This is a genomic window from Streptomyces sp. NPDC048416, from assembly GCF_043200435.1.
Classification (GTDB): Bacteria; Actinomycetota; Actinomycetes; order Streptomycetales; family Streptomycetaceae; genus Streptomyces.
In genome coordinates this window covers 172,530-230,200 of sequence record NZ_JBICXU010000005.1, presented here as the reverse complement: position 1 = coordinate 230,200, position 57,671 = coordinate 172,530, and the positions used below count along the sequence as shown (strand labels likewise).

45 protein-coding genes and 5 pseudogenes (2 of these 50 cut by a window edge) are annotated in these 57,671 nt (G+C 69.5%); 26 read left to right on the top strand and 24 right to left on the bottom strand.

Going from position 1 to position 57,671, the window contains the following annotated elements; all coding sequences use genetic code 11:
• From ACGFW5_RS09285 to ACGFW5_RS09275, 3 genes are all read left to right on the top strand, one after another.
• Positions 1–2,755: the 3' portion of a BTAD domain-containing putative transcriptional regulator gene (locus ACGFW5_RS09285; RefSeq protein WP_393833556.1), read on the top strand. It extends 515 nt beyond the left edge of the window; the window shows 2,755 of its 3,270 coding nt (coding positions 516–3,270); the start codon falls outside the window, past its left edge; it ends in the stop codon at positions 2,753–2,755.
• Between the two features lie 174 nt (positions 2,756–2,929).
• Positions 2,930–3,703, top strand: coding sequence for an aspartate/glutamate racemase family protein (locus ACGFW5_RS09280; protein WP_393833555.1), 774 nt, complete (start codon positions 2,930–2,932; stop codon positions 3,701–3,703).
• 85 nt (positions 3,704–3,788) lie between these two features.
• Positions 3,789–5,456, top strand: coding sequence for a PucR family transcriptional regulator (locus ACGFW5_RS09275; protein ID WP_393833554.1), 1,668 nt, complete (start codon positions 3,789–3,791; stop codon positions 5,454–5,456).
• Between the two features lie 15 nt (positions 5,457–5,471).
• Here the strand turns inward: ACGFW5_RS09275 and ACGFW5_RS09270 are convergent, their stop codons facing one another.
• Complete coding sequence (locus tag ACGFW5_RS09270) at positions 5,472–6,059, bottom strand: isochorismatase family protein (protein ID WP_393833553.1); 588 nt, start codon at positions 6,057–6,059, stop codon at positions 5,472–5,474.
• Positions 6,060–6,233: 174 nt separating this feature from the next.
• Here ACGFW5_RS09270 and ACGFW5_RS09265 point away from each other — a divergent pair, with 174 nt between their 5' ends.
• The 11 genes from ACGFW5_RS09265 to menC all read left to right on the top strand — a co-directional run bounded on the left by ACGFW5_RS09265 (position 6,234) and on the right by menC (position 19,149).
• Positions 6,234–7,559 (top strand): serine hydrolase domain-containing protein, encoded by a 1,326-nt coding sequence (locus ACGFW5_RS09265; RefSeq protein WP_393833552.1) that lies wholly within the window; start codon positions 6,234–6,236, stop codon positions 7,557–7,559.
• Positions 7,560–7,586: 27 nt separating this feature from the next.
• Complete coding sequence (locus ACGFW5_RS09260; RefSeq protein ID WP_393833551.1) at positions 7,587–8,534, top strand: serine hydrolase; 948 nt, start codon at positions 7,587–7,589, stop codon at positions 8,532–8,534.
• A complete protein-coding gene (locus ACGFW5_RS09255) occupies positions 8,525–9,433 on the top strand; it encodes a serine hydrolase (RefSeq protein ID WP_393833550.1) in 909 nt (302 codons plus the stop codon). Before ACGFW5_RS09260 ends, ACGFW5_RS09255 begins: the two co-directional genes overlap by 10 nt.
• 279 nt (positions 9,434–9,712) lie before the next feature.
• Positions 9,713–11,296 (top strand): ABC transporter substrate-binding protein, encoded by a 1,584-nt coding sequence (locus ACGFW5_RS09250; RefSeq protein ID WP_393833549.1) that lies wholly within the window; start codon positions 9,713–9,715, stop codon positions 11,294–11,296.
• Positions 11,293–12,282, top strand: coding sequence for an ABC transporter permease (locus tag ACGFW5_RS09245; protein WP_393833548.1), 990 nt, complete (start codon positions 11,293–11,295; stop codon positions 12,280–12,282). Before ACGFW5_RS09250 ends, ACGFW5_RS09245 begins: the two co-directional genes overlap by 4 nt.
• A complete protein-coding gene (locus tag ACGFW5_RS09240; RefSeq protein WP_393833547.1) occupies positions 12,282–14,099 on the top strand; it encodes a dipeptide/oligopeptide/nickel ABC transporter permease/ATP-binding protein in 1,818 nt (605 codons plus the stop codon). The genes ACGFW5_RS09245 and ACGFW5_RS09240 overlap by 1 nt, the downstream gene beginning before the upstream one ends.
• The gene (locus ACGFW5_RS09235; protein WP_393833546.1) at positions 14,096–14,788 is read left to right on the top strand and encodes an ABC transporter ATP-binding protein; all 693 of its coding nucleotides are present in this window, start codon (positions 14,096–14,098) and stop codon (positions 14,786–14,788) included. Before ACGFW5_RS09240 ends, ACGFW5_RS09235 begins: the two co-directional genes overlap by 4 nt.
• A gap of 79 nt (positions 14,789–14,867) precedes the next feature.
• Entirely contained in the window at positions 14,868–15,890 is a 1,023-nt protein-coding gene (locus ACGFW5_RS09230) for a dipeptidase (protein ID WP_393833545.1), read from the top strand.
• A gap of 246 nt (positions 15,891–16,136) precedes the next feature.
• Positions 16,137–17,219, top strand: a complete 1,083-nt coding sequence (locus ACGFW5_RS09225; protein WP_393833704.1) for a M20 family metallopeptidase — start codon at positions 16,137–16,139, stop codon at positions 17,217–17,219.
• Positions 17,216–17,989, top strand: coding sequence for a GNAT family N-acetyltransferase (locus tag ACGFW5_RS09220; protein WP_393833544.1), 774 nt, complete (start codon positions 17,216–17,218; stop codon positions 17,987–17,989). Before ACGFW5_RS09225 ends, ACGFW5_RS09220 begins: the two co-directional genes overlap by 4 nt.
• A gap of 50 nt (positions 17,990–18,039) precedes the next feature.
• Positions 18,040–19,149, top strand: a complete 1,110-nt coding sequence (menC, locus tag ACGFW5_RS09215) for an o-succinylbenzoate synthase (protein WP_393833543.1) — start codon at positions 18,040–18,042, stop codon at positions 19,147–19,149.
• Between the two features lie 662 nt (positions 19,150–19,811).
• Here the strand turns inward: menC and ACGFW5_RS09210 are convergent.
• From ACGFW5_RS09210 to ACGFW5_RS09175, 8 genes and pseudogenes are all read right to left on the bottom strand, one after another.
• Positions 19,812–20,207, bottom strand: coding sequence for an Imm7 family immunity protein (locus ACGFW5_RS09210; protein ID WP_393833542.1), 396 nt, complete (start codon positions 20,205–20,207; stop codon positions 19,812–19,814).
• A 102-nt stretch (positions 20,208–20,309) separates the two neighbouring features.
• Positions 20,310–20,552 carry a restriction endonuclease fold toxin gene (locus ACGFW5_RS09205; protein WP_393833703.1) on the bottom strand — a complete coding sequence of 81 codons (243 nt, stop codon included), beginning with the start codon at positions 20,550–20,552 and terminating at the stop codon, positions 20,310–20,312.
• Positions 20,553–20,576: 24 nt separating this feature from the next.
• Positions 20,577–21,002, bottom strand: a pseudogene (locus ACGFW5_RS09200) (RHS repeat-associated core domain-containing protein); the annotation flags it as partial.
• Positions 21,003–21,222: 220 nt separating this feature from the next.
• A complete protein-coding gene (locus ACGFW5_RS09195) occupies positions 21,223–22,332 on the bottom strand; it encodes a serine hydrolase domain-containing protein (RefSeq protein WP_393833702.1) in 1,110 nt (369 codons plus the stop codon).
• A gap of 248 nt (positions 22,333–22,580) precedes the next feature.
• A complete protein-coding gene (locus ACGFW5_RS09190; protein ID WP_393833541.1) occupies positions 22,581–22,907 on the bottom strand; it encodes a hypothetical protein in 327 nt (108 codons plus the stop codon).
• 243 nt (positions 22,908–23,150) lie between these two features.
• Positions 23,151–23,540, bottom strand: a complete 390-nt coding sequence (locus ACGFW5_RS09185; protein ID WP_393833540.1) for a hypothetical protein — start codon at positions 23,538–23,540, stop codon at positions 23,151–23,153.
• A gap of 181 nt (positions 23,541–23,721) precedes the next feature.
• Positions 23,722–23,937, bottom strand: a complete 216-nt coding sequence (locus tag ACGFW5_RS09180) for a hypothetical protein (protein WP_393833539.1) — start codon at positions 23,935–23,937, stop codon at positions 23,722–23,724.
• A gap of 358 nt (positions 23,938–24,295) precedes the next feature.
• Entirely contained in the window at positions 24,296–25,435 is a 1,140-nt protein-coding gene (locus tag ACGFW5_RS09175; RefSeq protein WP_393833538.1) for a helix-turn-helix domain-containing protein, read from the bottom strand.
• Positions 25,436–25,521: 86 nt separating this feature from the next.
• Here ACGFW5_RS09175 and ACGFW5_RS09170 point away from each other — a divergent pair, with 86 nt between their 5' ends.
• From ACGFW5_RS09170 to ACGFW5_RS09145, 6 genes and pseudogenes are all read left to right on the top strand, one after another.
• A complete protein-coding gene (locus ACGFW5_RS09170) occupies positions 25,522–26,580 on the top strand; it encodes a ferredoxin reductase (protein ID WP_393833537.1) in 1,059 nt (352 codons plus the stop codon).
• Between the two features lie 7 nt (positions 26,581–26,587).
• Entirely contained in the window at positions 26,588–27,742 is a 1,155-nt protein-coding gene (locus ACGFW5_RS09165; RefSeq protein WP_393833536.1) for a fatty acid desaturase family protein, read from the top strand.
• 2,201 nt (positions 27,743–29,943) lie between these two features.
• Positions 29,944–34,396, top strand: a pseudogene (locus ACGFW5_RS09160) (RICIN domain-containing protein).
• A gap of 96 nt (positions 34,397–34,492) precedes the next feature.
• Positions 34,493–34,876 (top strand): hypothetical protein, encoded by a 384-nt coding sequence (locus ACGFW5_RS09155; RefSeq protein WP_393833535.1) that lies wholly within the window; start codon positions 34,493–34,495, stop codon positions 34,874–34,876.
• Positions 34,877–35,104: 228 nt separating this feature from the next.
• Positions 35,105–35,275, top strand: a pseudogene (locus ACGFW5_RS09150) (IS5/IS1182 family transposase); the annotation flags it as partial.
• A gap of 6 nt (positions 35,276–35,281) precedes the next feature.
• A complete protein-coding gene (locus ACGFW5_RS09145; protein ID WP_393833701.1) occupies positions 35,282–35,689 on the top strand; it encodes a transposase family protein in 408 nt (135 codons plus the stop codon).
• On the opposite strand, the gene ACGFW5_RS09140 is transcribed toward ACGFW5_RS09145, so the two are convergent.
• Positions 35,679–36,487, bottom strand: a protein-coding gene (locus ACGFW5_RS09140) for an IS5 family transposase (protein WP_393833534.1) whose coding sequence is annotated in 2 segments (ribosomal slippage) — positions 35,679–36,139 and positions 36,139–36,487 — 810 coding nt in all. Because the reading frame shifts where the segments join, the coding sequence is not laid out codon by codon here. The two genes, ACGFW5_RS09145 and ACGFW5_RS09140, sit on opposite strands and share 11 nt — an antisense overlap.
• A 38-nt stretch (positions 36,488–36,525) precedes the next feature.
• Between ACGFW5_RS09140 and ACGFW5_RS09135 the strand changes: the two are divergent.
• Positions 36,526–36,630, top strand: a pseudogene (locus ACGFW5_RS09135) (IS5/IS1182 family transposase); the annotation flags it as partial.
• A 49-nt stretch (positions 36,631–36,679) separates the two neighbouring features.
• Here the strand turns inward: ACGFW5_RS09135 and ACGFW5_RS09130 are convergent.
• From ACGFW5_RS09130 to ACGFW5_RS09120, 3 genes are read right to left on the bottom strand one after another with little or no spacing between them, the layout of a single operon-like run.
• Positions 36,680–37,123 carry a hypothetical protein gene (locus ACGFW5_RS09130; protein ID WP_393833533.1) on the bottom strand — a complete coding sequence of 148 codons (444 nt, stop codon included), beginning with the start codon at positions 37,121–37,123 and terminating at the stop codon, positions 36,680–36,682.
• Positions 37,120–41,346, bottom strand: coding sequence for an RHS repeat-associated core domain-containing protein (locus ACGFW5_RS09125; protein ID WP_393833700.1), 4,227 nt, complete (start codon positions 41,344–41,346; stop codon positions 37,120–37,122). The genes ACGFW5_RS09130 and ACGFW5_RS09125 overlap by 4 nt, the downstream gene beginning before the upstream one ends.
• A gap of 35 nt (positions 41,347–41,381) precedes the next feature.
• The gene (locus ACGFW5_RS09120) at positions 41,382–41,765 is read right to left on the bottom strand and encodes a hypothetical protein (RefSeq protein ID WP_393833532.1); all 384 of its coding nucleotides are present in this window, start codon (positions 41,763–41,765) and stop codon (positions 41,382–41,384) included.
• Between the two features lie 91 nt (positions 41,766–41,856).
• Between ACGFW5_RS09120 and ACGFW5_RS09115 the strand changes: the two are divergent.
• Positions 41,857–42,333, top strand: a pseudogene (locus tag ACGFW5_RS09115) (IS630 family transposase); the annotation flags it as partial.
• Between the two features lie 54 nt (positions 42,334–42,387).
• A protein-coding gene (locus tag ACGFW5_RS09110) for an IS5 family transposase (RefSeq protein WP_393833531.1) occupies positions 42,388–43,204 on the top strand; the annotation gives its coding sequence in 2 pieces (ribosomal slippage) (positions 42,388–43,169 and positions 43,168–43,204; 819 coding nt in all).
• Between the two features lie 505 nt (positions 43,205–43,709).
• Here ACGFW5_RS09110 and ACGFW5_RS09105 read toward each other — a convergent pair.
• Together ACGFW5_RS09105 and ACGFW5_RS09100 are read right to left on the bottom strand one after the other, a co-directional pair.
• Positions 43,710–45,050: a class I SAM-dependent RNA methyltransferase gene (locus ACGFW5_RS09105; RefSeq protein ID WP_393833530.1), complete on the bottom strand. Its 1,341-nt coding sequence runs from the start codon at positions 45,048–45,050 to the stop codon at positions 43,710–43,712.
• Positions 45,051–45,394: 344 nt separating this feature from the next.
• Positions 45,395–47,440, bottom strand: coding sequence for an APC family permease (locus tag ACGFW5_RS09100; RefSeq protein ID WP_393833529.1), 2,046 nt, complete (start codon positions 47,438–47,440; stop codon positions 45,395–45,397).
• Positions 47,441–47,667: 227 nt separating this feature from the next.
• Here ACGFW5_RS09100 and ACGFW5_RS09095 point away from each other — a divergent pair, with 227 nt between their 5' ends.
• Positions 47,668–48,336, top strand: coding sequence for a TrkA family potassium uptake protein (locus tag ACGFW5_RS09095; protein WP_350233129.1), 669 nt, complete (start codon positions 47,668–47,670; stop codon positions 48,334–48,336).
• Positions 48,336–49,004 (top strand): potassium channel family protein, encoded by a 669-nt coding sequence (locus tag ACGFW5_RS09090; RefSeq protein WP_393833528.1) that lies wholly within the window; start codon positions 48,336–48,338, stop codon positions 49,002–49,004. The genes ACGFW5_RS09095 and ACGFW5_RS09090 overlap by 1 nt, the downstream gene beginning before the upstream one ends.
• A 263-nt stretch (positions 49,005–49,267) precedes the next feature.
• Here the strand turns inward: ACGFW5_RS09090 and ACGFW5_RS09085 are convergent, their stop codons facing one another.
• The 8 genes from ACGFW5_RS09085 to ACGFW5_RS09050 form a co-directional block, all read right to left on the bottom strand.
• A complete protein-coding gene (locus ACGFW5_RS09085; protein WP_393833527.1) occupies positions 49,268–50,002 on the bottom strand; it encodes a DUF3159 domain-containing protein in 735 nt (244 codons plus the stop codon).
• A 3-nt stretch (positions 50,003–50,005) separates the two neighbouring features.
• Positions 50,006–50,404, bottom strand: coding sequence for an OB-fold nucleic acid binding domain-containing protein (locus ACGFW5_RS09080; protein ID WP_393833526.1), 399 nt, complete (start codon positions 50,402–50,404; stop codon positions 50,006–50,008).
• Positions 50,405–50,512: 108 nt separating this feature from the next.
• Positions 50,513–51,205 (bottom strand): response regulator, encoded by a 693-nt coding sequence (locus ACGFW5_RS09075; protein WP_393833525.1) that lies wholly within the window; start codon positions 51,203–51,205, stop codon positions 50,513–50,515.
• Positions 51,206–51,248: 43 nt separating this feature from the next.
• Positions 51,249–53,792, bottom strand: coding sequence for an ATP-binding protein (locus ACGFW5_RS09070; protein WP_393833524.1), 2,544 nt, complete (start codon positions 53,790–53,792; stop codon positions 51,249–51,251).
• 171 nt (positions 53,793–53,963) lie between these two features.
• Positions 53,964–54,698 (bottom strand): ABC transporter ATP-binding protein, encoded by a 735-nt coding sequence (locus ACGFW5_RS09065; RefSeq protein WP_393833523.1) that lies wholly within the window; start codon positions 54,696–54,698, stop codon positions 53,964–53,966.
• Positions 54,699–54,983: 285 nt separating this feature from the next.
• The gene (locus ACGFW5_RS09060; RefSeq protein WP_393833522.1) at positions 54,984–55,769 is read right to left on the bottom strand and encodes a DUF3710 domain-containing protein; all 786 of its coding nucleotides are present in this window, start codon (positions 55,767–55,769) and stop codon (positions 54,984–54,986) included.
• Between the two features lies 1 nt (position 55,770).
• Entirely contained in the window at positions 55,771–56,304 is a 534-nt protein-coding gene (dut, locus tag ACGFW5_RS09055; protein WP_393833521.1) for a dUTP diphosphatase, read from the bottom strand.
• Positions 56,301–56,885 (bottom strand): PaaI family thioesterase, encoded by a 585-nt coding sequence (locus ACGFW5_RS09050; protein WP_393833520.1) that lies wholly within the window; start codon positions 56,883–56,885, stop codon positions 56,301–56,303. The genes dut and ACGFW5_RS09050 overlap by 4 nt, the downstream gene beginning before the upstream one ends.
• Before the next feature lie 57 nt (positions 56,886–56,942).
• On the opposite strand from ACGFW5_RS09050, the gene ACGFW5_RS09045 reads away from it, so the two are divergent.
• Positions 56,943–57,401 (top strand): DUF3093 domain-containing protein, encoded by a 459-nt coding sequence (locus ACGFW5_RS09045; RefSeq protein ID WP_393833519.1) that lies wholly within the window; start codon positions 56,943–56,945, stop codon positions 57,399–57,401.
• Positions 57,402–57,426: 25 nt separating this feature from the next.
• On the opposite strand, the gene ACGFW5_RS09040 is transcribed toward ACGFW5_RS09045, so the two are convergent.
• Positions 57,427–57,671 carry the 3' portion of a hypothetical protein gene (locus ACGFW5_RS09040; protein WP_393833518.1) on the bottom strand. Its footprint extends 766 nt past the window's final position, so the window shows 245 of its 1,011 coding nt (coding positions 767–1,011); its start codon lies beyond the right edge, outside the window — the gene reads right to left on this strand; it ends in the stop codon at positions 57,427–57,429.

Genomic DNA, 57,671 nt, shown 5'->3' with positions numbered 1-57,671 from the left:
GCAGCTTCTGGAGCTCCGCCTCGGCCTCGGGGAGGCCGCCGAACTCGTCGCCGACCTGCGCCGGTCGATCTCCGAGCACCCGCTGCGCGAGACGCTGCGCGGCCATCTGATGCTGGCTCTCTACCGCAGCGGCCGCCAGGCCGAGGCGCTGGAGGAGTACGGCAAGGTCCGCGAACTCCTCGCCGAGGAGCTGGGCATAGACCCCGGCCGCCCGCTGACCCGCCTCTACGAGGGCATCCTGCGCGAGGCCCCGGAACTCGCCGCCCCCGAACGCCCCGCGCCTCCCGCCCGGCACTCCGGGCCGCCCCGGGACCCCAGGCCCACGCCGACCCACGCCTTCGCCCCGGTGCCGGCCCTGGGCAGCGCGGCCCCGGAAGCCGCCGTACCCGCCGACGGGCCGGCCCGCGTCGCCGCGCCGACGACGAGCGCGGCGGCGGCTTCCCCGTCAACCGCTCCCGTCACGGCCCCTTCGACACCCACGGCACCGGGCAGCGGGTCCCCGGCGGCCGCCACCACCCCGGCCCCCTGCACCCTCCCGTACGACCTCTCCGACTTCACGGGCCGCCGGGAAGACCTCGCCGCGCTTCTGGCCTGCATCCACCGCAAGAACGATCCTTCGAACACGTCGACCACCATGGTCGCCATCGACGGCATGGGCGGCAGCGGCAAGACCTCCCTCGCCGTGCGCGCCGCCCGCCGGGTCGCGCACCTCTTCCCCGACGGCCAACTCCACATAGACCTCCAAGGCTTCACTCCCGGCGGGCGCTCGGTGACCCCGGCCGCCGCCCTCGAAACCCTGCTGCGCGCGGTCGGCACGCCCGCCGAACGCATTCCCGACGACGCCGACGGGCGCGCCGCGCTCTGGCGGTCCGCGCTCGCCGAGCGCCGCGTACTGCTGCTCCTGGACAACGCGCACGACGCCGCGCAGATCCTCCCGCTCCTGCCGCCCGCGCACGGCTGCCTGGTCCTGGTCACCAGCCGGTCCCGGCTGTTCGACCTGGACGGCGCCGAGTGGATCTCCATCGGCCCCATGTCCCACGAGGACGGCGAGCAGCTCCTCACCGAAATGCTCGGCCCGGCCCGGGTCGCGGCCGAGCCTGAGGCAACGGCCGAACTCGTCGAGCTGTGCGGCCGGCTCCCGCTCGCCCTGCGCATCGTCGCCGCCCGGCTGCGCAACCGGCCCCGCTGGACGGTCCGTTACCTCGCCGACCGCCTCCATGACGAGACCCGCCGCCTGGAGGAGCTCAGTGTCGGCGAGCGCAGTGTCGCCGCGTCCCTGCGACTGTCGTACCAGGCCATGGACGCGGAACACCGGGCCGCCTTCCGGATGTTGAGCCTGCATCCCGGCTCCGACCTGGACACCCACTCCGCCGCCGCGCTCCTCGGCCTGGACCCGCACGGCTCCGAGGCAATACTGGAACGCCTCCTGGATGTCCATCTCCTGCAGCAGCCGGACATGGGGCTGTACACCTTCCACGACCTGGTACGGAATTTCGCGCAGAGTCAGCGCGGTCCGGCCACCGAGCGGGACGACACCCAGGCTGTCGAACGCCTCCTCGACTACTACCTCTCCGCCTCCGAGGAGGCCTGCCAGCTGCTCTTCCCCGGCCGCAAGCGCAGTGTCACCAGCATCCCCGCGTTCACCGGTGAACTACCGCCGCTGCGGGACCAGGAGTGCGCCGCCCAGTGGTTCGAGCGGGAGCACAGCAGCCTGCTGTTCGCGGTCACCCTGGCCGACCGGCACGGCTTCGACCGGCACACCGTGGGGCTCACCCGGAACATCGTGTTCCAACTCAACGCGCGTGGACGGTTCGAGGACTTCCGGGAACTCAGCCAGGTCGCGGTGGCCGCCGCCCGCCGCATCGAGGATCTTGCGCTGCTCGGCGTCAGCCTCTCCAACCTCGGTATCGCCTGCTGGAAGCTCGGCCACTTCAACGAGGGCATCGAGGTTGTCACCGAGGGCCGCGACCTCGCCCGGCGGCTCGGTGACAAACAGACCGAGGCGCACAGCGAGTCCACCATCGGTTTGCTGCTGACCGTGCTGGGCCAGTACGCCGAGGCCCTGCCCCATCTGCAACGCGCGATCGCCCTCGACCGCGAACTGGGCATCCGCCGGGCCGAGGCCGAGACGCTGACCATTCTCAGCACCCTGCACGAGCAGCAGGGCCGCTACGAGGAGGCGGCGGCCGCCGCGCGCCAGGCGCTGACGATCCACCGTGACGTCGAGGACCGCAACAACGAGGTCATGGCCCTCACCGACCTGGCCTTCGCCCACGTCGGTCTCGGCGAGTACGAGGACGCCCGCGACTGTCTCAGGCGCGCCCGGGACCGCTGCGACGACTTCAGCCCGCCCGGCGACTTCGCCCTGGTCCTCGCGCTCTCCGCCGAGGTCGCCCAGTGCCTGGGGCACCTCGACGAGGCGGATGCCTGCGCGGGCCCCGCCCTCCGCCTGGCCCACGCCGGCGACAGCCCCACCCGCCAGGCCCAGGTCCAGAACCTCATCGGCCGCCTCCACCTGCGCCGCGGCGAGTACGACCAGGCCCTGGCCCTGCACACCCACGCCCACGAACTCGCCACGTCGATCCGCTACCGCGCGGAACAGGCCCGCGCCCTGACCGGCATGGCCACCGCGGCGGAGGCCCTGGGTGACCCCACCACCGCCTCCGCCCACCGCACGGCGGCCACCTCCCTGTACACGTTCATGGAGGCCCCGGTGTGCCGGGACCCGGAACCCATGGCGGTGGAGACGTCGTAGCCCGGCGCACGGGCGCGTGATCGGGAGCGGCGGCCCAATTCGAGAGGGTGGTTTTGGCCCGTACGACAACTCCTTGAGCGCGGGGGCGGACCAGGATCCTTCCTGTATCGCGTCCGAGATCGGGAAGGCCGGCTTTCCTTGCGCAGTCCTGAGTTCCTGCCACCGCTCCCGCGGGTGTCCACCCCGCACTTTGGTGTCCGACCGTTGCGAGAAGGCGGAGCGGTGGGGCGGGCTCGCCCGGCTCTGGGCATCCTCGGGGGGATGGGGCCGCTGGCGACGGCCGACTTCTACCACCGGCTCGTCGCGCGGACCCCGGCCGACTCCGACCAGGGACACCTTCCGGTGCTGATGTGGGCCGATCCGTCGGTCCCGGACCGGACCGCCGCGCTGCTGGGCCACGGCCCCTCCCCCGTGCCGGCGCTCGTCGCGGGCGCACGCTGGCTGAAGCAGGCGGGAGCGCGGTGTCTGGCCATCCCGTGCAACACCGCGCATGCCTATGTCGAGCAGGTGGCGAAGGCCACCGGCATCGAGGTCCTGGACATGATCCAGGCGGCGCTCCAGGCCGCGGCGAGCACGGGGCCCGGCACCACACGGGTGGGCATCCTCGCCACGCAGGGAACGCGCAAGGCCGGCTTGTACGAACGTGCCGGTGCCCGTCTCGGCATCGACGTGCTCCAGGTTTCCGCCCGCATGCAGACCACGTCGGTCGACCCGGCCATCCGCGCGGTCAAGGCCGGAGCGGAGCGCGCCGAGCCCGAGCAGCGGATCGCGGCGGCCGCCAAGGCCCTCAAGGGGCAGGGAGCGCAGGTCATCATCGCCGCCTGCACGGAGATCCCGCTGATCAGCGGGGCGGCGGCGCGCATCGTGCCGGTGGTCGACTCCACCGACGCCCTGGTGGACAGCGCGCTGTCCCGGCTGTGGCGAGCCGGTCGACCCGGTTCGTCCTGAGCCACGAATCGTCTGACGTACCCTCGTCCGCATGAACGAATTCGCGGGGCTTTCACGGTCCTAACCTGCGGAGATGATCAGGCACATGTCGACACACCCCGCCAGGAGCCTCAGCCGGGTGCTCGACGATCTCGGCTCCACCCTCCTGGACCTGCTGCACGGTGACGCCGGACGGGCCGTCGAGATCGGCGGCGTCGGTATTCACGACCCGCACGACGAGCAGCACTACCCGTCGCACGCGATCGTGCTGGGCAACGGCGTCAAAGGACCCGGGCAGATCGCTGAGCTCCTGTACGACCTCCACGCCCAGGAAGCCGCGGCCTTGGTGGTCAGGGGCCCGATCGAGGACACGGAACAGATCGAGCGGGCGGTCGCAGAGAGCGGCGTGGCCCTGCTGGCACTGACCCCTGGGGCCTCCTGGGCCCAGCTGGCAGCGATGCTGCGCACCCTGCTGTCCGAGGGGGACATCGGCCAGGGCGAGGAACACACACTGGGCGGGGTGCCGTCCGGCGACCTGTTCGCCCTCGCCAACGCCATCGCCACGCTGCTGAACGCGCCCGTCACCATCGAGGACCGCCGGTCCAAGATCCTGGCCTTCTCGGGCGGGCAGGACACGGCCGACGCCCCCCGGGTGGAGAGCATCCTGGCCCGGCAGGTGCCCGAGCGGTATCTGCGCCATCACGAGGAACACGGCGTGTTCAAGGAGCTGTACCGCAGCGAGCGCCCGGTGCACGTGCCGGCGCCCACGCTGGGCGACCAGGTGGCATTGCCCCGGGTCGCGGTGGCGGTGCGGGCCGGGGACGAGTTCCTGGGCTCGGTGTGGGCCACGTTGCGCGAGCCGCTGACCAGCGAGCGGGAGGAGGCTTTCCTTGAGGCGGCCAAGCTGGTCGCCCTGCACATGCTCCGGTTCAGGGCGGGCACCGACGCCGAGTACCGGCTGCGCGCCGACCTCGTCGCGACCGCGCTGGAGGGCGGCGCCGGGGCGATCGCCGCGCTGGGCCGCCTGGGCCTGGTCGATGAGCCCACGCTGGTCATGGCCATGGGACTGGCCCCCGACGATGGCGACGACCACGCCCATGTCACCGCCGAGCACCAACGCCTGGCCGCGGCTCTGGCCGTGCACCTGAGCGCGGTCCAGCCGCGCTCCGCCGTGGCCCTGCTCGGTGACGTGGCGTATGCGCTGTTCCCGGTGACGTCGGATGCGGCTCATGCCCGCGAGCGCGCCGTGCAGGTCGCCTCGAACTTCCTTCAGCGCACCGGCGGCCGGGCGGGCGCCGTCATCGGGATCGGGTCGGTGGCCTTGGAACCGGCGGGCCTCGCGCGCTCACGGGCCAATGCCGACCGCACGCTGCGTGTGCTGTTCAGCGGCCGGTCCTCGCAGCGTGTCGCCGCGATCGCCGACGTGTACGTCGACGCGCTCCTGCTGGAGATGCGGGATCTGGCGATCAGCAACCGTGACGAGCTCTCCGGCTCACTCGCTCGCCTCGCGGCCTACGACGCCCAGCACAACGCCCATCTCGTGGAGACGCTGCGGGCCTGGCTGGATGCCTTCGGAGACGTGATCGGCGCCTCGGCCGGCGTGTTCGTCCACCCCAACACCTTCCGCTACCGCATCCGTCGGGTGGCCGAGGTGGGGCAGATCGACCTGCAGGACCCCTCGGCCCGGTTCGCCGCGATGCTTCAGCTGCGCCTGATGGACGACGACGGCAGGACCCGCTCCGAGACGGCGGGCCCCACGCCGTCTCTCGCCTGATCGGCGCCGCCGGGTTCAGAGGCGGACGCCTGGCGGGGGCGTGAGGTCGGCGTGCGTGTCGTGGAAGGTGTCCGCGTACTCGATGGTGCGCACCCAGTCGTAGAACAGTTCCTTGGTGGACAGGATCTCGATCCCCGCTCCGCCCACGCGCCGCAGTCCCCGATCGTGCGCGGAGCCGGGCGCGTACGCGGCGTCCTCGACGACGACGACCCGCTTGCCCGCGTCGTGCAGTTGGATCGCGGAGTGGGCGACGCAGATGTCGGTCTCGATCCCGACCAGGACCGTCGTGGTGCGGCCGGTGGCTTCGATCGCCGCGGCGATGCCGGGGTTGTCCCACGCGGCGAAGGCGTTCTTCGCCAGCGTGACCGCCTTCGCCGGCAGGACCCCCCGGATCTCCGGGACGGTGTGGCCACTGGCGGCCGGATCCTCCTCGGTCACCACGACCGGGATGGCCAGGCGGTCGGCCACGGAGGTGATCCAGGCGATGCGCTGCACCATCTCGTCAAAACGTTGCCGGTCCACGTCCAGCCGGGTGGGCGGGTAGAAGTTGTTCTGCACATCAATGATCACCAGCGCGGAGTCGGCACGGTCGATCAGCGGCATCTCGTCTCCTCAAGATCTCCGGGGTGACGCCACCATAGAAACCGCGCCGGGCCCGAGATTCGTCTGCCTGCCCAAGCCGTGACCAGCCGGTTCGTACCGGGAGACCAACCCCCGCGCGGCCCGGCGTGCCTACGCTGCGGGCCGGGTTCCACCAACCACTTGCGGAGGGCGTGCGTGAAGGCCGACATGGAGCACTGGGCAAGCCGTCTGACGGCGCTGGCAGCCGAGAGCCAGGTGCCGGGCGCGAGCCTGGCCCTCTGGTGGGGCGGGGAGCTGTACACGTGCGCCACCGGTGTGCTCAACACCACGACCGGCGCCGCCGTGCGCACCGACTCGCTGTTCCAGATCGGCTCGATCACCAAGGTCTGGACCGCGACCCAGCTGATGCTCCTGATCGAGCAGGGCCGCGTCGCACTGGACACCCCGGTCGTGGAGGTACTGCCCGACTTCACGGTCGGCGACCGGCTGGCCACGGCCGCGATCACACTGCGGCATCTGCTCACCCACACCTCCGGCATCGACGGAGATCTCTTCGTGGACACCGGGCGTGGCGACGACTGCCTTGAGCGGTACGTCGAGGCGTGCGCCGCACTGGAGCAGACCTTCCCCGTCGGGGACTCCCACTCGTACTGCAACGCGGGCTTCGTCATCGCCGGCCGGGTGGTCGAACAGCTCACCGGCAAGGTCTGGGACCGGGCGCTGCGTGAGCAGATCTGTGCGCCGCTTGGCCTGACGCACACCTGGACGCTGCCGGAGGACGTGCTGCGATTCAGTGCCGCCATGGGCCACGGCGACGACGGGAGCATCGCGCCCGCGTGGGGGCTGCCGCGGTCGATCGGCCCCGCGGGGCTCATCTGCGCCACCGCTGCGGACGTGGTCGCTTTCGGCCGCGCCCACCTCACTCCCGGTGCCCTGCTCGCCGACCCCGCCGTGATGCGCAGGCCTCTGGTCGACCTGCCCAACCCGCACTGCGGCGGACGGCGGTGGGGCATCGGCTGGAGCCTGGACGAGTGGGACGGTCACCAGGTGGCGGCCCACACCGGAGACACCATCGGCCAGCACGCCGCACTCTGGGTCCTGCCCGGCCTTGAGACCGTCATCTGCGTGCTGGTCAACGGCGGTCGCAGCGCCGAGTTCCAGCACCGTCTGGTCGGCGAACTCCTCGACGGTCTGCACGACATGACGGTTCCTGACCCGCTCGCGCCCGCCGCCGACCCGGTGGACGTGGACGTGGCGGCGTTCACCGGCGTCTACGAACGGGCGGGCAGCAGGATCAAGGTGACCTCCCGCCGGGGAGGGCTGCGCCTGTGCGCCGAGCCGACCGGGATCCTGGCCGGTCTCGCGCAGCCGCGGACGCTGGATCTCACCGCGGTCGACGCCACCACGTTCGTCGGCCGCGCCGAAGGCGATGCGGTGTGGGATGCGGTGGTGTTCGAGAACCGGCCCGGCGGCCCGTCATATCTGCACTACAGCGGCCGCGCCACCCCCAAGACCGGCTGAAGCCGCCCCACCGAACGGAGCGCCCGCATGTCCTCACCCCCTGCCGCCGGCCCGGTGGCCACCGCCCTGGAGAGGGTCTTCGACGAGGCCGGTGTGGCCGGTCTCGTGCACGCCCGCGACATCGACTCAGGTCACGAGGTCGCGCTGCGAGCCGACGAAGCGGTCATCGTCGCCTCGCTGCGCAAGATCCCGATCGCGCTTGCCTACGCCCGCCGGGCAGCGACCGGACAGCTGGACCGGGCGGCGCGGCACACGATCGCCTCCGCCAACCGTGAAGGCGGCGGCATCGGCACCGACAGTTGCCTGCACGACGTCACGATGAGCACCCGTGACCTGGCGTTCTTCATGCTCTCGATGAGCGACAACGCGGCCACCGACAAGCTCATGGAGATCCTTGGCGTCGCGTACGTCCGCGATGTGGCCGCCGAGCTGGGCTGTCCGCGGATACCGGTCGGCCGCTACCGCGACCTGTGGGACCCGGTCTGGGAAGAGCTGGGCATCGATCCGGACGGCGACATCGACGCACAGCTCGACGCGGTCGGCGAGGAGCGGATCCGGGGCCTTGCCATGCTCGACCCCCACCGCTCCGCGTCCAGCACACCCCGCGAGATCACCTCTGTGCTCACCACGATCTGGCGCGACGAGGCGGGCCCGGCCGAAGCCTGCGCCGAGGTACGCGACCTGATGGGGCGTCAGCTCTCCACCCACCGCCTCATCGCCGGCTTCGACAGTGAGGTGAAGGTCGCCGCGAAGAACGGCTCCCTGTGGGGTGTCCTCAACGAGGCCGGTGTCGTCGAATACCCCGACGGCAGCCGGTTCGCCGTCGCCGTCTTCCTGCGCACCCCCGCCCTCGGCGGCCGCAACCCCGCAGCCGACACAGCGATCGCCCGCGCCGCCCGGATCGCCGTCGACCACCTGCGCGCCACCCGCGGCCGGCAAATCCCTTCGCACCGTACGGAGACGACATGCCCATAGCCGCCACCCCGGCCGGCACCGACCGCGTCCGCACCGAGCTCGACGGCGTCTTCGCCCGGGCGGGGGTGGAGGGGTTCGTTCACGCCCGCGATCTCGACACCGGCGCCGAGTTCGGCCACCGGGCCGATGACCGGGTCGTCCTCGCCTCCGTCTTCAAGATCCCGATCGTGCTGGAGTACGCACGCCAGTCGGCTGCCGGACAGCTGGATCCGGCCGCGCGGCACACCGTGACCTCCGCCTACCGGGCCGGTGGCAGCGGCACCGACGGATGCCTGTACGACGTCGAGATGAGCGCCCGCGACCTGGCCTTCATGATGATGACGATCAGCGACAACGCGGCGACCGACCTGCTCCTGGACATCGTCGGTCCCGACCGGGTGCGCACCCTGCTGGACGGGCTCGGCTTCACCGGGTTCGGCGTCTCCTCCTGCCACACCCTGGACGACGACATCCGCCGCGAACTCGGTCTAGCGCCCGGCTCCTCCATCGACGACCAGCTGGCCGGCATTCCGGAGGAGCGGCTGCTGGCCCTCGGTGTGAACGACCCGCACCGAAGCCCGTCGAGCACCCCGCGCGAGGTGACCGCGCTGCTGGCCGCCATCTGGCGTGACGAGGCGGGTCCGGCCCAGGCGTGTGCGGAGGTCCGCAGCATCATGAGCGCGCAGGTGTGGCAGCACCGGCTGGCCTGCGGGTTTCCCGAGACCGGTGTGCGGATCGCGGGCAAGACGGGAACCGACTTCGCGATCCGCAACGAGGCCGGTGTCGTGGAGTATCCGGACGGCAGGCGCTATGCCGTCGGGGTGTTCCTGCGCTCAGCCCGCGTGGCCGGCCGGCAGCCGCACGCGGACCGCGCGATCGGCCGGGCCGCCCGGACCGTCATCGACCATCTGCGCACCTGACCGCACGCCGCCACCCCGCCGGCACGAGCACGCCGCCACCCCACCGGCACGCGTCACCGCACCCGACCCCCTGCCTGCCCCGCACGCCTGCCTGCCCCGGACCACGAACGCGGCCCGGGGCTCTCGCGTGTGCCGGGTCCGCGGGCCCGGCACACGCGAGACCTGTCGCTTTTGGGACGGCGATCCGAAAACAGCCTGCGGGCTTTGTCGCCGGCTCTGAATCAATTCCGGTCAGCAGCCGCGAATGTGAGGCAACCTTTCCGCCCCGAGGGAGCCCCAATGAACAGAGCCCGAGTGATTGCCGTGTGTCTCGCGGCGTCGCTACTGGTGGCCGGATGCGGCCGTGGCAGTGGCCGGGCCGGCTCGGCCGGTGGTGACGCCTTCAGCTTCGCGATCAAGAGCGACCCCGGTCTGCTCGATCCGGCCCAGGTGCAGAACACCACCACCTACACCGCGCTGTCCCTGGCCTACGACACCTTGGTGAACATCGGCTCCGACGGTCGCGTCGTGTCGGGCCTGGCCGAAAAGTGGGACGTCAAAGCGTCCTCGGTCACCTTCACCCTGCGGCGGAACATCACCTGCGCCGACGGCAGCCCGGTGCGGGCGAGCACGATCGCCGCGAACGTCGCCCACATCACCGACCCGGCCACCAAGTCGCCCGCCTACGGTGTCGTGGTCCCCGAGGGCCTGACCGCGAAGGCCGACGACGTCACCGGCACGGTGACACTGTCCACCCCCGAGCCGTTCGCGTTCATCCTGCAGAGCACCCGCTATCTGTTCATGGTCTGCGGCAAAGGACTCAAAGACCGTTCCCTCCTCAAAAGCGGCACGTCCGGCTCCGGCCCCTTCCAGCTCACGTCGGCCCGACCGAACCAGAGCTACACCTTCACCCGGCGCCCCACCTACACGTGGGGCCCCGGCGGAGCCACCGCATCCGACCCCGCCATGCCGGGCTCGGTCGTCCTCCAAGTCGTCGGGAGCGAGTCGACCGCCGCGAACCTGCTGCTCTCCCACCAGCTGAACGCCGCGCAGTTCGCCGGACCCGACCGTGCGCGGGTGACCGACGTCCCCGGCATCACCACCAGCGTCCAGCCCAACGGCACCCAGGAGTTCTTCTTCCACCAGGGCACCGGGCACCCCGGACACAGCCGGGCCGTCCGCACCGCCCTCCTCCAGGCGGTCGACCTGCACGACCTCGGCGCGATCGCCACGGGCGGCACCGGACTGCGGCCCACCGGTCTGGTGATGCAGCCGCGCCCCTGCCCCGGTGACACCGTCGGCGGACATCTGCCCGCTTACGACCCGCACGCCGCCGAGGCGGCCCTGGAGGCCGCGGGATGGCACCGCTCCGGCGACGGGGTCCGCCGCAAGGACGGCAAGAAGCTCACCCTCCGCATGATCTACGGCACGTCGGGCGGCGAGACGATGGCGGCTGCGGCCGAGTACCTGGCGGACGCCTGGAAGAAGGCCGGCGTCGACGTCAAGCTGAGGGCCCTGTCGGACGCGGCCTACGGCGAGATCGAGACGGTAACCCAGGACTGGGACGTGGACTGGGCGCCGCTCGGCGTCACCCTGCCCACCCAGCTGCTCGGCGCCCTGTCGGGTCCCTTCACCCCCGACGGCGGCAACTTCGCCCACCTCACCAACACGACGTACGACAGGCTCACCGCCCAGGCGAGCACACTCCCCGACACGGCGGGCTGCGCGCAGTGGTCAGGATCGGAGAGCGCACTGTTCGACAGCGGCGACCTCATCCCCGTGGTCGACAAGACCCTCAGTACCGCGGCGCACAACGCGACGTTCCGCATCACCGCCGGGCTGTTCGACCCGACGTCGATCCGGATGACGGGAGCGGGCAGATGAGCACCACTGCCCCACCGCGCGCGCGGCGTCTGACCCCGCGGTTCCTCGCCCGCCACCTGCTGCGCCTTGCCATCTCCCTGGCCGTGCTCGTCCTGGCGTCCTTCGCCATGATCCACCTGATCCCCGGCGACCCGCTGCGACAGATGCTCGGCCCCACCGCCCCCAGGCAACTCGTCGACGCCCGCCGCGCCGAACTCGGCCTGAACGACGCGCTGCCCACCCAGTTCCTGCACTACGTCCAGCACGTGTGCGGCGGTGACCTGGGAACCTCGTTCTTCTCCTCCCAGCCCGTGAGCGGCATCATCGCCCAGGGCCTGCCCAACACGCTGGCGCTCGCGCTGCTCGCCACGCTCGTCGCCCTCGTGGTGGCGGTCCCCCTGGGCATGTGGGCCGCAGTGCGCACCCACAAGGGGCGTCGACGCGGTACGGAGACCGCGTTCACCACGCTCACCGGCGCCGCCGTCGCCATCCCCGAATACCTCTACGGCCTCGCGCTGCTGCTCGTCTTCGCGCTCGCCCTGGGACTGCTGCCGCCGGCCGGCCTGACCGGGCCCACCTCCTACCTCATGCCCGTCACCGCGCTCTCGATCGCCCCCACCGCGATGATCGCCCGACTGGCCCGGGTGGAGACCCAACGCGAACTGGACACCGACTACATGCGCCTGGCCCACGCCAAGCGGCTGCCCGCCGTGCGGCTGTACGCGGTGCATCTGCTGCCCAACACCCTCACCGCGACCCTGACCATGGGCGGGCTGCTCCTCGGCGGGCTGATCACCGGCAGCGTCCTGGTCGAGAACGTCTTCGCCTGGCCCGGCCTGGGGCAGCGGACGGTCGAGGCCATCACGCAGAAGGACTATCCCGTCGCCCAAGCCATGATCCTTGTCTACGGCGCGCTCGTCCTGGTCGTCAACTTCGCCGTCGACATCGTCCTCGGTCTCCTCGACCCGAAGTCCGCCCTGTCCGCCGGCAACCGTCAGGAGGGCTGATGCGCCGCCTGCTGAGAAATCCCGCCGGCCTGCTCGGCGCGGTCCTGGTCGCTGTCATGGTGCTGCTCGCCCTCATCGGCCCGCCGATATGGGAGGCCGCCGCGACCCGCATCGACCCCAGCCGGATCAACCAAGGGGCGTCGAGCGCCCACCTGTTGGGCACCGACGCGCTCGGCCGTGACCTGCTCGCGCGCACCCTGGTCGCCACCCGCCTCACCCTGGGCCTCGCCTTCCTCGCGACCCTGATCGGCACTGCCTGCGGAGTGCTCCTGGGCGCGCTTCCCGCCCTCCTGCCGTACCGGGCCGGGCGGGTGGTGATCGCCGGGGTCGACATCCTCGTCGCCTTCCCCGCCCTGCTTCTGGCGATGTTCACCGCCGTCGTCACCGGCCTGGGAGCCCGCGGCGCCGTGCTGGGCATCGGCGTGGCGCTCGCGCCGGCCTTCGCCCGGCTCACCCACACCCTGACCGCCTCCATCGCCGGCGCCGACTACATCGCGGCGGCCCGCATGCTGCGGGTGCCCCGCCGCCGTGTCCTGACCCGGCACCTGCTTCCGAACATCGCCGAACCGCTCATCCTCAACACCGCCCAGGCCATGGGCTCCGCCCTGCTCGGCCTCTCCGCCATGTCATTCCTCGGCATGGGCGTCCAGGCCCCGTCCTACGACTGGGGGCGCCTGCTCAACGAAGCCTTCGGCCACGTCTACATCACCCCCTCCGTCGTCGTCGCACCTGCCACCGCAGTCGCACTCGCGGGCCTCGGCTTCATGCTGGTGGGCGACACCTTCGCCAAGGCCGCCGCCGGCATCAACTCCCCCGCCGGCAAACCCGCCCCGCCCGTCATCGCCCCGGCCACGGACACTCCCGTACCGCACGCGGTCCTCGAAGTACGCGATCTGACCGTGGCGTTCCCCGGCGGCATCACCCCCGTCCGCCAGGTGTCGCTGACCGTACGGGAGCGGGAGATCGTCGGCCTGGTCGGCGAGTCGGGCAGCGGCAAGAGCATGACCGCCGCGGCGATCGGACAGATCGTGCCCCACCCCGGTCTGGTGGGCAGCGCCCGCAGCCGGCTGTGCGGTGTGGACCTCGGCGCCGTGAAGGACGCCGAACGCCGCAAACTGCTCGGCGCCTCACTGGCCATGGTCTTCCAGGACCCCACGTCCTCCCTGAATCCCGCCCTGCGCGTGGGCGGGCAGCTCGCCGAGGTCGCCACCCTGCACGACGGAGCCACCCGCATCGGGGCACGGGCCCGCGCAGTCGAGCGGCTGGCCCGGGTGCACATCAAGGAGCCCGACCAGGTCGTACGCCAGTACCCGCACGAGCTGTCCGGCGGCATGCGCCAACGCGCCGTCATCGCCATGGGATTGATGGGCACCCCCCGCCTGATCATCGCCGACGAGCCCACCACCGCCCTCGACGTGACCGTCCAGCGCGAAGTGATCAAGGTGCTGCGCGAAGTCGTCGACGACACCCGCGCCGGCGCCCTGTTCATCTCCCACGACATCGCCGTCGTCAGCGACCTGTGTGACCGGATCGCCGTGATGTACGCCGGGCGCATCGTCGAGGAACTTCCCACCACCTCCCTGCGCGACGCCCGCCACCCCTACACCCGGGCGCTGATCGGCTCGCTCCCCGACATGGACACCGACCGCTCCCAGCCCCTGTCCACCATCCCGGGCCGCCAGCCCGCACCCGGCGACGTCACCGACGGCTGCGCCTTCGCCGACCGCTGCTCCCTCGCCACCGACCGGTGTGCGACCCGCCCCGAACTGCGCACCTGCGACAACGGACACGCGGTGGCCTGCTGGGAGACACCGTGAACATCACCGACGTGACCGTACGGTTCGGTTCCTTCACCGCCGTGGACGACGTCAGCCTGAAGGTGGCGAAGGGCGAAGTCACCGGCCTGGTCGGCGAGTCCGGCTCAGGCAAGTCGTCTTTGGCCCGGGCTGCCGCCGGCCTCACCCCGTACCGGGGCACGATCTCCGGGGTGGCACGTGGGCAGGTCCAGATGGTCTTCCAGGATCCCTACTCCTCCCTCAACCCCCGCATGAGCATCGGCGCCGCCATCACCGAAGGCATCCGCGTCCCACGCGCCCAACGGCCCACAGAACTCGCGCGGCTGCTCGAACTCGTCGCCCTGCCCGCCTCGTACACGGACAAGTACCCGCGCGAGCTCTCCGGCGGCCAGCGACAGCGCGTCGCCATCGCCCGGGCGCTGGCCGCCCGGCCGCAGGTACTCATCGCCGACGAGATCACCTCCGCCCTCGACGTGTCCGTCCAGGGCGCGGTCCTCAACCTGATGCGTGATCTGCGGACCGAACTCGGCCTGACCATGCTGTTCATCTCGCACAACCTCGCCGTCGTGCGCTACGTGTGCGACACCGTCGCCGTCATGCGCCACGGCCACCTGGTCGAATCCGGCCCGGTCGACGAGGTGATCACCGCCCCGCGACACCCCTACACCCGCGCCCTCCTCGACGCGGTACCCCGGCTCGGCCGCGCCTGAGCCCGGCTGCCCCCAGCCCGACAACCGCCCCGGAGCGGGCTGCCAGGCTCCGTCCTCCACCACCCGAAAGGCACTCGTCGTGACCTTGGACCTGCACCACCGCGCCGTCGTCGCCGATGCCCACAACGACCTCCTCATGGCGGTCGTCGCCCGCCCGCCCAGGCGCTGGGGCAGCTTCTTCCGCACACGCTGGCTGCCCCAACTGCGCGAAGGCGGCATCGACATCCAGGTCCTGCCGGTGTTCATAGACGACCAGTACCGGCCCGAAGGAGCACTACGCCAGACACTCCGCATGATCGAATGCGCCCACACCCTGGCCGAGGACAACGCCGACGACGTCGCTCTGTGTCTGAACGGCGCCGACATCGACGCCGCCCTCGCCCAGGGCAAGATCGCCCTCGTTCTCGCGCTGGAGAGCTCGCCCGGCATCGACGCCTCCACAGAGCTGTTCGCCACCCTGTTCCGCCTCGGCGTGCGCATCGCGTCCATCGCCCACTGGGGACGCACCCCGCTCGCCGACGGCAGCCGCGAGGACGCCACCCGCAGCAGGCTGACCGCTCCCGGCATCGAGGCCGTGCGCGAGATGGAACGCCTGGGCATGCTCTTCGACATCTCGCACCTCGGCGCGAGCGGCGTCGCCCACGTCCTGGAACTCGCCACGCGCCCTGTGATCGCGACCCATTCGTGCGCCCGCGCGCTGCGCGACCACCACCGCAATCTGACCGACGACCAGATCCGCGGTGTGGCCGCCACCGGCGGCGTGGTCTGCGTGAACTTCGTACCGGACTTCCTCACGGACGACCAGGAGAAGGTGAGCCCCGACCGCATCGTCGACCACATCGAACACATCGTCTCGGTCGCCGGCATCGACCACGTCGGGCTCGGAGCGGACTTCGTCCGCGAGGTCATGACCGATGTCACCCCGCCCTGCTGCGAGAGCCCGGACGACGAAGACCCGATGTTCGACTTCCCCGGCCTTGAGGGCCCGGCCGGGATGCCCCTGGTCACCGAAGCCCTCCTGCGGCGGGGCCTCGCCGAGGACGACATCGTCAAGATCCTCGGTGGGAACATGCAGCGACTCATGAACACGCACATGGGCTGACGGCACGGGCCCGAGAAGGCGGCGGGCCGTCGGTCCGTTCGCCGCCGCCCGCCGCCGCCCGCCGCCGCCCGGCTCTGCGGGTTCGGCTCCGGATACGAACCGGCCGCCCAGGTTGTCACCGCACCACCAACTCGACCCCGGCCCGCGAACTTAGCGTGGGGGTCATCCCACCTTGGAGGACGCACCGTGCCGGATGACGCCGTAACCTCGTTCGCGCCCGCGGACCGTACGCCCGCTCTCGACGCCATGCTCGCCGACCTCGAAGAACTCGTGACCTGCGAGTCCTACTCCGCCGACCACAAAGCGGTGGCCCGCAGCGCCCATGTGGTCGCCGCCCAGGGCCTGCGTCTGCTCGGCGCCGAACCTCTGATACTGGAAGCCGAGGGCGTCACCCACGTCCAGTGGACCTTCGGAACGCCACGCATCCTGCTCCTGGGCCACCACGACACCGTCTGGCCGATGGGCTCCCTCACGACCCACCCCTGGTCGGTCAAGCAGGGCATCGCCCGTGGCCCCGGCGTCTTCGACATGAAGGCCGGCCTGGTCCAGATGTTCCACGCCCTGACCCTGCTGCCTTCGCTCGACGGCGTGTGCGTCCTGGTCACCGGGGACGAGGAGACCGGCTCGGACACCTCCCGGCCTCTCATCGAGGATCTCGCCCGCCAGTGCGCGGCCTCCTTCGTCCTCGAAGCCTCGGCGCCCGGCGGAGCCCTCAAGACCAGCCGCAAAGGCGTCTCCTCGTACGACATCACGGTCCATGGCCGCGCCGCCCACTCCGGGCTCGAACCGGAGAAGGGTGTCAACGCCGCGACGGAACTCGCCCACCAGCTCCTTGCTCTGCAGGCAATCGCCGACTCGGTCAACGGCTCGGCCGGCCCGGGAACGACCATCACCCCGACGGTGATGTCGGCCGGCACGGCAAGCAACACGGTGCCCGCACGGGCCGAGTTGAGTGTGGACGTCCGTGTCCCCACCGCAGCCGCGCAGGTAGCGGTCGACCAGCTCATCAGGACCTTGCAGCCGGAGATTGCGGGCGCCCGCCTCCAGATCGACGGCGGCCCCAACCGCCCGCCCCTGGACCCCGATGCCTCCCACGAACTGTTCGCCCTCGCCGGCGAGAAGGCAGCACAGCTCGGCCTCGGCCCACTGGAGCAGGCGGCGGTCGGCGGGGCCTCCGACGGGAACTACACCGCCGGCGCGGGCTGCCCCACCCTCGACGGTCTCGGCGCGGTCGGCGACGGCGCGCACGCCGACCACGAACACGTCATCGTCGCCACCATGCCGGCCCGCGCCCGGCTCCTGGCCCACCTGGTGGGAGCAGTGCGGTGAACCGGCCCGCCATCCGCGAACTCCACACGATGCAAGACCTCGGCACCGTCGCCCGGCTTTTCGCCGACGTATGGGGAACCGCCCCGGACAGCGCACCCATCTCCGCCGAGATCATGCGGGCCCTGGCCCACGCCGGCAACTACATCGCCGGCGCCTACGAGGACGGCCGGCTGATCGGGGCATCCGTCGCCTTCTACAGCGACCCCATAGGCACGGGCCTGCACTCCCACATCACCGGGGCCGTCCAGAGCCGCGGCGTCGGCCTGGCCCTCAAGCTCCACCAACGCCAATGGGCGCTCGCCCGCGGCCTGAAAACGATCACCTGGACCTACGACCCGCTCATCCGCCGCAACGCCTACTTCAACCTGGTCAAGCTCGGCGCCCGCCCCGAGGAGTACCTGACGTCCTTCTACGGCGAGATGGACGACGCCATCAACGGCGGTGACGAATCCGACCGCGCCCTCACTGCCTGGGACCTCAACGCGTCCCCCGAGCCACCGGCGGACCGCTGCCCCGAACTGCCCGCCGACGCCGTCCACGGCCTCCGCAACGACGACGGCCGCCCCGCCACGGGCACGACCGACGCCACCACCGTCCTCATCGACCTGCCCGACGACATCGAGGCGCTTCGCCGTTCGGATCCCGGCGCCGCCCGGGCCTGGCGGCTCGCCGTACGCCACACCCTCGGCGGCCTGCTCGCCGACGGCGCGCAGGTCGTCGGGTTCCACGACCGGCGCAGCTACGTCCTGCGCCGCACCCCCGCCGCGTGAAGGCACCACCTCAGCCGCGTAAAGGCACCACCTCACAGGAGTCACCCGCAATGAAGACGAAGATCTCCGGTGTCGAGCTGCGCCGTATCGCGATGCCGCTCGTCGCCCCGTTCCGCACCTCCTTCGGCATCGAAACCTGCCGCGACGTCCTGCTGGTCCGTGTCGTCACCTCCGACGGCGAGGGCTGGGCCGAGTGCGCGGCCATGTCCGAGCCCCGCTACTGCTCGGAGTACGTCGACGGGGCCCAGGACGCGCTGCGCAAGTTCCTCATCCCCGCCCTGCCCACGGACGGCGTCGACGCCGCCGCCGTGGGACGCATCCTGGAGCCCTTCACCGGTCACCACATGGCCAAGTCGGCGCTGGAGAGCGCGGTACTCGACGCTCAACTGCGCGCCTGCGGCGAGTCGTTCGGCTCCTATCTCGGTGCCGCCCGCGACCGGGTCCCCTGTGGCGTCTCGGTCGGCATCATGAACTCCCTCCCCGAGCTCATCGACGCCGTCGAGGGGTACGTCGCCGAGGGCTACGTCCGGATCAAGCTCAAGATCGAGCCCGGCTGGGACGTCGAGCCGGTCCGCGCCGTGCGCGAGCGCTTCGGTGACGACCTGCTCCTCCAGGTCGACGCCAACGCCGCGTACACCCTGGTCGACACACAACAGCTCGCGAAACTCGACGAGTTCGGCCTGCTCCTGATCGAACAGCCGCTGGCCAACGACGACATGGTGCAGCACGCCCAGCTGGCGAAGCGCCTGCGCACACCGATCTGCCTGGACGAGTCCATCGAGTCCGCCGCCGACGCCGCAGCCGCCATCTCCCTGGGCGCCTGCTCCATCATCAACATCAAGCCGGCCCGGGTCGGCGGCTACCTCGAAGCCCGACGCATCCACGACCTCGCCCGCGCCCACGGCATCCCCGTCTGGTGTGGAGGCATGCTCGAAACCGGAATCGGCCGCGCCGCCAACGTCGCTCTCGCGGCCCTGCCCGGCTTCACTCTTCCCGGCGACACCTCCGGCTCGAACCGCTACTTCGCCACCGACATCACCGAACCGTTCGTCCTCGCCGACGGCCACCTCGACGTCCCCACCGGCCCCGGCCTCGGCACCCAGCCCCTGCCCGAGGTCCTGGCCGAGGTCACCACCTCCCGCGAATGGATCGCCCTCTGACCCAGCCGCACGAGATCTCCCGGACGCCCCGCCGTCCGGGAGCCCGCCACCTGCAGCCCTGCCCCACCATGCCCCCACGTACTCGTCTTCCACAACGAACCGAATCCGGCACATTCAGCCCCGCCCACCAACGACTCCCCCTGTCGGCTCCCGATGCCGGCCCCACCCCACTGCACCGCGGCAGTGAGCCGGCGCCGGGCGGAACCGCGCCCACCGACCGTGGCAGCACGGGCGACCGCATCCTGCGCGACCAGTCCGCTCCCCCGAGGCGCGATCGGCCCCGCTCCGCCTGCCCGCACCGCTCACCCTCACGGCGACCCTTTGCGGCGGCGGGCAGGAAGGCCCCTCCCAGAGCGTCATTGAGCGTCAAAAACATAGCCGTAACGCCCATAGCGCATATCATGCCCACTCGACGAAACAGCAGGTCAGCGCGCCTTTTCGGCAGGCTCAGGAATCGCGACGCACTCCACATGATGCGCCATCGACATGTGGAACGACATCACGTGCACGAAGCCGAAGGCCGGCGTCCCTAAACCTGAGACAGCCCCAGCCGTCACACCGGCTGCGGCCAGGGGCGTCTTCAACGTGCATTAGTCCTCGCGAAACCCGCAGCAAAAGAGCTGCCCCTGCGAACATACCGGCAGAGACAGTGTCGCGCTCGGTCAGTCTTCGATGATCGGCCGCACCGGCGACAGAAATGGATCGAGCCGCACCGTTACCTCGCCACGTGCCAACACCCGTACTCGGAAGGCGCCCGGCCCCGGCGGCGCCGGCAGGTCGTCCGAGCGCTCGTACAGAAGACCCCACGCGCCGGGGAAGCGGCGTGCGATGAAGACGACCAGGGCGTCGAGCTCCGCGGCCTCGTCACGTCGGCGGTTGACCAGACCGTCAACCCGCACGAACCACTCCCCGTTATGCGCGCGCAGCACCGCCTCGCCCGTCGACCAGTCCAGCGACTCGACGCGCTCGCGCAGTTCGTCGATGCCCCGCTGCAAGGTGCCGGTATCAGCCTCCTCCGGCGACTCTGCGATGCCGAACCAGCCGTGAAACTCGTACATGATCCTCTTTCGATACGTCACAAAGGGCTGATTTCAACGACGGGTTCGATCCCGTGGCGTCTGCCGTAGTCCTTGAGCTTGTTGATGACCTCGGGGGTCGGCTCACCCTCGAAGTGGAAGTACGGAGTACGGAGTACGGCCGGATTTTATCGAGCGTTCGAACGTCGCCTTGGCCTGGTTACGGAAGGCGCTTCCCATCTGCATTGCCTCGGGGTTCGCCTGAGCCACGCACTCGTCGCTGATCGCGTCGAATTCACGGCCTGACGGATCGTTCTCGAACTTCATCCGGGACTCGCCACTCAGCTTCTCCGCGAGCTTGTCAGCAGCTGGGTCGGGCTTGCTCACTTTCTGCAGTTCACCGAGACCGCCGTTGTTCTCGTAAGGGGCAAGTCCCAGCGGATCACTGGTCGTGCACGGATTCTGTACGTACCCGGCCGGGTCGGGCGCCGGAGCCAGACCTAGTGGAGTCCGGCGTGGTGTATCTGGCGGTGAGGGGATCGTATTAACGATGGTGGTTGTAATGGAGGCCACTCTCGGGGCCGAAGTACTGGCCGGGGAAGCGCAGCGGTGTGTTACGCATCGGCGTCCACGTTCCACGACGTGACGCCCCACAGCGTGGCGCGCGACTGCCAAGCGATCCGGCCTTGCTCGTCAACGAGTTCGGTCGGGGTGCCGATGAGATCGGTCGTGATGGCGAAGAACGAAGAACCGGGCATCGATCTCGTCCTGCGTGGCCGCGTCGGTCAGGCGCTCGGTCTGCGCGATAGGAGTGAGACCGTCGTAGTCCCAGGTGAGCGTGGCGCGATGCGGCAGTTGACCGGGCCCCTCAAGTCCCTGGGCGCGCGTCGTGCCCTGTCGAGACGGTCTCCCGGTCGCGAGGTAGGTCGCAGGTGCGGGGGCTTCGCGTTCCTGCGGTCGCAGCCGCCCGGAACACCCCTTGCCCGGTGGATCGTTGGCCGACGATCCATCGGGCCCCCGCCGTCCGATGCCTCGATGGGCCCTGGGCCGGCCCTTTTCAGCGGCGGCACAGGGCCGCGTCCACGACCCGGTCGACACGTCCTCTGGTCGCTTCGTCGGACAGCTGCAGGCTCACCGCGACGTTGGCGGCGCGGCCGCCGACGGTGGCCCCGCCCCGCGTCTCGTATCCCGGGTAGCTGCCGCCATGGCCCCAGTAGAGACCGCCGCACGACAGCGGCTTGCTGACGAGTCCCAGACCGTAGCGGGCGCCGGGGCCGAAGGTCTCCTCCGCGGGAACGGTGCCGGTGCGCATCTCGGCGCGCTGGGCCGGCTTGAGCAGGTCGCCGGTCAGCAGCTCCGAGAAGAACCGGTCGAGGTCGGAGTTGGTGGAGATCATCGCTCCCGCCGCCCAGGCCCAGGAGGGGTCCAGCTCCGTCACGTCCTGCAGCGGCGCATGGAGCGAATCCCGGTAGTAGCCGGTGGGATGGGGCTCGCGGATGGTCGCGTCACCGGGGGCGGGGAAGTAAGTGGGGCGCAGACCGAGCTTCTGGATGATCCGCTGGTCGATCTGCTGGGCCAGCGACCGATGAGTAACCTTCTCGACCATCAAGCCGGCCAGGACGTAGTTCGTGTTGCTGTACTTCCAGCGCGTTCCGGGGTCGAACTCGGCCTTGTGCCGGAGCGCGATGTCGAGGAGTTGGCGGGGTTCGAAGTGCTGGACGTCCTCACCGAGGTAGTCGCTGTAGTTGGGAAGACCGCTGGTCTGCTGCAGGAGATGGCGGACCTTGATGCGGCGTCCGTCGATGCCGTCCCCGCGGACGACGCCCGGCAGGTAGGTGTCGACCGGCGCGTCGAGGCTGATCCTCCCCTCTGCGACCAGTTGCAGGACGACCACGGCGGTGAACGTCTTGGTGTTGCTGCCGATGCGCACCTGGCCATCACGGGGCACCGCCGCGCCGGTGGCGAGGTCGCCGACCCCCGCGGTGTAGGTACGGTTCCGGCCGTCGCGGCTCTGGACGCTCGCCAGCGCGGCAGGGACACCGTCCTCCGCCACCAGCGCGTTCAGTCCTTGCTGGACGGTGTCCTGCCGGGTGGCGGCGAACGCCGCGGACGGGGTCGGAGCACTCATCGTCAGCGCGCCCACGGCCACGGCGGCCACGGTCGGCACGGCTCTGCGCCAACCCGTCCGGTGCTGCCGGGAAGGACGGGACAACAACCCTGACTGCTCGCGCACGAAGGGACTCCTACGGGATCGGTGGACAACGCAGCGGTATGTGCTCGGTGCTCGGTCCAGCATGTCCAGGCACCGCCTTCCGCCACGATCCCGCTACCCGCACAACCCCAGGTGGGGCTACCCCCCGGAGATGTCCGGCCGGCCCCGTACCCGGCGGCCGGGGCCGGCTCCGGGGCGGAAGGTCAGTCCGCTGTGGCGTGTCCCTGCTCCGGGATGCGGCCGCAGACCGGGTTGCCCGGCTTGGCGGGGCCGTCGCCGATCCAGGACTGGGACCAAAGGACCGCGAACTCCGGGCGGCTGCGGTAGCCGTCACCGTTGAGGTCGAGGAGGTCGAGGAGGTCGAAGACCTCGTCGGTGCTGATACTCCGCCCGTGCCAGGTCTCGATGCACCGGGACCGGGCGTCGAAGAGCGTGAGGGAACACGCAATGCGCTCGTCGCTTTGGACGGGGGCCTGCGGCTGCGTACCCGGCAGCGACTCGACGTGCGCCGCCGGGTTGAAGGCGGGCATCACTTGCTGGGCGATGACGACGTTCAGCGCGGCGCGCAGATGTCCCGGATATGCGGCTGCGTGATGTCCGACAGCAGATGTCGACCAGTTTCGGGTGCCGGCTCAGGGTCTGTGGCCCGGCCACGCCGAGTCACTGATCGGCGCGTGGGGACGCGGCTCCGATGAGAGCTCGGCGGTGAGCTGGAGCTCCCAGCTGCCCGTGACGGGCGCTTCAGGGGCGCATCATCCCAGAAGGCCGCGCGGTCAGCGCCGGCCGCCGCCGACGCGGCGGTCGTCGGCCAGTGCGGTGAGCGGTCCGAACTCGCGGGCAAGCTGGTTCCACGTCAGAACCTCGCCACAGCGAGCCGGGAACTCCTTCGGGTTGAACTCGGGCATGGTCCAGGTGTTGGTACCCCGGTCCCGCAGCCACAGGTCCCCGTCGCCGTCGACCACAGTCGGCGGGACCGGTACGGGCTCGGCTTCATCGGTGGGCTCCCAGGTGATCCGGCCCGGGTGGGAAACGCGGCGCAGCTCGGTGGTGGCCAGCCGCGCGGCCAAGTCGCGGGTGGACTCTTCGGCGCCCTTGACCGATTCGAGTCGATATGCATCGTCGAGTACGGGCAGGGCTGGATTCTTGCTGCGCTTTGAACTCATACGCTGACTACCTCCGGTGGGGGGCGTCACATCCGTTATGGCACCCCGTAGAGGAACACGGTATCCGAGGCGGGGGCCGGGCCGACTACGGCCACTGTCCAGGTGGAGGCGCCGGCACACCGGGCGGTGGGGCCAGGTGGTGCGCTGGTCCTGGACGTGGCGCAACCCATGGCGGTAGCGCTCAGATGGGGCGGTCCGGGTCTGAGAAGGTGAGGCCGCCGGGGGCAAGCGGACGCCGGGCCGGGGCGGGCGCGGGATCGGTCTCTCCGGGCGGCTGGCGGAAGTCGGCGCCCTGCTCGACTGGTATCGGCCGGCGCCCACCCGCCTGGGCGGGTACGGGAGCGCCGGAAGCGGGGTCGGAGAAGACGGGCAGCGAGAGCGGTCGACGGTCGGTCATGATCCCAAGTCTCCCAGGTCCGGCCCTGCGGGTGGAGCCAGGCCGCCATCAGCGGTGATGGTGCTCTGGCCCTGGCCAGCAGGGCCGGGCTGGTTGTTTCAGCGCCAGAACAGAGCGGTTAGGCCACTGCTACCGCCGGTGAACCGGCCCGGACCGCCGAGGCCGGGCGGCACACTGGCGGGTGACGACGCCCCCGTCTTGACGAAAGACGACATAGAGCCCCCGCATGAACCGGGTTCAGAAACATCCACGCTCACTGCGCCCTGGAACGTGCTGTGGCAGGTGCGCACCGCAGCGAAATGGCGTAAGGAGGACTCCGTCGCCGCGCCGGACATGGTCGTGGAGGTCGCGGCATGCGTCAGCTGACTCGGAGACCGAGCGCAAGCGTCAACTCAAGGACGCGGTGCGGCGATGCGAGATCCGGAAACAGCTCTCGCAGCTGTGACATCCGGTACCGAACCGTCTGGGGATGGACGAACAATGCCGTTGCCACCTCGTCCCGCCTGCCCTGGTGCAGCAGCCACGCCCGCAACGTCTCCTCCAGCCGCCGCGCGGTCGCGGGAGGCAGGGTCCGCAAGGGTGCGAGGGCTCGGGCACGCAGGTCTGCGAACGCGTCCGCGTCGGCGCTCAGTACCAGCTCGGGCAGGTGGTCCTCCGTGTCGCGGATGTCACAGGAGAGGGAGCGCGCGCGTACGGCTCGTGCGTACGAGGCGGATGCACGAGCCCATGGCCGGGCCGGGCCGACCACGGCGGCGCGCTGGTTCAGCTGTCTCAGGAGATGTGCCCGGTCGGCATCGGGGACCAGCAGTACGCCCCAGGCGTCCGGCAGATCGTCGAGGACGAGCGTGTTGGGGTTGAGCGCTCGGTAGGCGGGCCGAGCCTGGGCGGCGGGCAGCAGCACCGCGGTCAGCGTCACCGGAGGCTGCCACCCGGCCCGTTGCACAGAGGCCCGCAGCACGTCCGGGCTCGCGTCGGCGAGGAGATCGCGGGCCAGATGTTCCAGGTGACGCTCATGAGCCCGGCCCTGGGCGGCCAGTTCGTCGGCGTGGCCCGCGGCGCTCGCGGCGGAGAGCTCGTCGATGTAGGCGAAGGTCAGCTCGGCGAACTTGGCGACCTCGGCGGCGGGCAGCCCCGCGGGCACAGCACCTGTGGCCAGGCATCGCCAGGCCACGCGGGCGCCGACGCGGTAGGCGCTGAGCAGGGCGTCCATCGAACGGCCCTCGCGGACCTCGCCGCGGCCCAGCTCGTAGGCTGCGTCACCGGCGTCGCCGCCCGTGGCGCTGCCGCTCGCGAGGTCCAGATAGTGCCCCAGGGCGGTGCGTACGGCGCGCCGGATGATGCCGCCCATACGGCCCGAAAGGGCGTTGGCGTAGGAAGGCACCTCGTCGATGATCGCCTGGACGACCTCGTCGGCGGTGGTCTTCAGCGCGGCCCGCAGTGCGCTGACCGTCGTCTCGTCAAGGGTCAGTCCGCTGGCTCTTCGGATGGCATGGTTCATCTTTTGTTCCCTGCGAACAATTCGGCCGAACAGATTCACGTTCTGCGGACAGGACTTTACGCCCTGAGGCGCATCAAGGTGGAGTCATGACGAGTGCGGCCCTCCGCGGCAGGGCGTGGAAACTGCTGGAAATGGTCACGACGCCGCTGTTGCCGTCGGACTACCTCGACCTGGTCAGCCCGCTGCGTACGGGCGCTGAACTGCGTGGGCGCATCGAGGCCGTGCACCCCGAGACGGGTGACGCCGCGACCCTCGTGATCAGACCGGGGCGGGGGTGGCGCGGCCACACGGCCGGTCAGTACGTGCGCGTGGGGGTCGACGTCGAAGGGGTACGCCTGTGGCGTGCCTACTCGCTCACCTCGCCGACGGGCCGCCAGGACGGCCGCGTCACGATCACGGTGAAGGCGATCCCGGGCGGCAAGGTCAGCACCCACCTGGTCCGTGAGGCGAAACCGGGCACGCTGATCCAGCTCGACCAGGCGACCGGTGACTTCGTGCTGTCGGAGGCCCAACCCGCCAAGGTGCTCTATCTGACGGCCGGCAGCGGCATCACGCCGGTGATGGGCATGTTGCGCGACACCGAGTTCGACGACGTCGTCATGGTCCACTCCGCACCGCGGCCACAAGACGTGATCTTCCGCAACGATCTGCACGACCTGGTCGCGGACAAGAAGCTGCGCCTCACCGAGCTGCACACCGACACGGACGGCATGCTCGACATCGCCCGCCTCGACGAGCTCGTGCCCGACTGGGCCGAGCGGGAGACCTGGGCTTGCGGACCCGCGGGCCTGCTCGACGCCGCCGAGGCGCACTGGAGGGAGCACGGCGTCCGAGAGCGCCTGCACACCGAACGCTTCCGCCCCAGCGTCGTCGTCTGTGGGGACGGCGGCGGCGAGGTCACGTTCCGCACCACCGGCAAGACCGTCGACGCGGACGGCACCACGCCGTTGCTGGACGTCGGCGAGGAGGCCGGCGTGCTCATGCCGTCCGGGTGCCGCATGGGCATCTGCTACGGCTGCGTCACACCGCTCAAGGCGGGGGCCGTCCGCGACCTGCGCACCGGCGAGATCACCGAGGCAGAGCCGGGCGTCCTCATCCAGACCTGCGTGTCCGCCGCGGCGGGCCCCTGCGACATCGAACGGTAGGAGAACCTTGACCGCCATAGACCCCACCGCCCACCTGAGCGGCGAGCAGATCGAGGAGCTTGGCCGAGAGCTGGACGCGATCCGCGACGGGGTGATCGCCGTCCGCGGCGAGAAGGACGCCGCCTACATCCGCAAGGTCATCTCTGCCCAGCGCAAGCTCGAACTGGCCAGCAGGGGCGTGCTGTTGTTCTCGGTCTTCCCGCCCGCGTGGCTGATCGGCACCGCCGGTCTGTCCGTGGCGAAGATCCTTGAGAACATGGAGATCGGCCACAACGTCCTGCACGGCCAGTGGGACTGGATGCGGGACCCGAAGATCCACTCCACTACCTGGGACTGGGATCACGTCTCGCCGGCCGAGCAGTGGAAGCACTCGCACAACGAGCTGCACCACACGTACACCAACGTGATCGGCAAGGACAACGACCTCGGTTACGGCATCATGCGCGTCGACGAGGACCAGAAGTGGCACCCGCTCCACCTCGGCCAGCCGCTGTGGAACTTCCTCAACGCCTGCTTCTTCGAGTACGGCATCGCCGCCTACGACCTGGAGCTCGGCAACAACCTGGACAAGCGCCGCCGCAAGGACCCGGAGTTCCGTGCGCGGGCCAAGGCCGTCGGCCGCAAGATCCGCAAGCAGGTACTCAAGGACTACGTGGTCCACCCGCTGTTGTCGGGCCCGTCGTTCCTCAGCACGCTCGCCGCCACGTTCACCGCGAACCTGGTCCGCAACCTCTGGTCCCACTCGGTGATCATGTGCGGGCACTTCCCCGAGGGCGTGCAGGTCTTCGAGCGCCGGTCGATCGAGCGCGAGACGCGCGGCCAGTGGTACCTGCGCCAGATGATGGGTTCGGCGAACATCAGCGGCAGCAAGGCCATGCACTTCATGACCGGCAACCTGTCACACCAGATCGAGCACCACCTGTTCCCGGACCTGCCGAGCAACCGGTACGCCGAGGTCGCGGTGAAAGTGCGCGCCCTGTTCGAGAAGTACGAGCTGGATTACGTCACCGGGCCGCTGCCCAAGCAGGTGTTCTCCGCGTGGCACAAGGTCTTCCGGCTCTCGCTGCCGAACAAGAAGTCCAAGGTCAAGATGCCAGACCCCGAGCGAAGGCTCGTCGCCACCTCGTTCCAAACCGGGGCGGTTCAGATAGCAGAGCGCTAATTCGTCCCCGTTCGGCTCTTGCGCCCATCCGCGTTACGAGACGGTGAAGGAAAGTCGTCTGCTCGTCTGCTCATCTGCTCGTCTGCTCGTCTGCTGTCATGGCACTGTCTGCGGCACGCGTGGAGGGGCCCGGGTGCCGTACTCCTGGCACCCGGGCCCCGAAAGAACTGCTGCACCATTTGCCGGCCCCCTTTCTGCGCCGACCTCTGTGTCCGCACCGCTACCGGGGGATGTGGGCGGCGGTTGCGCGGATCGCGGATGCGTGACCTCAAACCACCTCTTCCACTGCCGAACCTCCTGGTGCGCGCGCCTGCAGGCGCCGGGGGGGGCTCGGCACGCTTTCATCCGGGACGAGGCCGAGGGCGACGGGGGTGATGGAGGTGTGCTGCGTCGGCTTGGGTGGCGTGCTGGTGTCCGGGGCCGGCGGTGTGGGGGTCGGCGGGGTCGGCTTCGGGCTCGGCGGCTGTTCCTTTTTGGTGTCGGCGAGGGTGATCGTGACGGGCGCGTCGGCTTGGCCGTGAGCTCGGTGACGATTACGTCCTGGTCGGCGACGGTGTTGTGCATCGGGCTGCCGCTGCTGGTCTCCTTGAGGCGGTAGACGCCTGCCGTGATGTCCTTGAAGACAATCTGGCCGCTGGAGTCGGTCTTTCCGGTGGCGACCTCCTTGCCCAGCACCGCACTTCACCATCACTGCCCAGGACGAAGCCATCGACGCCCTCGTCCTGCAGGAACACGGCCGCAGCAAACACATCCCCACCGACAAGGAACGCACCGACGCCGAGAAGCACACATGGATGCGCATCCCCCGCTTCGACTCCACCCCCGCCACCAGGCTGCGTCTCATCCTCCGGGGCGGCACCCCGCACCGCGGCAGCGAATGGACCGACCTACCCGACCACAAAGCCCACGCCGCATACGCCCACGCCTATCGCGTCGAGCGGCGAAGCCAGACACCCTCAGACCAAACCTGGCAGGCCGTCAGCAAATCTGGCAGATCCGTGACGCCACATCAGTTCATGCGTCAAACGTGCGTCACGTGCGTCGAACATGCGTCAAGACAACGCCCGCACCGCACATCATGCACATCGGCGAAACTGCAGGTCAGGCGGTCTTTGCCACCGGCTCAAGGATCGCGACGCACTCAACATGATGCGTCATCGGAAAGGTGTCGGCCTAGATGGGCCGAGAAAAAGCCCAGGTCAAAGCCGTCTTTGCAGGTTACCTCTCTGCATGAAGTCGCCGCGAGCGTCAAATGAGCGTCACGGCCCAGCTCCCCCTGTCCGTCACGTCTCAGTGACCTGATCTGCGCGCGACCGGACCACCTGTGGCGAACAGACCGCTGGAAACGCCGGGCTGCTTCTCCTTGCCGGACGCGAACATCTGCCGCCCCGGTGGCTCACTGCCCGGCAGCCGGCCCGGATCTCAGCGACATCCAGCCCCAGTTCGACACCTTCGGCCTGGGCATAGGCGAACACGTCTTGCGATGCGCGAAGCCGCTGAGCGGTCGGGCACGGGCGTGATCGACGCCAGGCGTGTGCATCACCCACCGACCCTGAACGGTCGGGCGGCGAGCCGAAACCTGCCCATGCATGAATACGTTGGTCCCTTCGACGGCGCCGCACCCAACCGTCCGCAGTTCAGAGTGCTCATCCCCGCACTCCACGCCGGCATCGCCCTCGGTGCCGTGCGACTTGAGGCCAGGGAGGCTGTCCGGCCATCAGCCGTCCTTCGTAGGCGGCGAGATCACGCCACTTCACGGGCTAGTCCCAGCGCATAAGGACTCCGGACATCTCCTTCCACTTCACAGCCACATCACAGGTTTGGCCTGGCGTGTGCATGACCTGCTTCGTTCCGAAACCCCCCGGGCCCGGGTGGCCAGGGGCGCGGTTTTTGGCATATTGACTGCGCCGATGCCAGTCCCTTTGCCTAGTGTTGGCGCTCGCGTGCACGAAATCTTCACGAACTGACGTGCGCGCAACTCATGGCGGCCGGGGGGCGCGTCACGTAGGGGGCCTGTTGTCGTGCGTCGTGGCGGCATGCATGGGGACGCTTCCGCGTGACCAGCGTCTTGTGGTGGTCGATTGCGGCTTGTACCTGCTCTTGACCGGCTCCCGGTCGTCGTTCCGTGAACGACGAATCAAGGATGCTCTGTGCGTTTGAGTCCATGGTCCCGAACGACAGGACCGCGAAGACCGCCGGTCATGACTTCGGTCATAACCACCGTTACCGCCCTGGCTGTTGCTGCCGGGTTGGCAATCCAGCCGGGGACGCTCGACCTTGGCCGGGATGATGTCCGCCTGGTCGCCGATTCCTACGACGGCTACGACACCAGTGCGGCTGAGCAACTCCGTGAGGATCAGTGCGTGGCGGGGCTTGCCCTGCGTAAGGGCGGCAGCAGCACGTTCGCCCTGGCGCTGGGAGCACTCGGCTCGCCGCCCGACCAGCTTCACCAGAAGCTGCGGCGGGACATCATGGACGACAAGACCCCATTAGTCCAGGCGTGGAACGCTGACAGAGGCAGCAGCGATCAGTGGCTCAAGAAGGTCAGTGACGAAGAGAACGCGTGGCCCAACTCCGTTCACAACCTGGCCTATTTTCCCGGCGTTTCGTCGGGTGTAGGCAGCATTTTCGACCGAACCGGGCTGCGCCCCTGGCTGTATCAGGCGTATTCGAACTCGGTGGAGGTGTGGTCCCCGTGGGAGGACTCCTCACCCACCGCGGATGACAGGACGAAGGCCGCCGCGCTGACGATCGGCGACCAGCAGTACGTCTCGGGCGGCACGCCGCAGGAACAGCAGGCGTGGGCGCTGTGGAAAAAGAACTCCGGGAAGGTCGAACCCAACAATTACTTCATTCCCCGGCTGTTCGCCGACGACGCCCGTATCTTCCTGTCCTCCGGGGGCTTCCCCCGTACCGCGCCGGCGCCGGGGACTGCCGAGTTCCGCATCGCGGTCGAGGACTTGAAGGCCCGGTTCGCCTCCTGCAACTGGCATGACCCGATCGACCCGAATCGGGTGCTGGGCAAGGAAGTGGCTCAGGCGCATGCCGAGTGGCAACAGGAAATCACCGACCAGGCAACACAGCGCACCCAGATCCTCAATGCCAGCACGGACGCCACCAAGGCTCTCCAGGAGGGCTCGTTCAGCCTGGCCAGGATCCTCGGTCAGTCTTGGATCGCTGACAATGTCACGCGATGGCAGGATTACTGGGCTCCCGGAGGCGCCGGGTGGATCGGTGACGCTCCTGCGGTTATCCAAGTGCACGCGGCCAACGGTAAGTGCCTGGACGTCGAGGGCGGCAGCAGAGCCAACGGCACTTCGGTCCAGTTGTGGACGTGTAACGGTGGGGCCGCTCAGGACTGGCAGATACAGGCTGACGGCTCGCACTTTCAGCTCCGCAACTCCAGCGGTCCCGGCATCAATCTCCTCTCCAAGTGCCTCGACGTGGCAGGCGGAAAGTCAGACGATCGCACGGCGATTCAGGTCTATGACTGCAACGGCTCGCCCGCCCAGCAGTGGGACTTCAACCTGCGTGCCACCACGGCGCTCACCAACGTGGGCTCCGGTAAGTGTCTGGATCTGAACACCTTCGACAATGGCAAGGACTCGTGGCTGTGGCGGTGCAATGGCACCGCGTCCCAGCAGTTCGACGTCAAGCCCACCGGTCACAACAACAGTGACCAGCCGAACCAAGCCCAGTTCGACAAGGCCAAGGGCCTCCTCACTGGAGCACAGACCACGGCTAAGCAGGAGCTGGCCGCCCTCAAGGGCCAGCTCGCCGCCGTGCAGACGGCAGCCGCCGCCTCGGATTCCGCCGAGCAGGCCGCCTACACGGTCGCGGACGCGGCCGGCGCGCCCCGGGGCCGCGGGCTGCTGGTAGGCCAGCAGAAGGACCAGGTCACCAAGGGAACCGTCGCAGCCCTCCAGGCAATGGTGGCGGCAGCAGAAACCGCTGAGGCCGCAACCCGCGCCTCCGCTGCGGACAGCCAGGCCATCACCCAGCGCGCTCTCGCCCAGGCCGCTCAAGTACAGACGGAATTCCGCAAGAAGGCCGCGGAGACGGCCGAGTTGCAGGCCAAGGCCGCAGCGGATGCCGCGAAGATCCACCGCGACAACGCCAAGACGGACAAGGAGACGGCGCAGGCCAAGCTCGCCGACACTCTGAAGGCCGAGGCCAACGCAAAGTCGGCCGCCGCCGACGCACATGCCAAGCGCCTGGCAGCGGAGGCCGAATCGGCAACGGCGAAGGCGGAGAAGGAAAATGCCCTCGCCAAGCAGGCCGAGGCCGCCCAACACAGGCAGAACGCCCAGACCGAAGCAGGCAACGCCAAGACCGCCAAGGACAAGGCTGAAGCCTCCGAAGCAACCGCAGTCGACAAGAAAAACGCCGCGGTCACAGCACGCGACAACGCCAAAGCCAAACGGGACGACGCATGGGACGCCCAGCAGAAGGCCGATGCCTCCCGCGCCAAGGCCGATGCGAAGGAGGCGTACGCCCAGGCCCACGAGTCGGATGATCAGGCCAAGACATCCAGGGCCGCAGCCGATGAAGCCGCCAAGCACGCGGATGACGCGGAAGCTGCCGCAGGCCGAGCTCACGCTGAGGCCGACGCCGCCTCCACTGCCGCCGCGGAAGCGGACGCCGCGGCCACCCGGGCTGAGGCGGCCGCCAAGCGGGCCCGCTCCGACGCCGACGGAGCCCAGGCCGCGAAGGTAAAGGCGGACGCCGCAGTCTCCACAGCAACCAGTGCCGAAGCCGACGCGATCGCAGCATCCCAGCACGCCGCCTCTGAAGCCAACATCGCGGTCAAGCTCGCCGATGAAGCAGAAGAGAAGGCGAAGACCGCCAAGACCGAGGCCGACGCGGCGAGCAAGGAAGTCCCCAAAGCCTTCGAGGCAGCGGCTAAGTCGGCCGGTTACGCACACATCACCGCACAAGCGGCCGAGGACGCCGGCAACGCCGCAGTCCAGGTAGCGAAGCCGGCCAACGACGCGATCGAACTTGGCTCGCCGTACATCACGACCGATTCGGCCGCCGGCCTGGTCGTCCTGGCCGGGCAGGGCTCGAAGACCATCGCCGAACAGCAGAAAGCCGTCGCCGACGCCCACGCCAAGAACGCACAGGAAGAAGCGGCCACCGCCCAAGCACTCGCGGAACAGGCCCAGGCGGACACCAAGGAGGCATACCAGCACGCGGCCAACGCGGCCCGCTACGCATCCGACGCCCGCGGCTACGCCACCGAAAGCACTCGGCTACGCGTCCGACGCCGCTGATGCCGCATCCAAGGCAGCCGATTCACTGTCCCGAGCCATCGAGTACGACCGCCAGGCCACCGAGGACGCCGCCGCCGCCAACACCGCAGCCGGCATAGCAGAGAGCTATGCCAAGGACGCCCGCGCCGCAGCCGACCAGGCAGCCCTCGATGCCACCGCCGCACACGCGGCAGCAGAGCAGGCCACACAGGACGCAAAGGACGCCCGCGCCGCAGCAGACCGCGCCAACACCGCGGCAACCGAAGCCGAACAAGCCGCCAAAGACGCCGACAAACTCGCTCAGGACGCGCAGACAGCCGCGGACAAAGCAGAGAAGGAGAAGAGCAATCAGCAAGTGTCGACCGGGGCAGGCACCGGGGTCGGCGGCACCTGGTGGGTTGTCGATGAAGACAGCATCGAGATCACCGACTCCAAACAGCACGACCCCTGCGTCATAGACATCGGCTTCGAAGGCTGCACCACCACGTTCACAGCCACGTTCAGTGCAGTGGTCGACTTCTTCATGTGTACCGATCCGGACGTTCCGAACACTGCCAGCGGCTGTCCGTCCGAGTACACCCTGCTCGTCAAGAGCCAGCGCGTCTCCGGCCTGCAGAAGGATGTCACCCACTACTTCTCCAAGTTGGAACTCATCCAGCAGACCCTCGCCTACAAGGTCATCAAGGCGGTCCTGGTCCAGGACTTCGTCGACTGCTGGCACGGCAGCGTCAGCGGCTGTGCATGGGCACTGAGCAACTTCATCCCTGGCAAGGCGTTCGAGAAGGTCATCGAAGGTATCCGGGCTCTGGATGCTGCGATGACGACCGGAGTCGGAGTCCGGGACGCTTTCACCGCCCTGAAGTCCCTCGATAACATCGACCCTGCAGCCCTGGCCAAGCTCGAGAAACTTGCTGACGCCTCGGAGGACTTCGCCACTGCCTGCCTGAAGAAGCCCTCGCTCGCGACCAAGGCTTCCCTTACGGTGCTAGCCGCCAGCGGCTGCTGGGCAGACCTGACCGGACCCGGCGAGTGGAAGGCCGAAAACGAGAGCATGAAGCCAGCCGACCTGGCCTACCAGATGCGGGTAACTGGGGCTCCTGCGGGCATGGTCTACAGACTTACCGCAGACACGCCAGCGGGATGGGTGAAATTCGACGGGTTCCGGAACGGAAAGCTGCTTGACGCGAAAAACGGATACCTCGGGTTCATCGACGCCAAAACTGGAAAATTCGCGAAGTGGTTCCAGAGGGCAGCAGAAGAAGCACGGAGGCAGAACAAGGCATTCCAGCGGCACGGAATTCCCATCGTCTGGCACTGTTCCGAGGCAGACGCAGTTGTCGCCTTTAAGGCAATGCTGAAGGACGAGGGGATTACGAGCATCACCGTCGTGCATACGCCGTAAGGCGAGAGTCTTATACCGGGATGGTGTGCGCAACCGCCCACACGATGGTCGCGCACACCATCCTCGGCTGGAACACAGGAAAAGGAGAACGGCTTTATGGGATACGGACTTTCCCTGCATCGGTTTGTAAACGGCGAGGCAGCAACACTTGACGAGCGAGTGGTCCACGAAGTGCTGGATCCTCATGTGGTGAATACGGGCCAGAGTGACACGGAGCTATTGATCCGGGCCGCTGACGACGGAGAGGCGGAAGTAAACGTGAGCGCAGACGGCATCAGCGTCCACCGCTTTCCCCCCGGCGAGGTCCTGGACATCGTGGCTGAACTGGCGAGCCGCCTCGGAGCGGCCATCGCCCTGCCGGACGGCATGTTGCTGGGTGCTGAAGAGCAGCGTGCGAACCTTCCCGACGGCCTAAGGGAGTTGGCCATCGTTATCAACATGAGCGGTGCAGGCATCCAGAGGGCTCTCGACGGGGCATGACGTTTCGCCTTGGCCACCGACACGTCACAAGGCTGCGTCTGACTATTCAAAACCTCTGGGCCAGCTGCTCCCACGGACGGCCGCCATAGCCTAAGACTCGATCTCGGGATGACTGAGTCTTTTCCAAGTTGGCGCCGGTGACCGCGAGTTGGACGTGCCTGCACAACGATGAAGCTCCTGGTGGACGGGTTGTCGACCAAGATCAACCGTCTGCGCCAGGAGCTTCGAGTGCTTGTCTACCCTTCGTCGATCGACCTGTCCAGCCGGACCCTGCGTTTCCTGACTGGGCAACTCGCCTCGCGGAGGCGGAAAATCGGTACGCGGTGGAAACGACTGACTGCGGGCCGGCAGGCCCTGCTCGCCCTGGCACACCTGCGGTGCGGTGACACCTACGCCCAGGAGGCGATGGTCACGGCCCGCACGAAAGCGTTCGTCCTCCTGGACGGAACCCTGCTGCCCATCGACCGGATCGCCGCCGACACCCCGTACTACTCGGGGAAACACAAACGCCACGGCATGAACGTCCAGGTCCTGACCGACCCCTTTGGCCAACCGCTGTGGGCCTCGCCCGCCCCGCCCGGAGCGACTCACGACCTGGCGGCCCCCGCACCCACCACATCATCGACGCACTCGCAGAGGCGGGCCTCAGATGCTGGGCGGACAAGGCATACCAGGGTGCCGGCCGCCACGTCCGCGTCCCGTTCCGGGGACGCAGTCAAGCAGTGGAAGCGGCGCCACAACTCCACGCACGCGAAGATCCGCTGCCTCGTCGAGCAGGCCATGGCCGTCCTAAGAGATCATCTCATTTGGTGAGTCGGCGGTAGCAGATGAGGGTGCAGGCGATGCTGGCGAAGGCGAGGAAGTGGTCGGCTTTGCGTTCGTAGCGGCGGTGGAGGCGGCGGCAGCCGGCGAGCCAGGCCATCGTGCGCTCCACGGTCCAGCGGTGACGGCCCAGTCGTTGCGAGGATTCAACTCCCTTGCGGGCGATGCGATGGGTGATGCCTTGCTTGCGTAACCATCCCCGCAGGTGGGCGTAGTCGTAGCCTTTGTCGGCGTGGAGCTTGCCGGGCTTGCGCCGCCGCGGGCCGCGGCGCGAGCGGATCGGCGGAATGCCCTTCACCAGGGGGATCAAAGCCTGGCTGTCGTGCAGGTTGGCCCCGGAGATACCGACGGAGATGGGCAGACCGGACTGTTCCGTGACCAGGTGGATCTTCGACCCGTACTTGCCCCGGTCGACAGGATTCGGACCCGTCAGATCCCCCTTTTCAGGGCCCGCATGTTCACCGAGTCGATCGCGCAACGAGACCAGTCCAGCTCACCTCGGGCACCGAGCTCGTCGAGGACCAAGCGGTGGAGCTTGGCCCACACACGGGCCTTCGACCACTCGGAGAACCGCCGGTGCGCCGTCGCACCGGACGGTCCAAACGACGCGGAAGGAAGCTGCTGCCAGGTACAACCCGACGTGGCCACGAACACGATCGCGGCCAGCACCTCCCGGTCGCCGTGCCGACGCCGACCACCACCCTGCGGCCGCGACGGCGCCTCAGGCACCACCCGCTGGAACAACTCCCACAACTCGTCCGGCACCAACCGCTCAACAATCCCCACCATGACGCACAGAATACCGAGCCAACCAAATGAGATGACTTCTAAAGGGCTGGCGCCTGCTACGGAAGCTGCGCTGCAGTACCAACCCGATCACCGACATCGTGAAGGCCACCGTCGTCCTTCACCACGCCTCAACGGCAGGATGAAAAAGGCTCAGTGCCAGTAGGCATCGAGATGCCCGTTGACACGAGGCCATCATGAGCGGACCGCCGTCGTTAGGAAATTGTTCAGTGCAGCAAGGTAGTCGACCTTGACCGCATCCTGCGAGGGAAGCAACGCGAGCCCCCGATCCGCCAGTTCCGACGCGGCTTCGGCCACGGACTCCGCGAGATCGCTGCGGCTGGCCCTGGCAATCGCTCCGTTCTTCCACGCCACGGAGATTTCCTTCTTCCCCTGCTGGAACACCAACTCGAAGGACGTGTCGACTCCCGTGAAGGTCAGCGTTTTTCCTGCACCGACAAGGAAAGCCCCGAGGTCATCAAGCAGCTGCGTCACGGATAGGTAGATCATCATGCCCTGATCCGGGACATGTCCGATACTGGAGGCTTCCCCAAGATCGCCCTTACAGACCAGGTCGCCCAGGTCAAACCCGCTGGGGGCGCCTTGCCCCGGCCGCACGGAGAACCTGAAATCGATCAAGGGGTAAAGCTCCTTCCAACAGGGAAGAATGTGATGATCCTGTTTCCGTCAGAAGAATCTACGGCGAGTCTGAAACGGGCTCTCATTCCATTCACAATCATCCGCTTTTCGAATGTCTGGATTGTTCGACTGGGGTCGGAAACTCGCGTGCCTCCGTCCATGATTTTTTGTGCGGCTTCTTCGACCTGCGCACGTGTCGTCGATGGCGGTAGGAGATCACCGTGGCCTGAGGCGCTGTTACCCGCAATATGACGTTCATCGATATGCTGCCATCCCTGTCTGGGGTTTCCGTCCTCCAATCGAGGGGGTGTGCGGCAGAGCGCCAAACCATACGGATCGATCCACGCATGCGGGTTGGGACCGTACCAGTACGGGTTCGGCCCGCCTTTCAAGCCGAGGGGATCAGGACTTGCGTAGCGGGAAATCTCGGGATCGTAGTAGCGAAAGTGGTTGTAGCTCAGTCCCGTCTCCGAGTCAGCGTACTGCCCCGGAAATCGCAAAGGGCAGTCCGTCTCGGCATCATTCGCAGGAGCAGGAAGCCTTGTTCCCCACACACTCGTGCGGCGCTGCCAGGACAGCTTGCCTTCGGGTGAGACCAGTTCAGCCGGGGTCCCGACGGCATCGGTGATGACCCCGTGGAAATGGGGCGTGTAGTCCGCCGACGGGTCTTCGACCAGCAGGGAGAGGAAGGACACCCCCTCCTCGCGGACCACTGGCTTGTGGTCTGTCTGGGTGAGGGGGCGGTGGGTGCCCGGTTCGTAGTCCCAGGTGGTGCACCCGCCGTCGGGCGCGCTCTGTTCGGCGAGCCGAGCCACGTCCCAGGTGAACTCCGCGCGCTCGGCGGTCGATCCGTCGTCGGCGACTCGGTGTTTCGAGATGCGGCGGCCGAGGGGGTCGTAGGCGTACCGCCAGCGCGCACCGTCGGGAGTGACGGCCTCTGTCAGCCGGTCCTCCACGTTCCAGACGTATGTCCAGGTGTGCCGCTGTCCGTTGAGGAGCTTGCGGATCCTGCGGGTCAGGCGGCCCTGGGCGTCGTGCTCGTACGTCGTGCGGCCGGCTCGGCATATGAGAGCACCGTCGAACTCGCGGTCTCCGACGGACTCGTGGGCGGGCGCGGTCGCCTGCGACAGGTTGCCCATCGCGTCGTAGGCATACGTCTCGGACCAGCCATGGGCCCGGACGCCCGTGACGCGCCCCATCACGTCCAGATCGAACTTCCGTGTGCCGGAGGTGAGTTCGCGGATCTCGCTCAGGTAGCCGTCCGCACGGTAGGTGTACGCACGGTGCTGGAGGAGGCGGTCAGCTTCGGCCCCTCCCGACTTCAGGGTCTGGGCCGTGAGCCGGTCGGTTGTGTCCCAGGTCTGACGGAGCGCCACGTCGCTGCCGATACGGCGTTCGGTCTCGCGGCCCGATGCGTCGTATGTGAAACTCAATTGGCCGTGCTCTGTGGCCAGTTGCGTGTGTCGCCCGGCTGCGTCGTAGGTCCACTCGGACACTAGGCCCGAGGGGGTGACCCGGCGGATCCGCCGTCCCAGCGGGTCATATGCGAAGGCCGTCGTGCGGCCGTTGACAGTTTCGGCAAGTTCACGACCGAGCGCATCGCGCCGGGTGACTACGTCGGCGTCCGCGTTGACCGCGCGGACGAGCTCGCCCGTCGCGTCGTACTCATACGTGGTCGCCTCGCCTGTGTCCGACCGCTGCTCGGTGACGCGCCCCATCGCGTCCCGGGTGAACGCCAGCGTCTCGCCCGCACCGTTCGTGCGCGCGACCAGACCGCCCGCGGCGTCGTGGGCATAGGTCAGCGTCCGGCCGTTGAAGTCTGTTTCCGCGGCCAGCCTGCCCGCGTCGTCGTAGGCGTACGCCCAGCTGAGACCTTGCGGGTTGGTGACTTCGGTCAGGCGGAGTTCGGTGTCGTAGGCGAAGGCGTAAGTGTTGCCGTCGGGGTCGGTGCGGGTGGCCGGTACGTCGAAGGGACCCGCTGTGTAGCTGGTCAGGTTGCCTGCCGCGTCGGTGTGGGTGAGGGGGTTGCCTTCGCCGTCCCACGTCCACGACTCCCGGCTGCCGTCGGCGTGCTCGTGCCACTCCGGCTTGCCCTCGACCGTCCAGCGCATGCGAACGACGTGGCCCATCGGGTCGGTCGCCTGCACGACACGGCCCCAGACGTCACGGCGCACAGCCGTGGTGTGGCCCAGCTCGTCGGTCACGGCCAGCGGGAGTCCGGCGGCGTTCGGTACGACCGTCCGGGTGTGGCCGAGGGCATCCGTCACGGCGACCAGATGCCCGGACTCGTCGTAGGTGCACCGCGTTTCGGCGCCGAGCGGGTCCGTCGTCGTGAGCAGGTTTCCTGCGGCGTCGTAGGTGTGACGCCAGGTCGCGCCGCCTGGGTCGATGACCTCGACCGGCTGTCCCAGGGCGTTGTACGCGGCCCGCGCGACGGACCGGTCGGGCAGGGTGAGTTCGATGAGGGCGCCGGCTTCGTCATAGGTGTACCGCGTGGTCCGTCCCAGTGGGTCCGTGATCGTCAGCGGCTTGTCGCCGCGATCGTCCCAATCGGTGCGGGTGGTGTGACCGAGCGGGCCGGTTTCCTCGACGACCATTCCCTCGGCGTTGCAGCGGTGGGTCGAGCGGCGGCCCAAGGAGTCTGTGTAGGTCGCGGTGCGGGCCGTCTCGTCGTACGTCAGCGAACCCGAGAGAATGCCGTCGATGCCCTCGGTACGGGTGACGCGGCCGCGCTCGTCATAGACGTAGGTGAACCAGGTGCCGTTGCGGTCGGTCCACTTGGTCATGCGGCCGACGTCGTCGTAGGCGAAGGTGAGTGGTCGGCCACTGGAGTTGATGACTTCGCTGAGGTTGCCCGCTTCATCGTAGCCGTAGCGCATCACGACGGTGCCGCCCTCGCGGGTCGCGTTCGAGGTGTAGGCGTTCGGCGCCTGGTCGAGCAGGCGCAGGGCGGTGATGCGGGGGCCGTCGGTGTCGACGGCGACGTAGTAGCCGCCCGAGTGGCGCAGGCCCATGGGGATGCCGTCGGTGGTGCGCTCCACGTCGATGCGCATGCCGTTGCGGTCGGACCAGGCGTCTACCGGGAGATGGAAGGTGCCGAACGATCCCGACGGGAAGGGAGTGGTGAAGGTGCGGGTGATGCCGGTGTCCGGATCGGTGACTGTCATGACGCCGTCCGGTTTGCCGTCCCATTCGAGAGGCCAGCGGGGGCCGGTCACCGGCAGGGTGGGCACGCCCGGTTTGGGGACGGGGTAGACCAGGCGCATGCCGTCGGCGGCGGCGAACACCACGCCCTCCCCGTCGATCTGGACGCATTCGTCCAGCGTGGATATCCAGGTGGGTCCGAAACAGATGCCGCCGCGGTAGGAGGACAGGTGAGTGCGCTGGAAGATGAGCGGCAGGGAGGCGGGCAGGGTGAGGTCGGTGGCCGTCATCAGCATCGCACCGGTGGCCACATCGATCGGCTCGCCCACACAGGGGATGCGATCGCTGTTCCGGGCGGCCGGCCCAAGATCCACCAGGTCGGGGCGCAGCGAAGGCACGCGCATCAGCTGATCCGCCATGGAGGGGCTCGCCCCGGCCCGCAGCACGCCGCTGCCCGCGCCGAGCGCGCCACCGTAGAGCATGCCGTCCTCGGCGGCCCGGTTGACCTCGTCCAGGTTGAAGCCGTGCTGGAAACCCGCCGCCATGTTCAAGGGCTGGGCCACCGCGGCGTCGATGGTCACGTTCTCGACGCCGGCGAACGCGGCCGTGACCACGGTCTCCGCGACGATCTCGGCGACCGTGGCGGAGACGGCGACACCAAGCGTGGCGCCGAGCTCGATGACGGCATCCGCGGCCGCCGCTGCCGCCCCGGAGGCGAGACCGGCAGTGAGGAACGCGGCGGTGACGCCGGCGGCGATCACGACCGCGTCGATGGCGATGTGTTCCCAGAGCTTGTGGATCGCGTCGTCGATGGCGTCGGCGAACTTGTCCAGAAACTTGGCCATTGCCCGGGCCGAGACAGCCAGATCGCCCAACCAGCCGGCGTCCTTGTCCTTGGCGTACTGGGACCAGAACGTGTCGAACGCCTCGATCGATTCGCCCTTGTTGTGGTGGATGAGCGAGCGAGCCGTCGAGTTCGTCGGACCGCGTACGTCATCGACCGAGTCGGCGAACGTCCGCCAAGCCGATGCCGCAGTGCGCAGTGTCCCGGAGTTGGCGTCGGGCCACCACAGGCCCATCTTCAGAAGGATGTGCTTGGCTGTGTCCTCGACGCTCAACGTTCACCCGCACTGTCGCCGCTGTCCTGGTGGGGAACTTTCACCTTGGTGAACATGCCCTCGATCAGTTTGTCGTTGTCGACATGGCCGTCGGACAGGTCGACCAACGCCTCATGGATGCTCGTGAGACCCAGGACAAGGATGCCCGCCGCGCTCTCGATCTTCTTCTGCACCGGCGCGTAGACGTCCTCGAACTCCTTGCCCTGCTTGTCCTCACCCCAGGGCTTACCCAGACCGTCCAACGTCGCGATCAGCGTGGTCAACGCCTTGCTCAAATTCTTGGCCTGCTCCTGGAACACCGGCGCGGCGCTCTTGATATCCGCGGTCCTGATCTGCAGCACCATCTCGGGGACCTTGCCGCCCCCGCCGCCCTCGCCCATGCAAACACTCCCCCGTCGCATACGTATGCGGCAGCAACCCTAGAGACCCGGCCCCAAGGGAGAGTCAAGCCGATGCCATGCATCGGCAACGACCGAGCAGGGCGTGGGCAAGTACCTGCGCCGCTGGGGTCTCTCGTTCCAGCGCCCGGACAAGCGGGCCATCGAGAAGAGTCCCGAGGCGGTGCGGGTGTGGGAGGAAGAGACGTGGCTGGCGATCCGCGCCAAGGCGAAGACCGAGGGGAGCGAGGCGCTCTTCGCCGACCAGGTCGGAATCCGCTCCGACCAGGTCACCGGCCGAACCTGGGGCGAGAAGGGACGCACCCCGATCGTGCGCCGCACAGGCAACCGGTTCTCCGTCAACGCTACGTCGGCGATCAGCACCAAGGGCCGCATGCACTTCATGGTCTTCACCGAGACCTTCGACGCCGACATGATGTGCCGCTTCCCGGACCGCCTCGCCGGACACTTCACGCACAAGGTCCACCTTGTCCTGGACGGCCACTCCGCCCACCGCTCCCGCAAGGTCCGCGCCCGGCTCGCCGATCACCCCGACCGGATCGAGCTGCATCGACCATTTCACTAAGACCGTGTCCTATGTGGTGAGGCGGACGTTGGTCTGTTCATGGGGCGGGGTGTGTGGAGTTGGATTGTTCCGGACGGGCTGTGGGAGATCGCGGAGCCGCTGATCCCACCTTCGAGGGTGCGGCCGCAGGGTGGCGGAACGCAGGACACGCCTGATGAGACGCTGTTCGCGGCCATCATCTACGTCCTGGTCAGCGGCTGCGCCTGGCGCCACCTGCCGCCCTGCTTCGGCATTTCGAAGTCGACCGCCCACCGGCGGTTCATGATCTGGTCCAGAGCAGGCGTCTGGGGCCGCCTGCACGAAGCGGTCCTGCACCGCCTCGACGACGCCGGACTCATCGATGTCACCCGTGTCGTCCTCGACACCGCCCACGACAGGGCTAAAAAAGGGGACGAACACACAGGTCCGAGCCCCGTGGACCGAGGCAAGCCGGGCTCCAAGATGCACGTCCTGTCGGATGCGAACGGACTGCCGCTTCTCGTCGGCGTCTCGGCCGGCAACCCCCACGACAGCGAAGGGCTGAAGCCCATGATCGAGGGTCACCAAACGAGACACGACCCCCACCGCGGCCGGTACTTCAAGCCCCAGCGCCTCCACGCCGACAAAGCTTACGACCGTGCCGACCTGCGGAAATGGCTGCGCGGCAAGCGGATCGGAGTGCGCATCGCCCGCAAAGGCATTGAATCGAGCGAGCGATTAGGGCGCCGGAGGTGGGTGATCGAACGCACGGTGTCGTGGCTGTCCGGCTACCGCAGGCTCAGCCCTCGCTACGAGCGCCATCCCCGCAACTACCTGGCCTTCCTCGGACTCGCCGCAGCCCTGCTGCTACAAGCGATACGTCCGCCTCACCACATAGGACACGGTCTAAAGGGTGTTTAGCGCACGCTTCTTTGAACTTGTTCTCGATCTTGGTTGAGGGACATGCAACACGGTCCGCTCACAGGTGGACGCTCTGCCAGCCGGGCCGGCCAAGACCGGGGCCGAGACATGCCAGCCGGGCCCAGATGCACTTGAAGGGCCCGCACCCACTGAACACACCACCCCGGCTTGCCCGACGTCTCGAACACCAACACCGACGACCTGAGGTCCTTCCTTCACGATTGGCACCTTACGGCCCCAACTCGTACTGAGAGCAACCCCTTCCGCGTTCGCCTCGCTGAGCCTGACGGCTCCAGCCAGGCAAAAGATTCGGTAAACCCGAACCGGAATCAGCCTCCTTGCAATCCTTCTGGCCTGCACAGCAGACCACCTGACGCCTCATCAGAACGAGCGTCAAATGAGCGTCACGAGCGTCATTTCAGCGTCAAGATATCGCCCGTAACGCCCACACCGCACATAATGCACATCGACAAAACCGCAGGTCAGGCACCCTTCGCGACCGGCTCCAAAATCGCCACGCACTCCACATGATGGGTCATCGGGAACAGGTCGAACGCCCGCAGCGTCCGCGCCTTGTAGCCCGCCTCTGCGAAGTACGCCAGGTCGCGGGCCAGGGCGGCCGGGTCGCAGGCGACGTAGGCGATGCGGCGGGCGCCCAGGGCTGCGAGTTGCTTGACCGTCTGCTTGCCGGCGCCCGCGCGGGGCGGGTCCAGGACGATCAGGTCCGCTTCGGTGATCTTCGTGCGGGGCAGGACCTGCTCGACCTTGCCCTGTTCGATGCGGACCCGCGGCATGTCGGCCAGGTTGTGGCGGGCGTCCTCCACCGCGCGCTTGGAGGACTCGATGCCGAGCACCGCGCCCGTCTCGCCGACCCGCTCCGCGATCGCGCCGGCGAACAGGCCGACGCCGCAGTACAGGTCGAGCGCCATCTCGCCCTTGCGCGGCATCAGGCCCTGCATGACGGCCTTCACCAGGGTGTCGGGGGCCTGCGGGTGGACCTGCCAGAAGCCGCCCATGCCGACACGGTAGGTGCGGCCGTCGGCCCGCTCGCGGACGAAGGCGCGGCCGTGCACGCGGTGGACTCCGCCGTCCTTCTCCTCGACCCGCAGGACCGAGACGGGCTTGTCCAGCTCGACCAGGGGGAGTCGGCCGCCGGGGTTCGGGGTCAGGACGACCTGGCGGTCGTGCGAGCCCGATGACGCGATCGCCTCGACCGACGCCAGCTGCGGCCACTCCCGCTTCTCGATGCCCAGTTCCGTCACGCCCGGCGCCGCGATCATGCAGTGGTCGATGGGTTCCACGTCGTGCGAGCGGTGCTTGCGCAGGCCTGCGCGGCCCTCGTCGTCCACGGCGTACTGGACGCGCGTACGCCATGCGGGGACCTGTCCGGCGGGCAGCTTGTCACCCTCGGCCGGCATGACCGTGCCGTCCCAGCCGGCCTCCTCCGGGGTGAGGCCGGCGAGCCGCTGGAGCTGTTCGGCGATGACCTCGCCCTTGAGGCGGCGCTGGGCGCCCGGCTTGGCGTGCTGCCAGTCGCAGCCGCCGCACTTGCCGGGGCCCGCGTAGGGGCAGGGGGCCTCGACGCGGTCCTTGGACGCCTCGACGATCCGTACGGCGTCGGCGCGCAGGAAGCGGGAGTCCTCCTCGCCCTCCGTCACGCGGGCCACGATCTTCTCGCCGGGCAGGGTGTGGCGCACGAACAGGACGCGGCCCTCGGCAGTGCGGGCGATGCAGTGGCCGCCGTGCGCGACGGGGCCGACCTCGACCTCGTACTCCTCCCCGACCAGCGACGCCTGCGACGGCTCGGATGCGTTCTGCTGCATGGGTGGGTGACTCCAGAGGTGAGGGGTGAGAGGTGAGGGGTCAGGGGTGAGGGGAGAAGCGAAGACGGCGGGCGGCCGGGTGAACAGCCCACCAGTCTACGTGGGTGTCGCCCGGCCGCCCGCCACAGGCACGGCTCGGCGCGCGGCTCGGCGCGGCTCACCGCGTACGGCTCAACCCGCGCGACTCGGCACAGCTCGGTGCGCCGCTCGGCCCGCAGCGCGGCGCGCCGCTCGGCCCGCAGCGCGGCGCGGGGCGGCTCGGCGCACCGCACGGCGTGCCACGGCACACCGCACGCCACGCCACGCCGCGCCGCAGCGCACCGCCCCGGTACCGGGGCCGGCGCTCAGCCCTTGTTGCTGTGCTCCTTGGGCCGGGTCACCGGGCCGCGCCGCACCGCGCCGGGGGCGTTCCAGTCCGCGCGCCTGCGGGCCCGCTTCTTGGCGGCCTCGGAGGACTCCAGCTGGTAGGGGACGGAGGTCACCATGACGCCGGGCGTGAACAGGAGGCGGCCCTTGAGCCGCAGCGCGCTCTGGTTGTGCAGCAGGTGCTCGTACCAGTGGCCGACGACGTACTCGGGGATGAACACGCTGATCGCGTCGCGCGGGCTCTCGCGGCGCAGGCCCCGTACGTACTCGATGATCGGCCGGGTGATCTCGCGGTAGGGCGAGTCGAGGATCTTCAGCGGCACATTGATGCCGCGCCGCTCCCACTCCTCCTTGAGGGCCTTCGTCTCGGCCGGGTCGACCGAGATCGACAGCGCCTCCAGCTGGTCCGAGCGCATCAGCTTGGCGTAGGCCAGGGCGCGCAGGGTGGGCCGGTGGACCTTGGAGACCAGGACGATCGAGTGCACCCGGGAGGGCCGCAGGCTGTCGTCGGAGGGCTCGTCGGGGGCGGCGATCTCGGCGGCGACGCGGTCGTAGTGCTTGCGGATCGCGGTCATCGTTCCGTAGAAGATCACCATGCCGAGCAGCGCGACCCAGGCGCCGTGGGTGAACTTCGTCGCGAGGACGACCACGAGGACCAGGCCGGTGAAGAACGCGCCGAACGCGTTGATCGCGCGGGAGCGGACCATGCGGCGGCGCTTGGCCGGGTCGGTCTCGGCGGCCAGGTGGCGGTTCCAGTGACGGACCATGCCGGTCTGGCTGAGCGTGAACGACACGAACACGCCGACGATGTAGAGCTGGATCAGGCGGGTCGAGTCCGCGCCGTAGATCACGACGAGCAGGACCGCGGCGCCTGCCAGCAGCACGATGCCGTTGGAGAACGCGAGGCGGTCGCCGCGGGTGTGCAGCTGGCGGGGCAGGTAGCGGTCCTGGGCGAGGATCGAGCCGAGCAGCGGGAAGCCGTTGTACGCCGTGTTCGCGGCGAGGAACAGGACCAGCGCGGTGGCCGCGGCGAGCACGACGAACAGGAAGCTGCCGTGGCCGAAAACGGCCTCGGCGACCTGCGAGATGACCGGGTTCTGGACATATCCGGAGCCGAGCGGGGTGCCGTTGTGCAGCAGGTCCGTGGTCGGCTTCTCGGCCATCCGTACGTGGGTGCTCATGGCCAGCGCGATGATGCCGCAGAACATGGTGACGGCCAGGCCGCCCATCAGGGCCAGCGTGGTGGCGGCGTTCTTCGACTTCGGCTTGCGGAAGGCGGGGACGCCGTTGCTGATGGCCTCGACGCCGGTGAGCGCGGCACAGCCGGAGGAGAAGGCGCGCAGGAGCAGGAAGACCAGCGCGAAGCCCGCGAGGCCCTGGTGTTCCGCCTTGATCGTGTAGTCCGCCGTCGGTGCCTTCATCGTCTGGTCGAGGACGAGACCCCGGAAGGCGCCCCAGGCGATCATGATGAAGACGCCGGCGACGAAGACGTACGTCGGGATGGCGAAGAGCTTGCCCGATTCCTTCATGCCGCGCAGGTTCAGGAGCGTCAGCAGGACGATGACGGCGACCGCGCACATCACCTTGTGCTCGACGATGAACGGGATCGCGGAGCCCAGGTTCTCGATGCCGGAGGCGATCGAGACGGCCACGGTCAGTACGTAGTCGACGAGCAGGGCGGAGGCGACGGTGAGCCCGGCCTTCGGCCCGAGGTTGGTGTTGGCGACCTCGTAGTCGCCGCCACCGCTCGGATAGGCGTGCACGTTCTGCCGGTAGGAGGCGACCACGGTGAACATCAGCACCACGACCGCGACCGCGATCCAGGGGCTGAAGTGGTACGCCGACACACCCGCCACGGACAGCACCAGGAGTACTTCTCCAGGCGCGTACGCAACGGACGAGAGCGGGTCGGAGGCAAAGACGGGAAGTGCGATGCGCTTGGGGAGGAGCGTTTCTCCCAGCTTGTCGCTGCGCAGCGCCCGGCCGATCAGGATCCGTTTGGGCACGTCGGTCAGTTTGGACACGCAGAGGATCGTAAGCGCTCTGTCTGAATAAGGCGCACCCGCCTCCCCCGGGCCGTGTCCGCGATACGGGCACTGAGTGAGTGCATCCCCGGGCATGCCGCATAAGCTCATCAGGCGGCAACGTGGATTTCTGTTGCCACGCTGTTGCCCGGCTAGCCGAGAAGGAAGTAGTGAGCAGGGTGTTTGCGCAGGTCATCGGGGCGACCAGGAGTGCGGGGTAAGGGGACGTGCACATCGTCATCATGGGCTGCGGGCGAGTGGGAGCCGCTCTCGCGCAGGCCTTGGAACAGCAGGGGCACACCGTCGCCGTGGTCGATCAGGACCCCACGGCCTTCCGCCGGCTGGGTTCGGGCTTCGGCGGGCGTCGGGTGACCGGCGTCGGCTTCGACCAGGACACGCTGCGCGAGGCGGGCATCGAGGAGGCCGGCGCGTTCGCGGCGGTCTCCAGCGGCGACAACTCCAACATCATCGCGGCCCGGGTGGCGCGTGAGATGTTCGGCATCGAGAACGTGGCGGCCCGGATCTACGACCCGCGGCGCGCCGAGGTCTACCAGCGCCTGGGCATCCCGACCGTCGCCACGGTCAGCTGGACCGCCGACCAGATGCTGCGGCGGCTGCTGCCGTCCGGCGCGGAGCCGCTGTGGCGCGACCCGAGCGGTGGTGTGCAGCTGGCCGAGGTGCACACCTCGGCGGCGTGGATCGGGCACAAGGTCAGCAAGTTGCAGGAGGAGACCGGCGTACGGGTCGCGTTCCTCACCCGGCTGGGCGAAGCGGTGCTTCCGACGTCCCAGACGGTGCTCCAGGAGGGCGATCTGGTGCACGTGATGATGCGTACCGACGAGGTCGAAAAGGTCGAGGCGGCGTTCGCCCAGGGCCCCGAGGAGGGCGGTCACTGATGCGTGTGGCGATTGCCGGGGCCGGCGCGGTGGGCCGTTCCATCGCGGGCGAGCTCCTGGAGAACGGGCACGAGGTGCTCCTCGTCGACAAGGCGCCCACGGCCATCTCGGTGGAGCGGGTGCCGCTGGCCGAATGGCTGCTCGCGGACGCCTGTGAGATCACCTCGCTCGACGAGGCGGCCTTGCAGCGCTGCAACGTGGTGATCGCGGCCACCGGCGACGACAAGGTCAACCTGGTCGTCTCGCTGCTCGCGAAGACCGAGTACGGGGTGCCGCGGGTGGTGGCCCGGGTCAACAACCCGAAGAACGAGTGGCTGTTCAACGAGTCGTGGGGCGTGGACGTGGCCGTCTCGACGCCGCGTCTGATGTCGGCCCTGGTCGAGGAGGCGGTGAGCGTCGGCGATCTCGTACGCCTGCTGCGCTTCAGCCACGGCGACGCCAACCTGGTCGAGCTGACGCTGCCGCCGGAGTCGGCGATCGCGGGCACGCAGGTCGGGGACGTGGCCTGGCCCGAGGACACCTCGCTCGTCACGATCATCCGGGGCACGCGGGTGCTCACGCCGAGCCAGGAGGAGACCCTGGAGGCGGGCGACGAGCTGTTGTTCGTGGCCGCGCAGGCGCGTGAGGAGCAGCTGGAGGACCTGCTGTCGGTGCGCCGCGAGAGCTGATCCTCCGCCGGTACGAGCGAACCCGCCGGAGCTGATCCTCCGCCGGTACGAGCGAACCCGCCGGAGCTGATCCTCCGCCGGTACGAGCGAAGGGGCCGCGACCGTGATGGTCGCGGCCCCTTCGCCGTGTCGTGTACGGGGCGCGAGGTCCGGCCCGGGCGCCATGCGGTGCGCGAGCGCAGGGCCGGCCCCGGGCGCACGAGCTTCGGGCACACGGGCTTCGGGCACACGAGCTGCGAGCGCCCCGGCCCCCGGATGCGGCGTTACGCCCCCGCCTCGCCGTGCGACGCCGCGGCCTTGCGGGCCTTCTCGGCCGCTTCCTCCGCCTCCATCTCGGCGAAGACGTCGATCGGCGCCGGGGCCTTCGCGAGGAAGACCCAGGTGAGCCAGACGGCCAGCAGGAACGGCGGGATCTTCAGGGCGATCAGGACCCAGCCGAGCTGGGAGGTGTTGGCCCACCAGTACAGCGGGAAGAGGATCGCGCACTTGGCGAGCAGGATCAGCCCCCAGGCCCAACTCGCCTTCGCGTACGCCTTCTTGCGGCCCGGGTTGCGGGTGCGCCAGGACAGGTTCTCCTTGAAGACCGGGCCGAGGATGAGCCCGATCAGCGGCACGCCGCACAGGGTCGTGACGATGTACGCCAGCGCCAGGCCCAGGGTGTAGAGCATGCCCGGCAGGTAGAAGTCCTTGGCGTTGCCCGTCACCATGGCGAAGACCACACCGAAGGCCACGCCGAAGACGCCGCTGAAGGCGTGCTTCATGGTGTCCTTGCGGACCAGGCGGACCGCGACCAGCGCCAGCGACACCGCGAGGGCGGCGATCGCCGAGGTGTGCAGGTCCTTGTTGACCGTGAAGATCGTGACGAAGAGCAGTCCCGGAAGGACCGTCTCCACCATGCCGCGCACCCCGCCGAACGCCTCGAAGAGGGCGGCTTCGGTCACGGCCTTCGCGTCGGCGGGCGGGGCTGGGGCGGTGGTCGGCTTGTCGACTGACGTCACCGGCTACTCCTGTCCGAGCGGTCGGAGTTCGTATTTGGGGTTGAACAGGACCCGCCGGCCGTGGCTCATGGAGATCCGGCCCGAAGCGATGAGCTTGCGGCCCGGCTCGATGCCCACGATCGAGCGCCGTCCCAGCCACACCACGTCCAGCGGGGCGGTGCCGTCGAAGAGCTCTGCCTCAAGCGCCGGCACACCCGCCCGTGGACGCAGGGTGACCGTCCGCAAGGTACCAGTGACTTTCACTATCTGGCGGTCGCTGCACTCGGAGATGCGCGTGCACCCCGTGGCCTGCGTGTCCTCCTGCAGTTCCGCGGAGTGCAGATCCTCCTGCGAGGTGGACAGCCGGTCGAGCATCCGGCGCAAGCGCCCCGCGGGCTTCTGCGTACGAAGGTCAGCACTCATACACAAAGGGTACCGGGGTACTCCCCCGCCCGATCAAAGAGTGTGCCGGGCACGGACATCGCCGTGCACGGGCACCCCGGGCCGGTCCACGACGGGCGCATCCCCGGATCAGCGTTCGAAGCGGTAGCCCATGCCCGGCTCGGTGATGAAGTGGCGCGGGTGCGAGGGGTCGGGCTCCAGTTTGCGGCGCAGCTGGGCCATGTAGACCCGCAGGTAGTTGGTCTCGGTGCCGTACGAGGGCCCCCACACCTCCTGGAGCAGCTGTTTCTGGCTGACCAGGCGGCCGGTGTTGCGTACGAGGACTTCGAGCAGATGCCACTCGGTCGGTGTCAGGCGTACGTCGCGGCCGTCGCGGTGGGCCTTCTTGGCGGCCAGGTCGACGGTGAAGCCCCCGGTCTCCACCCGCACCGTGCCCTCCGCGCCGTCCGCGCCCGCGACGGGCTCGGCGCGGCGTACGGCGGCGCGCAGCCGGGCCAGCAGTTCGTCCATGCCGAAGGGCTTGGTGACGTAGTCGTCGGCGCCCGCGTCCAGCGCCTCGACCTTCTCGTCGGAGGTGTGGCGGGCGGAGAGCACCAGGATGGGGACGCGGGTCCAGCCGCGCAGGCCGCGGATCACATCGACGCCGTCCATGTCGGGCAGGCCGAGGTCGAGGACGACCACGTCGGGGTGGCGGGCGGCGGCCAGACGCAGCGCGGTCGCGCCGTCGGGCGCCGCGTCCACGTCGTATGTGCGTGCCTTGAGGTTGATCACGAGCGCGCGCACGATCTGCGGCTCGTCCTCGACCACGAGCACCCTGGTCATCTGGGATCCCTGCCTGTCTGCGGTTGCGGCTGAGCGGTCGGTTTCATGCGGCGGCGTGGGCGCCGAGGGCGGCCGGGTCGCGGCCGGGGCCGGGCGCGGCGCGGACGGTGAGCACCATGGTGAGGCCGCCGCCGGGTGTGTCCTCGGCGGTGAGCGTGCCGCCCATGGCTTCGGCGAAGCCCCGGGCGACGGCGAGGCCGAGGCCGACCCCGGCGCCGCGCGGGGCGTCGCCGTGGCGCTGGAACGGCGCGAAGATGCGGTCCTTGGCGGCGTCGGGGACGCCGGGGCCGCGGTCGGTGACGCGTATCTCGACGCGTTGGGCAAGGACGCTGGCGGCGACGGTGACGGGGCGGCCTGGCGGGCTGTACTTGACGGCGTTCTCGACGACGTTGGCGACGGCCCGCTCAAGGAGGCCCGGGTCGACCTCGACCATGGGCAGCGTCTCGGGGATGTCCAGGACGACGCTGTCCTCGGGGACGCCGCCGAGCGCCATCGGCACGACCTCGTCGAGGTCGATCTCGCGGATGAGCGGGGTGACGGTGCCGGTCTGGAGGCGGGACATGTCGAGGAGGTTGCCGACGAGGTGGTCGAGGCGGTCGGCGCCGTCCTCGATGCCTTCGAGGAGTTCGGCGCGGTCCTCCTCGGACCAGGCGACGTCGTCGGAGCGCAGCGAACTCACCGCGGCCTTGATGGAGGCGAGCGGGGTACGCAGGTCGTGGCTGACGGCGGCGAGCAGCGCGGTGCGGATGCGGTTGCCCTCGGCGAGCTTGCGGGCCTCCTCGGCCTCGCCGACCAGACGCCTGCGGTCCAGGACGACGGCCGCCTGGGCGGCGAAGGCGCCCAGCACGCGGCGGTCCTCGGCGGGCAGCACCCGTCCGGACAGGGCGAGCGCCATGTGGTCGCCGACCGGCATGTCGACGTCGGCGTCCTCGGGACGGGCGGCGGGGCGGGGGCCGACGCTGCCCGCGCGCGTCCAGGGTTCGACGTCTCCCGCGCGTTCCAGGAGGGCGACCGACTCCATGGCGAAGGTCTCGCGGACCGTCTCCAGGAGGGCGTCGAGGCTGGTCTCGCCGCGCAGGACGCTGCCCGCGAGGAACGAGAGGATCTCCGATTCGGCGCGCAGCCGGGCGGCCTGGTGGGTGCGGCGGGCCGCGACGTCGACGACGGAGGCGACCGAGACCGCCACCAGGACGAAGATGACGATGGCGACGATGTTCTTCGGGTCGGCGATCGTGACCCGGTGGACGGGCGGCGTGAAGAAGTAGTTCAGGAGGAACGAGCCGAACGCGGCGGAGGCCAGCGCCGGCAGCAGGCCGCCGAGCAGCGCCGCGGCCACCGTCAGCGTCAGGAAGAGCAGCATGTCGTTGGCGAGCCCGAGGTCCGCCTCGACGTTGGTGAGCAGCACGGTCAGCAGGGCGGGGCCGATCACGCCGGCCCCCCAGCCCCACCCGATGCGGACGCGGCCGAGCCGGGCCCCGCGCGCCACCGGCAGGCCGCGGCCCTTGGCGACCTCCTCGTGGGTGACGATGTGGACGTCGAGGTCGGTCCCGGAGTCGCGCGCCACGGTCTGTCCGACGCCGGGCCCCAGGATGTACTGCCAGGTCTTGCGGCGGCTCGATCCGAGGACGATCTGGGTGGCGTTGACGCCGCGGGCGAAGGCGAGCAGCGAGGCCGGGACGTCGTCGCCTATGACGTGGTGGAAGCTGCCGCCCAGGTCCTCGACGAGAGTGCGCTGTACGGCGAGTTCCTTGGGGGACGCCGAGGTCAGGCCGTCGCTCCGTGCCACGTACACGGCAAGGACCTCGCTGCCGGAGCCCTTGGCTGCCATCCGGGCGGCCCGGCGGATCAGGGTGCGGCCCTCGGGTCCGCCGGTCAGGCCCACCACGATGCGCTCGCGGGCCTGCCAGGTCGACTGGATGCCGTGCTCGCCGCGGTACTCCTGGAGGTATTCGTCGACCCGGTCGGCGACCCACAGCAGCGCGAGTTCGCGCAGCGCGGTGAGGTTGCCGGGCCGGAAGTAGTTGGAGAGGGCGGCGTCGACCTTGTCGGACTGGTAGACGTTGCCGTGCGCCATGCGGCGGCGCAGCGCCTGGGGCGACATGTCGATGAGTTCGATCTGGTCGGCCCGGCGCACCATCTCGTCGGGCACCGTCTCGCGCTGCCGCACCCCGGTGATCGACTCGACGACGTCGCCGAGGGATTCCAGGTGCTGGATGTTGACGGTGGACACGACGTCGATGCCGGCCGCGAGCAGGTCCTCGACGTCCTGCCAGCGCTTGGTGTTGCGGGCGCCGGGGACATTGGTGTGCGCCAGTTCGTCGACCAGGGCGACGGCGGGACGGCGCTCCAGGACGGCGTCGACGTCCATCTCGGTGAAGGCGGCCCCGCGGTGGTCGATCGTGCGCTGCTGGATCTGTTCCAGGCCGTGCAGCATCACCTCGGTGCGCGGCCTGCCGTGGTGCTCGACGACGGCGACGACGCAGTCGGTGCCGCGTTCGACCCGGCGGTGTGCCTCGGAGAGCATGGCGTACGTCTTGCCGACGCCCGGCGCCGCGCCGAGGTAGATCCGTAGCTTGCCGCGTGCCATGGCCCCATTGTCTTTCAGGATTCGGCTGGGTACGCGGGCGGTTGCGTACGCTGCGTCGACCTTACGGCCAACAATCCCGGCATATGGGGTGGGGGTGGGGCGGGGGTCGCATATTGACGCGATTCTGACGCCCGGCGCCGGTCGCCCCTGAGGGGGGCGGCCGGGGGCGGCTCAGCCGTGGTCGGTGATCTGCCCGTCGTTGAGTTCCAGGACGCGGTCGGCGAGGCCGAGCAGCTGGCTGTCGTGGGTCGCGACCAGCGCGGTGACGCCCTCGCTCCGTACGACGGCGCGCAGCAGCTCCATCACGGCGAGACCGGTGTCCGCGTCCAGCTGGCCGGTGGGCTCGTCCGCGATGAGCAGGGCGGGCCGGTTGGCCAGGGCCCGGGCGATGGCGACGCGCTGCTGCTGGCCGCCGGAGAGCTCACCGGGACGCTGCGCCGCGTGATCGCCGAGGCCGACGAGGGAGAGCAGCAGCGCGGCGCGTGCCTCGCGTTCGCGGGGGTCGGTCTTCTTGAGCCGCATGGGCACGCCCACGTTCTCGGCGGCGCTGAGGATGGGGATGAGGCCGAAGGACTGGAAGATGAAGCCGACACGGTCGCGGCGCAGCTCCAGCAGGTCCTGCTCCCCCAGGCTCCCGACGTCGGTGCCGTCGACGGTGATGGTGCCCTCGTCGGGTCTGTCGAGCCCGCCGAGCAGGTTGAGCAGGGTGGTCTTGCCGGAGCCCGAGCGCCCCTTCAGGGCGACGAGTTCGCCGCGCGGCACGTCGAAGGAGACGCCGCGCAGCGCGTGCACGGCCCGGGCGCCGCTGCCGTACGAGCGGTGCAGGTTGTCGACCCTGACCATGGGGCCGGCCGGCCGCTCGGCCGCGACGGCCGTGCCGCCCTGTCCAGTGGCGTCCTGGGTCATGCCTGTCTCCCCCGTACGTTCGCGTGCGCGGCCGGGCGCCAGTATGGGCAGATCGCGCCCGGACGGGCAATGCGCCGCGGGCCCTCTGCCCGGGCGGCCGCGCGCGAGGGGGCCTTTCGGGCAAGGCCGGGCCGTTCGGGGCGCCCGTCCGGCCGCGGCGCCCCGCAAGGTCCGTACGGGAACGGCCCGTTGGGCCGGTGTCCGGGTCCGCGCGCCCGGGAACGCCGACGGGCCGCGCTCCCTGATACTGCGGGAACGCGGCCCGTCGGGCGGACGGCTGAGCGGTCAGCGGATCTCGGTGACCTCGGGGCCGCGCTGGAGCTGGCCCATGCCGCCGGAGAAGCGCGAGCCCTCCTGGTCCTCCTGCTGTACGCCCTCGGGCACCATCTGCGCGTCGTTGGGCAGCTTCAGGACGATCGGGTCGCGGGGCGCCATCGGGCCCTCGCCGCGCACCACGACGGTGTCACGGAAGATCGTCTCCAGGAGCCCGGCGGCCTGCGGCTGCACCGCGCCCTGGCCGGAGATGACACCGCGCAGGAACCAGCGCGGTCCGTCCACTCCGACGAAGCGGACCAGCTGGACGCCGTTGGTGCCGTCCGGCAGCTGGACGGGGACCTGCGCGCGCAGCTCCCAGCCGAGGGGGCCCTCGACCTCGTCGATGATGCCGCCCTGCTGGGTGATGCCGGAGGCGATCTCCTCGCGGACCTCGCCCCAGATGCCTTCCTTCTTCGGTGCCGCGAAGGCCTGAAGCTGGACCGCGCTGTCGTTGAGCACGACCGTGGCGGCGACGATCGCGTCGCCCGCGACCTCGACCCGCAGCTCCATGCCCTCGACCCCGGGGACGAAGAGCCCGCCGAGGTCCACCCGGCCCTCGCCGGGCTCGGTCACCTCGGAGACGTCCCAGGGCCCGTCCGGACGGGGCGCCGGCGGCAGGTTCACCCTGCGCGCCCCGGCCTGGTCGCCGGCCTCGGTGACGTCGTCGGCCTCCATGCCGTCGACGGCCTGCTCGGCCTCGCCCGCCGCGTCCACCGCGTCGTCCGCGGATCCACTCTTCTTGCGACGTCCGAACACGTCACTGTCCTTCCCGGTCGGATACGGCCGAAGCGTATCGATTCCCACCCGTTGTGCCGCCACTGGCGGCCGTACCGCCCACGGCGGCATGACCGCCCGTGGACCCGAAGCCCCCCTCGGCCCGCGCCGAGCCGGGAAGCTCCGCCACCTCGTGGAAGCGCACCTTCTCGACCTGCTGGACAACCAGTTGGGCAATGCGGTCGAACCGCTCGAACCGCACGCTCTCGCGCGGGTCGAGGTTGACCACGATCACCTTGATCTCTCCACGGTACCCGGCATCCACCGTCCCCGGGGCATTCACCAGGGCGACACCGCACCGGGCGGCGAGCCCCGAACGGGGGTGCACGAAGGCCGCGTACCCGTCCGGCAGGGCAAGGGAAACACCGGTCGCCAGAACGGCCCGCTCACCGGGGGCGAGCTCGGCCGCCTCGGTGGTCACCAGATCGGCCCCGGCGTCACCCGGGTGCCCGTACGCCGGGATCGGCACCTCGGGGTCGACACGGCGGATGAGGACATCTACGGGTTCACGCGTCACGGGTTCACCTCGAAGGCGCGGGCGCGCCTGACCTGGTCGGGGTCGGACATCGCGGCCTGGATCTCGGCCGGGCGTCCGTTGTCGATGAAGTGGTCCACCTTCACCTCGATGAAGAGGGCCTGGGCCCGGACCGCGACGGGCCCCTCGGGGCCTCCGATGCGGCCGGTGGCCCGGGAGTAGATCTTGCGGCCGGCCACCGCGGTGACCTCGGCCTCCAGGTGCAGCACGGTGCCGACCGGGACCGGGCGCGCGAAGTCCGTCTCCAGGCGGCCGGTCACCGCGACGACCCGGAGCAGCCAGCCCAGGGAGCCGATCGTCTCGTCGAGCGCGGTGGCCAGCACCCCGCCGTGGGCGAGGCCCGGCGCGCCCTGGTGGGCCTCGCGCACGGTGAACTCGGCGGTGACGGTCACGCCCTCGCCGGCCCGCGCCGCCAGGTGCAGTCCGTGGGGCTGCCCGTCACCACAGCCGAAACAGTGCCCGTAGTGCGCGCCCAGCAGCTCGCCGGGTGCGGGCGCCTCGGGGTGCCGCACCGGCGCCGTGGCGTCGGCCGGGGGTGTCAGGGACGCAGATGTAGCAGTCACAGCCGCAGACCTTACCCGCGGTCAAGGCGCAGGTCGTGCCGTGCCAAGCTAGCTTCCATGCAGCCCAATGCCCCGCAGTACGCAGAACGCCTGACCGCGCCCCGCTCGTGGTGGTTCATCTCGGTCCTGGTCGGCGTCGCGTGCGCGCTGATGCTGCTGCCCGTGGGCACCCTGCCGCTGCTGGCCGGCTTCGTGGGCGGCACGGCGGTGTCGTGGGTGGTGGTGAGTTCGTACGGGTCGATCCGGATCCGGGTGCTCGCGGACACCCTGGTCGCGGGCGAGGCCCGGATCCCGGTGAAGGCGCTGGGCGAACCGGAGATCCTGGACGCCGAGGAGGCGCGGGCCTGGCGGCTGCACAAGGCCGATCCGCGCGCGTTCATGCTGCTGCGGGCCTACATCCCGGGGGCGCTGAAGGTGGAGATCACGGATCCGGCGGACCCGACTCCGTACGTCTACCTCTCGACCCGCCACCCCGAGGCGCTGAAGGCGGCCCTGAACGCGGTCCGCACGGCCTGAGGGGCCGGTCGCGAGCCGGGCTTCTTCAGGAGCCGAGCTCCTTGGGGCCCTCGCCCTCGGGCAGTGGGTTGTCCGGCTGTTCGAGCGGGGGCAGCTCGGGCAGCGCGTCCCAGGGCACCTGACGTTCGCGCAGGTCCTTCCTGACGTGCCCGGCGAGCTTCTTGGTGTCGCGGCGGTTCAGCACGGCGCCGACGGCCGCACCGACCATGAACGGCGTCAGGTTCGGCAGGTTGCGCACCATGCGCTTCATGATCTGCTGGCGCAGCTCGC

Bases quoted from the DNA above. Each gene is read 5' to 3' on its own strand.
- ACGFW5_RS09090 (WP_393833528.1), top strand. From the start codon at position 48,336: ATGCGTGTGGCGATTGCCGGGGCCGGCGCGGTGGGCCGTTCCATCGCG.
- ACGFW5_RS09170 (WP_393833537.1), top strand. From the start codon at position 25,522: ATGACGAGTGCGGCCCTCCGCGGCAGGGCGTGGAAACTGCTGGAAATG.
- ACGFW5_RS09075 (WP_393833525.1), bottom strand. From the start codon at position 51,205: ATGACCAGGGTGCTCGTGGTCGAGGACGAGCCGCAGATCGTGCGCGCG.
- ACGFW5_RS09250 (WP_393833549.1), top strand. From the start codon at position 9,713: ATGAACAGAGCCCGAGTGATTGCCGTGTGTCTCGCGGCGTCGCTACTG.
- ACGFW5_RS09225 (WP_393833704.1), top strand. From the start codon at position 16,137: ATGCTCGCCGACCTCGAAGAACTCGTGACCTGCGAGTCCTACTCCGCC.
- ACGFW5_RS09120 (WP_393833532.1), bottom strand. From the start codon at position 41,765: ATGGGCGAGGGCGGCGGGGGCGGCAAGGTCCCCGAGATGGTGCTGCAG.
- ACGFW5_RS09175 (WP_393833538.1), bottom strand. From the start codon at position 25,435: ATGAACCATGCCATCCGAAGAGCCAGCGGACTGACCCTTGACGAGACG.
- ACGFW5_RS09270 (WP_393833553.1), bottom strand. From the start codon at position 6,059: ATGCCGCTGATCGACCGTGCCGACTCCGCGCTGGTGATCATTGATGTG.
- ACGFW5_RS09070 (WP_393833524.1), bottom strand. From the start codon at position 53,792: ATGGCACGCGGCAAGCTACGGATCTACCTCGGCGCGGCGCCGGGCGTC.
- ACGFW5_RS09245 (WP_393833548.1), top strand. From the start codon at position 11,293: ATGAGCACCACTGCCCCACCGCGCGCGCGGCGTCTGACCCCGCGGTTC.
- ACGFW5_RS09275 (WP_393833554.1), top strand. From the start codon at position 3,789: ATGTCGACACACCCCGCCAGGAGCCTCAGCCGGGTGCTCGACGATCTC.
- ACGFW5_RS09080 (WP_393833526.1), bottom strand. From the start codon at position 50,404: ATGAGTGCTGACCTTCGTACGCAGAAGCCCGCGGGGCGCTTGCGCCGG.
- ACGFW5_RS09065 (WP_393833523.1), bottom strand. From the start codon at position 54,698: ATGACCCAGGACGCCACTGGACAGGGCGGCACGGCCGTCGCGGCCGAG.
- menC (WP_393833543.1), top strand. From the start codon at position 18,040: ATGAAGACGAAGATCTCCGGTGTCGAGCTGCGCCGTATCGCGATGCCG.
- ACGFW5_RS09105 (WP_393833530.1), bottom strand. From the start codon at position 45,050: ATGCAGCAGAACGCATCCGAGCCGTCGCAGGCGTCGCTGGTCGGGGAG.
- ACGFW5_RS09125 (WP_393833700.1), bottom strand. From the start codon at position 41,346: ATGGGCCTGTGGTGGCCCGACGCCAACTCCGGGACACTGCGCACTGCG.
- ACGFW5_RS09045 (WP_393833519.1), top strand. From the start codon at position 56,943: ATGCAGCCCAATGCCCCGCAGTACGCAGAACGCCTGACCGCGCCCCGC.
- ACGFW5_RS09180 (WP_393833539.1), bottom strand. From the start codon at position 23,937: ATGACCGACCGTCGACCGCTCTCGCTGCCCGTCTTCTCCGACCCCGCT.
- ACGFW5_RS09255 (WP_393833550.1), top strand. From the start codon at position 8,525: ATGCCCATAGCCGCCACCCCGGCCGGCACCGACCGCGTCCGCACCGAG.
- ACGFW5_RS09190 (WP_393833541.1), bottom strand. From the start codon at position 22,907: ATGCCCGCCTTCAACCCGGCGGCGCACGTCGAGTCGCTGCCGGGTACG.
- ACGFW5_RS09145 (WP_393833701.1), top strand. From the start codon at position 35,282: ATGGTCACGGCCCGCACGAAAGCGTTCGTCCTCCTGGACGGAACCCTG.
- ACGFW5_RS09185 (WP_393833540.1), bottom strand. From the start codon at position 23,540: ATGAGTTCAAAGCGCAGCAAGAATCCAGCCCTGCCCGTACTCGACGAT.
- ACGFW5_RS09260 (WP_393833551.1), top strand. From the start codon at position 7,587: ATGTCCTCACCCCCTGCCGCCGGCCCGGTGGCCACCGCCCTGGAGAGG.
- ACGFW5_RS09155 (WP_393833535.1), top strand. From the start codon at position 34,493: ATGGGATACGGACTTTCCCTGCATCGGTTTGTAAACGGCGAGGCAGCA.
- ACGFW5_RS09240 (WP_393833547.1), top strand. From the start codon at position 12,282: ATGCGCCGCCTGCTGAGAAATCCCGCCGGCCTGCTCGGCGCGGTCCTG.
- ACGFW5_RS09210 (WP_393833542.1), bottom strand. From the start codon at position 20,207: ATGTACGAGTTTCACGGCTGGTTCGGCATCGCAGAGTCGCCGGAGGAG.